This window comes from Pseudomonas paeninsulae (assembly GCF_035621475.1).
GTDB classification, from domain to species: Bacteria; Pseudomonadota; Gammaproteobacteria; order Pseudomonadales; family Pseudomonadaceae; genus Aquipseudomonas; species Aquipseudomonas paeninsulae.
Genome location: NZ_CP141799.1, coordinates 3265593 through 3323263, shown reverse-complemented (window position 1 = coordinate 3323263; position 57671 = coordinate 3265593). Strand labels below are relative to the sequence as shown.

The following is a 57671-nucleotide window of genomic DNA, read 5'->3' as shown; positions in this document are numbered from 1 at the left end:
GTGACCAATGACGCACCGATCAAGGTGACGGCCATCGAAGGTCAGCATATCTACCGCCGCGTCTTTGCGGCATCTGGTGGCTCCTGCTTCGAGGCCAGTGCCGGCGTGGTGGGCAATGCTTCGTACACCGAGGAATACCACGGGGCCTGCATCTACAGCCGCACCCTCACGCTCAGTTATGCCGGAGCTTCGGTCAGTTTCACCGAGTCGCGGGAGTTCTCGCGCCACTCCACAAAGGCCTGGGCCGGGCAGGCCTGGGGTAGCTATGGCGGCCAATGGCGCGATGATTCAGACGTGCGTTCCGGCACGGTTAGTGAGATCCGGCGCCTCGAAGGCGCGCCCACATACACCTACGAAATCAGCGGCGATATATGGCGCAGCAATTTGGTGCCGACCATGGCGCTGACCTTCGATCAATACAAGCGGCCGACCGACACGATCAACGTATTCGGGGTGGTGCGCTTGTCTAATAACATTCTGGCGCTGACGGCCGCCAACCCCTACACCGGCGAAAAGGTCATCAAGCCGCTGTGCCCGGCAGGCGCATTGCCGCCGCACGCCACCACGATGTCGGAGCCGACCACCTACAGCGCCTACAACCCGGTCACGGGTGAAGCTGCGCTATTTGCTGACACGCCAGTAAGCTGGACATAGCCAGGAGTCATCCATGCAACTCTTCCTCAACAACTGGTCCAGCGCTTTGTCGCTGCCGGCCACGGCTTCGGCCGTCCAGCTTTCCATCACGCCCGCCGATGCGGCACTGCTCGCCGGCCTGGGTACGGGCGATCACTACCTGCTGACCCTGGCCCTGCTCGACATCAACGGCAGCGAAACCGCGTGGGAGGTTGTGCGCGTTACCGCCCAGGCGGCTGGCGTGCTCGATGTCGATCGCGGCCAGGAGAGCACGACCGCGCTCGACTGGGAGGCTGGCGCACCGATCAGTGCGCGGCTGACCAAGGCCAGCGTGGAAGGGCTGCGAGGCGCGGTCGTCAGCGATGCCGTGCCGCAGCCGCTCGGCGCCGCTGCGGCCGGAACCAGCCCGGACGCTGCGCGGGCCGATCACGTCCACGACCTGCCGACGCCGGCCGCCATCGGCGCGGCGACTACTGCGCAGGGCGCCAAGGCTGATACCGCTGTGCAGCCGCTCGACCTGGCGTTCGTAGCAACCAGTGGCCTTTATGATGATCTGTCGGGCCGACCGTACATTCCAGTGGTCCCGGCTGACATTGGCGCAGCCACCGCGGCACAAGGCGCGCTTGCCGACACTGCCGTGCAACCTGCGGCGCTAACCTCGGGGCTGGCAGGCAAGGTCGATGTGGATGGCGCCAAGGTGCTCAGCGACGAGAACTACACCACGGCGGAGAAATCCAAGCTCGCCGGCCTGGAGGCCCAGCACTACCGCGGCACCTACACCAACCTCGCCGCACTGCAGGCCGCCGTGCCTACTGGCGTGGCGGGCGACTACGCCGACGTCGATGCCGGCGCCGCTGACCCCGTGCTGCGCTACATCTGGGATGGCAGCGACAGCGAATGGGTGGCTCAGGCTGGCAGCGCTGACCCGATCACTGCGGCGCAGGTTAAGACCCTGTATGAGTCCAACGCCGACACCACCGCCTACACCGACGCCGAGAAGGCGAAGCTGGGCGGCGTGGCGTCGGGCGCCACCGCCAACGCCGACACCGACAGCCTGGCCGAGTCGGGCACCCCGACGAACAAGTGGTTTACCGCCGCCCGCGTGCGCGCCGCCGTACTCACCGGCCTCAGCCTGGCAGTCGGCACGGCAGTGGCCGCGACCGATAGCGTGCTGGAGGCATTCGGCAAGCTGCAGAAGCAGATAACCGACCACTTCGGCGCAGGCGGGACCGCACACAGCGCGGCGACCACCAGCGTGCCGGGCTTCATGTCGGCCGCCGACAAGACGAAATCCGACAGCGTGGCCAGCGGCGCCACTGCGAACGCAGCAGATGCAGCCCTGCGCGACCGCGGCACGCACACCGGCACCCAGGCGCAGAGCACAGTCACCAACCTGACTACCGACCTTGCGGCCAAGATGGCCAACCCGATGACCGTGGCCGCTGACCTGATCGTCGGCGGTGCCAGTGGTGCGCCGGCCCGCCTGGCCAAAGGTACGGCCCTGCAAGTGCTGCGGATGAATGCGGCGGGCACTGCTCAGGAGTACGCCACCCCATCTGCCGGCGCTTCGCTCGCTGTCGTGCAGACCTTCGCCGGCAACAAAACCCTCGCCCTGGCTGACAACAACACCTACAACAGGAGCCTCGACGGCACAGCGCAGACCGTGACCCTTCCGACGCAGGCGACCGTAGCCTGGGCGGCTGACGCGGAGATCCACATCGAGCAAGGCGCGGCCGGTAGTGTGACCATCACGGCGGCGGCTGGCGTATCAATCAACGGCGTGACAGCCGGTAGTTTCTCGCTGTCCGGTCAGTATGCCGCCGCCACACTCAAGCGCACCGAGGCAGACGCCTGGACGCTGATCGGTATGCTGCCGGGCGCGCTGACCACGGCGCTCAACGAAGCCGCCATCGTCACACTTGCGTCGGCCGCCACGGTGGATATTGGCGCGGCCAAGGCCAACACAATCAGCATCAGCGGCACCACGACGATAACCGCGCTTGGCACCATTGCATCCGGCGCGCTCCGCCGGCTTGTTTTCCAGGGCGCGCTGACGCTGACCCACAACGCCACGTCGCTCATCCTGCCGACCGTAGCCAACATCACGACCGCAGCCGGCGACGTCGCCGAGTTCGTTTCGCTGGGTTCGGGTAACTGGCGCTGCATCAGCTACCTTCGCGCCGACGGTCTGGCGCCGCTCGGCGGGCGCGAGGTCCTGAAGGCGGATCGCACCTACTACGTCCGCACTGACGGCAACGACAGCAATAACGGGCGAACGAACGCAGCGGGCGGCGCCTTCCTGACTATCCAGAAGGCCATCGACGTGGCCGCTGCGCTAGACGCCAGCATCTACAACGTGACCATCCAGCTTGGGCTGGCGGGCACCTATAGCGGCGCAGTGCTCAAGGCATTTGTCGGGTCCGGGACGTTTGAAATCCTCGGCGACAGTGCAGCCCTGGCCAGTTACGTCATCTCATCGGCAGCCAGAACCATATATGGCACATCCTTTGGCAGGTGGAAGTTGCGCGGGGTCCACGTAACGAGCACGGCGGCCGGGCTATACGCGCTGGAATCGGCCGGCGCAGGGTCAATTATTGACCTGGCTGACGTGGGTCTTTCCGGGGTTTACGGGCTGGCGGCCGCCACTCTCGGCGGGATGATTCGAGCCACATCCCCATGGTCCATACTCTCGGGCGCGGTAATTGGCCTATCCGCCACATCGCAAGGCATGATCTACATCCGCGGCACAACACTCACGCTGTCAAACTCGCCAGCGTTCAGCGCTCGATTCTGCCAAGCCGCGCAGCAGGGTCAGGTTGACTGCATCGGCATGACTTTCATCAACGCTGGCACAGTGACCGGCAAGCGCTACGAACTGGCAACGCTGGGCCTGATCTTTACCAGCGCGGCCGGCGAGACCTATCTGCCAGGCACGGTTGCCGGCTTCGTTGCGACGGGAGGGATTTACGCATGACGACCTACCAGCTGACAGGAGAGGGTTATGTCATCCGCGACGGTAGCGATCATGTGCCGATTGCGGATACGCCGGATTACCCGAACGACTCGCCAGACTACCGCGCATACCTCGACTGGCTGGCGTCTGGCAATACGCCGACTGCTGTCGAGATAGCGACGCAACTGGAACGAGCGGAGGCCGCTCTCACCCAGGCGGTACAGGCCTACATGGACACCATTGCCCGCTCGCATGGCTACGACGGCATTCTCAGCCTGTGCAGCTACGCCACCAGCAGCGTCGCCCAGTTTGCTGCCGAAGGGCAGGCCGGAGTGGTATGGCGCGACGGATGCTGGTCGGTCGGCCACCAGATTGCAGATGATGTGCGCGCCGGCTTGCGGCCCACCCCCACCCTTGCGCAAGTGTTTGACGAGCTGCCGTCTATGGTATGGCCGGCATGACTCCTAGAGCCCTAACCCTCAACGCCCCCAGTGGAGGCACCCTAGTAATGACTGATCGAATGAGCGTGACCCTCAAGCGTGTCGCGTCTGACGTATGGGACGTGATCGGCCAGACGGTGGCCGCATGATTATGGGAATGATGGCGGCGCAGATGCGGACGGCTGGAGGGGGCGCCCCACTCTGGACCCCGCTCAACATGGCGACGGTGCCGCAGATCTACCTGGACGCGCAGGACAGCGTGGTCACCGATGTGTCGGGCGCCTGCTCGGCTATCTCCAACCTGGGGGCGATGGGGGCGAATGGTGATTTCTCGCAGACCAGCTCCGGGTATCGCCCGGCAATTCTGCCGGCGGAGCTGAATGGCAAAAAAGTGCTTCGTTTTGACGGTAGCAACGACGTCATAACCTCCGGGTCTACGGCTGCGAGAGGGGTACTTAAGGCCGCGCCTGTGGCATGGGCCTTCAACGTGTACAAAAAACGAAGCGTGGACCCGTCGCCAACCTTCAGAAATCTGGTCTATGTGAGCACCGGAACAGGGCCAGGGCTAGCCGTGAGGTTTTCTGTGTTTTCCGGCTCAGGGCAGGCGGATGGCGCCAATAAACGCATGATCCAGGGGCGTCGTCTTGATGCTGACGCCCTGGCACTTATCACCAGCCCGAATCCCTCATACGAGGGCTATTGCATGTCGTTGGCAATCATGGGCATTACGGCGAACAATATGGAGCTTCGCCTTGACGGGGCCGTAGAGGCAACGGGGACCACCATCCCTGGATCATCCCCGGTTACTTCTACGTCGGACTCATACCACGCGCTGGCGATTGGGGCGACGCCCTTCGCGGGGAGTGCGTCCGACGTGGACCTTGCGTGCACGGTCCTCAGCAATAGTCTCCCCTCGGCGCAGGACATCGACAAGCTGTTCGGCTGGGCAGCGCACAAGTACGGCCTGACTGCCAACCTGCCGGGCGGCCACCCCTACAAGACGGTCGCGCCAACGATCTAATCCAGCCCGCTCCGGTGGGCTTTTTTACGCCTGGAGAAAACCATGCCGCACACTGAGCGCGAATTAGACACGCTTGCCCGCACGCTATGGGGCGAGGCTAGAGGGGAGGGCGCGGCCGGGCAGATTGCCGTGGCCTGGTGCATCCGCAACCGGGTGGAGATGGATCTGCACAACGACGGCAAGCCCGACTGGTGGGGCGAGGGTTATGTCGGCGTGTGCCGCGCGCCCTGGCAGTTCTCCTGCTGGAACAAGAACGACCCGAACTTTGCCTATCTGGTCGGACAAAAGCTGATCCCGGCCGGGCAATTCCTGACGGCGCGCGAATCTGCGCTGGCGGTGATCGACGGACACGAGCCTGACCCGACTGATGGCGCGACCCACTACTACTCGACCAGCATGAAGACTGCGCCGAAGTGGGCGGCCAGGGCGCAGCTCACGCGCAAGATCGGCCGGCACCTGTTCTACAGGGATGTGCCGTGATGGCCATCCTCGCGCAATACCGCCTCGCGCTGATCGCCGCGGGCGTGGCCGCGCTGATGGCCCTGTCCGCTGCCGGCGCCTGGACGTGGCAGGCAAATGCCTACGGCAAGCAACTGGCTGTCCAGTCCGGACTGCACAGCGACACCCTGGCCGAGATTGCTCGAGCATCGTCGCGCATGCTCCAGGCGCAACAGGAGAAGCGGCAGGCGCTCGAAACCCAGCTGTCCGCACTGGACGGCCAGCATTATCAGGAGCTGACCCATGCGCAACAGACTACCGATCGCCTGGCTGCTGATCTCGCTGCTGCTCGCCAGCGGCTGTCAGTCCGCACCACAGGTAATGCCAATAGCAACGGAGTGCCGGCCGGGGCCGGTGCCGCCAGCGTGGATGATGGAGCCGAGCGCGCCGACATACACCCGGAGGATGCTCGAGCTATTGCAGCCATCACAGGTGATGCCGACCGCTGCGCCGTGAAGTTGACGGCGCTGCAGGGCTGGGTGAAAGAGGTTGCTAAAGGGGGGGGGTGATCGTGCCCAGGACGGGCGGGAGGGGTTGAAACTGCTGTCTAAAACTACCTGACCCTGCCGCGTGGTTGCTGGCGCTCAGGGCGGCTATCTCGGGTTTTTGTTTTAGACAGTGGTCGGGCGCGGGCCAGTAACCGTGCGGCTATAGCCTGCTTTCCGCAGGTACTGCTGCAGTACTGGAGTATGGCAATGCTGTCATTAAGCTGTCATAACGCAGCCCAAACAGCCCACCTGCAGCCCAAATGCGATCAATGAATGGCCTGCAGGCCGCGTGGTTGCTGGGGCTGTGCATTGCCGTTAAGGGTTAGTATCCTTGCGCCGCCAGGCCGCGAGAAGCGACTTTCAGATGACTCGAATAAGAATAACGCCATGAGCGAACGCACCACCTCGTCGAACTGGGCCCTGGGCATTGTCCAGGCCCTGGAAATGGGCGGCGTCGACTGCCGCGCGATATTTCGCCAACTGGGGTTGGATTACGCCGCGCTGGAGGATCCGGATGCACGCTTTGCCCAGGACGGCATGACGCGGCTGTGGCAGCGCGCAGTGGAGCTGTCGGGCAATCCGGCGATTGGCCTGAACATGGCCAAGGTGGTGCGCCCGGCTTCATTCCATGTGGTCGGTTACGCCTTGATGTCCAGCCGCACCTTGACCGAGGGGCTGGCGCGTCTGGTGCGATATCAGCGGATCATCGCCGAGGGCGCCGATCTCAGTTTCCGGCCCACGGCCCAGGGCTATGAACTGATCCTGGCGATTCATGGCGACCGCTTGCCGCCGGCTCGGCAGAGCGCTGAGGCCTCGATGGCCTATGCCTTGGCCTTTTGCCGTTGGCTGACCGGTCAAGCGATTCGTCCGCAACAGGTGCTTTTTCAAGGCGAGCCACCGGCGGACCTCGAACCCTTTCAACAGGTGTTTCAGGCGCCGCTGAAGTTCAATGCCGGGCACTACGCGCTGCTGTTCGAGCGGGCCGACATGGATCGGCCATTGCCGACGGCCAATGAGTCGCTGGCCCAGTTGCACGACAGGTTTGCCGGCGAATACCTGGCGCGCTTCTCGGAAAGTCGGGTGAGTCACCAGGCCCGGCAAGTGCTGTGTCGCCTGCTACCCCAGGGCGAACCCAAGCGCGAGGCGGTGGCGCTGGCGCTGCATGTATCGCAACGGACCTTGCAGCGACGCCTGCAGGATGAGGGAACGAGTTTTCAGCGCCTGCTCGACGACACCCGTCGCGAGTTGGCCGAACAGTACCTGGCCCAGCCCAACCTGACTCTGCTGGAAGTGGCCTATCTGCTCGGCTTTGCCGATCCGAGCAATTTCTTCCGCGCGTTCCGTCGCTGGTTCGACATCACTCCGGGCGAGTATCGCGCGCGGCTGTAGCTTGGTGCAGGGTGCAGCGATGCCCGGACCCACTAACAGGCCGTTGAAAAACTACCTACGTTGCCGATACGGCGTTAAAAAACAGGCTCGGGTGCGAGCTCAGTCGGAATGCTCATTTACAGCTCGTAAACTCCGCTTCCTCGCCTGTTTTGCCTTGTCTCGGCTGCCTCGTCTACGTTTTTCAACGGCCTGCTAACCAGTGGCGGCCTCAGTGTCTCCAGAACGCCGGCATCAACAGCACCAGCACGGTAAGGATTTCCAGGCGTCCAAGCAGCATGCCGGCGGTCAACAGCCACTTGGCCGTGTCCGGCAGGCTGGAGAAGTTGCCAGCTGGACCAATGATCGGGCCCATCCCTGGGCCGACGCCGGACACGGTACTGGCGGCGCCGCTCAGCGCGGTGATCCAGTCCAGGCCGCAGAGCGTCAGGGCCAGCGCCAGCAGGGCGATGGTGATGGTGAAGAAAAACGAAAAGGTCAGGATCGAGCGGACGATGTCTTCGTCCAGGCGGTGCTGGTTGTATTGCTGCTTGATGACCGCACGCGGGTGCACCAGTTGCAGCAGGTTGGCCTTGAGCAGGATATAGGCGACCTGGAAGCGGAAGATCTTCAGGCCGCCTGCGGTCGATCCGGAGCAGCCACCGATAAAGCCCAGGTAGAAGAACAGCATGCCGGCGAAGCCACCCCATAGGGTGTAGTCGCCGAGGGCGAAGCCGGTGGTGGTCATGATCGAGGTGGTGTTCACCGCCACGTGGCGTACCGCTTCCAGCCAATGCAGTTCGGTGGTCAGGCTGTACCAGGTGCCGAGCGCCAGCCAGGTACTCAGCAAGATGCCGAGGAAGCCGCGTACCTGCTGATCGCGCAATAGCGCCTTGAAGTTGCCCCGCAGCATCGACACATAGAGGACGAACGGCAGGCTGCCGAGAATCATCACCACTACGCTGACCCAGTGCACCGCCGGCTGCGACCACTTGCCGATCGAGCTGTCGGAGGTTGAGAAGCCGCCGGTGGCGATCGCCGACATGGTGTGGTTGATGGCATCGAATACGCCCATGCCCGCGGCCCAGAACGCCAGGGCACTCAGCAGGCTGATACCCACGTAGGCCGCGACCATGAATTTGGCGACCATGTGCGAGCGCGGCATGACCTTGTCCGAGCGATCCGACGATTCGGTCTGGAACAGGCGCATGCCACCGATGCGCAGCATCGGCAAGATCGCCACGGCCATGGCAATGAAGCCGATACCGCCGAGCCAGTGCAGCAGCGAGCGCCAGATCAGGATGCCTGGCGACATGCTGTCCAAGCCGCTGAGCACCGTGGCGCCGGTGGCGGTGATGCCGGACATGCTTTCGAATACGGCGTCGGCGAGGCTCATGTGCTGGGCCAGCATGAACGGTAGCGAAGCGAAGGTGCATACCAGCAGCCAGCTCGACACCGTCAGCATGTACATATCGCGTGGGCGCAGTTCGACGCCTTTCGGGTGGCCCTGGGCAACCATGGACAGCCCGGCGACGAAGGTAATCAGGCTCGACCAGAGATAGGCATTGAGTTCATGCGCGCGCTCAAAGATCACCAGGGTGAGCATCGGCACTACCATGCTCACCGCCAGGGTGATCAGGAAAATACCGTTGATGAAGGCAATGATGCGTAGGGTCGGCAAGGCCATCTAGTCGGCTTCCAAGCAAATCAAGCAAATAATGACGTCATTCTAGGTGGGACTGCCGGCACGGCGCCGAGTCATCGGTAATCTTGCCGGTGTTTAGTGTCTCCAGAAAGCCCGGGTGACCAGCACCAGCACGGTAAGAATCTCCAGGCGACCGAGCAGCATGCCGAGGGTTAGCAACCATTTGGCCGCATCCGGCAGGCTGGAGAAATTCCCCGCCGGGCCGATGATCGGACCAAGTCCCGGGCCGACATTACAGACGGCGGTGGCTGCCGCCGTCAGTGCGGTAGTCCAGTCCAGTCCAATCAGCGACAGCCCCAGGGCGATCAGGCCGATGGTGATGGTAAAGAAGAAAGAGAAGGTGAGGATCGAGCGGACGATATCCTCATCGAGGTTGTGGCCGTTGTAGCGCTGTTTGATCACCGCACGCGGGTGGACCAACTGGTTGAGGCCGCTACGCAGCAGGGTATAGGCCACCTGAAAGCGGAAAATCTTCAGGCCGCCCGAGGTTGAGCCGGAGCAACCGCCGACGAAGGTCAGGTAGAAGAACACCATCACGGCGAAATCGCCCCAGAGGCTGTAATCACCGAGAGCAAAGCCGGTGGTGGTGACCACCGAAACCACGTTGAGGGTGACGATGCGCAGGGCGTCGAAGTAGGCGTACTCGGAGTGCATCCAGAGCCACAGGCTGAACAGCAGGCAGGTGCAGGCCAGGAGCGAGATAAAGCCGCGCACTTGCTGGTCCTTGAACAAGGCCCGGCGATTGCCGCGGATGGTGGCGACGAAGAGGGTGAAGGGTAGGCCGCCGAGCATCATCAAGACGATCGCCACCCAGTGCGAGGCTGGACCGAAGTGGGCCATGGAACTGTCGGAGGTGGAGTAGCCGCCGGTAGAAATCGAGGTCATCGCATGGTTGATCGCCTCGAACCAGCTCATGCCTGACAGCCAGTACGCCAGGGTACCGGCGAGGGTTATGCCGACGAAAATCGCGATGATGTACTTGGCCGCCATGTGCGAGCGTGGCATGACCTTTTCGCCCCAGTCCGATGATTCGCTCTGGAACAGACGCATGCCACCGACGCGCAGCAGCGGCAGAATCGCCACGGCCATGCCAATGAAGCCGATGCCGCCCAGCCACTGCAGCAGCGAACGCCAGATCAACAACCCAGGTGAGGCGCTGTCGAGTCCGGTCAGTACGGTGGAACCGGTGGTGGTGATGCCTGACATGGTTTCGAAGAAGGCGTCGGTGTAGCTGATGTGCTGAATCTGCATCATCGGCATGGCGGCGAAGATGCACACCACTAGCCAGCTGGCGGTGGTCAGCATGTACATGTCGCGTGGGCGCAGCTGAGCGTTGGCCGGGCGCCCGCTCAGCACCAGGGCGAGGCCGCTGGCAAGGGTAATCAGGCTTGACCAGAGAAAGGCATCGAGATCATCGGTGCGCTCGAAGACCAGTAGCGTCAGCATCGGGATGGTCATGCTGACGGCCAGGGTAATCAGAAAAATGCCGAGGATGAAACCGATGATGCGCAGCGTCGGCAAGGCCATGACAGGAGGCTCGGATTGAAGGCGGCAAAGGGCGCCATTCTACTCGCGCCGCAGAGGCTGTAAACCAGCTGGCGCATGCAGCGAATAAACCATTGCGTCGGCTTATGCCGTGTTGCCATCAGTTGCCGTGGCGCGCGCGTGGTATCGGCGTATCCGCTTTTCATCCGGGCTATCGATATGGCGCTTTACAAGCGCATGGCTCGGCATAGAATAGCCGCCAGGTGCCGGCCCTTGCCGGTTTCTGAGCCCTCTCAAATCATGTCGAACGCTAATCCTTGCCTTACGTGTGGCGCCTGCTGCGCGCATTTTCGTGTGTCTTTCTTCTGGGGTGAATGCCAATCGGCCGGCGGTACGGTGCCGGACGACCAGGTGGTGCTGATCACTCCGCATCGGGTCGCCATGCGCGGCACCGAGTACAAACCGGCCCGCTGTGTCGCCCTGCTCGGTGAAGTGGGGCAGGGCGTGCGCTGCACGCTCTATGAGCAACGCGCCAGTCCATGCCGCGAATTCGAGGCGTCCTGGGCCAATGGCGAGCCTGAGCCGCGCTGTGACGATGCCCGGCGCGCCCACGGCCTGCCGCCGTTGATGCCGTTCGTGCGGCCGAGTGTGGCGCCGGAGCGGGTTGCCTAGAATGGAGTAGCCGGCCGTTGCAACGCTACTCAACGCTTTGCTCACGGGTGCTTGCCGCGGCGGCCAGCCTGCGTATTTGTTTGCGCTAATCCGTGCAGTTTATTTCTGCTGTCGGTTTGCTCGTCGCGCACAGTTTTTCCCCACCGCCCTGCGCCACGCTCTAGAATCCCCGCTTATTTTTGTTCAAGAGGTGGCCGATGGATGCTCTCGATGCTCTGCTCAATCGTGTTTCAGTGCCGCGTTTGTGCGAGCCTGCACCGGATGCCGCACAGCGCGAACTGCTGTTTCGCGCGGCATTGCGTGCACCGGATCACGGACAGTTGCGGCCGTGGCGCTTTCTTACGATCGAAGGGGCTGCGCGTGAGCACCTGGGCGAGTTGTTCGCCCAGGTCATGGCGGCCGGCGCGGGTGACATAAGTGAGGAAGCCTTGGCCAAGGCGCGTGCCATGCCGCTGCGAGCACCTTTGCTGGTGGTGGTGATCGCCCGTGTAAAGGCCCATGCCAAGGTGCCGCAGCAGGAACAGGTGATCGCCGCGGGTTGCGCTACCCATGCCATTCTGCTCGCCGCTCATGCCCAGGGTATAGGCGCGGTATGGCGCACCGGTGAGCTGGCCTATAACGCTCAGGTGGCGACGGGGCTTGGCTTGGGCAGTGACGAACACATCGTCGCCTTCCTTTACCTGGGAACTGCCGAACGCGAATTGCGCAAACCCGTGCCGTTGGCTGTAGCCGATTTCGTCAGCGCCTGGCCGGGCGTGTAACCGGCGACTCGCAGGGCGCTACTAGCAGGCAGTCCGTAGCGGATGATCGGGGCGGTACAAACCAGGCGGGCTGTCGTTGCGCTCCGAACGGATCGCCGCCCGGATCACCCTACGCTCCGTACGCAGCCGCCCTACTTGCCAGTCTGCGGCTTTAGCGGTAGCAGCAGGCTGGCACTGAAGCCACCTTCTGGGTGATTGTTCAGTACCAGTTGGCCGCCGTGACGCTCGGCGGCGCGCCGGGCAATCGCCAGGCCCAGGCCATGCCCGGGCGTGCTTTGCCCAGGTGCACGGAAGAAGGGCTCGCCCAGCCTGGTCAGGTATTCGGCGGCAACGCCAGGTCCGTGGTCGCGTACGCTGAGGCGCAGTTCGTCGGCCTGCCGTTCGACCTTGAGTTCAATTGCCTGGCCCGCCGGGTTGAAGCGCAAGGCATTGCGTAGCAGGTTGTCCAGCGCCCGTTCGAGCATGTCCGGCCAGCCGTGCAGGCTCGCTCCGGGTGTCAGTTTGATCTCCACCCGCTGTTGCGGGGTATCGAGTTGTGCCTCTTCTTGCAGCTTGCGCAGCAGCGCGGCAAGGTCGATTGGTTGGGCTGCGCCAGGATCGGCGTCGAGGCGGGCGAGGGCGAGAATCTCGCTGATCAAGGCTTCCAGGCGGTCGCACTCGCGCGCCAGGCGCGGCCAGAGCTTCTCCCGTTCGGCGGTGTCGGCGCGTTCGGCCAGGGCCAGTGCTATGCGTAAGCGCGCCAGTGGCGAGCGCAGTTCGTGGGACACATCACGCAGCAACTGGCGCTGGCTGCCTATTAGCCCTTGCAGGCGCGCGCCCATGCGGTTGAAGTCGCGGGCCAGCACACCCAGTTCGTCGCGTCTATTGGCCAGGCGGGCCAGGCTGTTCTGCTGGTAGGCGGTCTGGCCGAGGTCGTGTACGGCGCCACGCAGGCGATTCAGCGGGCGGGTGATGGACAGGGTCACCAGCAGGCTGAACAGGGTCAGTACCACCAGGGCGATGGCCAGCGCGCTGAGCGGCAAGAGCAGGCTGTCGCGTTGCCAGGCGGCCAGTTCCCGGTGTGGAATGCGGTAGATAAACAGGTAGGTTGCGCCGCTCTGGGGGCTGCTGTAGTCGGTAGTCAGGCGGCGCCAGGGCAGGCGTTTGTCATTTTGCTGGCGTGCCTCGAAGGCAGCGGCGCGCGGCGGGAAGGTGCCTCGGACCAGGGGTTGGCCGTTGTCATCGAGCACTTGCACGTTGAGGCGCGAGGCCTCCTTGCGTTGCTCGAGAAAGGTCTGGGCGGCGTCGGCTCCCTGCTCTTCATAACGGCTGGTCCAGGTTTCGGCCAAGCCGTTCAGGGCCGGGTGCTGGCTGAGAATCCAGGCATCCTGGTTCAGCGCTCGTCCCAGCAGCATGGATAGCCCGGCAACCAGGGCAAGGGCCAACCAGAAGCTGGCGAAGATGCGCCAGAACAATGAACGCACGGAGGACTCCTTGGTCGCGAAAAAACCCATCAAGCCGGGGCTTGATGGGTGGAATTGTGGTGGCCAGCACGACTGGCCAGGGCCAGTCGGTTGTTGTCATTCGACCTTGCTAGCCTGCTCGGCTTTCCAGGCGTTGAAGGCCGCACGCTCGGCGCGACGTTCCTGCATTTTCTTCTGGTGTTCGTCGAAGGCCTTCTGCTGTTCGGGTTTGAGCAGGTCGCGAATGGTGCTGTGCTGCTTGTCCTTGGCGGCTTTCAGCTCATCCTGCATGGCTTTCTGCTCGGCGGCCGGCAGTTTTTCCAGATAGCGCTGGGTGATTTCGTGGCGGCTTTTCATCTGCTCGCCCATCAGCTTGCGGATTTCGCGGTGTTGCTCCTGGCTCAGGTCGAGGTCTTGGAACATCCGCGAGCCATGTCGGTCACCGTGGCCGCCGCCGTGGTGCGAGCCGCCGTCGGGCATGGCCATGGCCAGCGTTGGTAGGGTCAGTGTGAGTAACAGGGCGGTGAGAGTCTTGCGCATGGTGTGTCTCCTTGTCTCGATGCCGGTTAGTTACCGGATGTGCCCAGTCTAGAGCGATCAAGGTCAAGGGCCGTCAGGCAAGGGTAAAGCTTGAGTAAAGGCGAGTCAGGCTTGGCCTTACCCAGAATCTCAGGCGCTGTAGTAGTAACCGCGGCTGCGCAAGGCGAGGATGCGCGGGCGTCCGTCCGGGTGGGGGCCGATTTTCTTGCGCAGGTTGCTGACGTGCATGTCCAGGCTGCGGTCGTACAGCGTCAGCTTGCGGCCTAGCGCCAGTTGCGCCAGTTCCTGCTTGTCCACGGGTTCACCGGGCTGCTGCAGCAGTGCTTCGAGCAGGCGGCTTTCCGACAGGGTGAGGATGACCTCGTGCTCGCCGATCGTCACCACGCCGCGTGCCTGACTGAAGCACAGGTCGCCCAGTTGCAGTTGGCTGGACACGGCAGGATGCAGGCTGCGGCGCAATACGGCGCGCAAACGGGCGGTCAGCTCACGGGGGTCACAGGGCTTGGCCAGATAGTCGTCGGCGCCAAGCTCCAAGCCGAGGATGCGATCCAGCGGCTCGCCACGGGCTGAGAGCATCAGCACCGGCAGCTCCGGGTGATCACTGCGCAATTGCTTGAGCAACTCCAGGCCGCTGCCGTCGGGCAGCATCACATCGAGTACCACTGCGTCGGGTGTCTGGTTGGCCAAGGCGAGGCGTGCGCTGTGGCCATCATGGCAGGCGCTGACCTGGAAGCCTTCCTGGCTCAGCCAGGTGGCCAACAGCTCGCACAGTTCGATGTCGTCGTCGATCAGGAGAAGTGCGCTCATACTGATTTCAGTTTATCCACTCACGCCGCGAGCGGCGGTTGCCACGCAGCAGTGCGCCGAGGATGACGCCCAGTAGTGCTGCGCCAGCGCCGACGACAAACCATTGTTGCTGATCGCCGAGTAATGGCTCAGGTGCTACGGCCTGGTTTTTCTTTAGTTGCAGCTTGAGGTGTTGGTTTTCCTGGTGTAAACGCTGCGATAGCGCGCTTTCGCGTTCGCCCCCGCTGGCTTGCAGTTCTGCGCCCAACGCTTCGCGTTGTTGCTCGCTGGTGGCCAGGCGCTGCTGCAGGGCGTCTATCTGCGCTTGCTCTGCCGTCGCCGCTGCGGAGGGTGCAGGCGGGGTTTGCTCGGCATGCAGGCCAAGAGGCAGCAGCAACAGCGCAAACAGAAAAGACCACGGGCCTGGGCGCATCGGAACTCCTATGTCCTAGTGGATTGTTGTGGGCGAGCAGCGAACGGCAGGTGTGCGGATTAAGGCAGAACCAGTTTGAACGGTTTGACCAGCACCGAGGCGTAAACACCAGCAGCGCGGTAAGGGTCGGCATCGGCCCAGCTTTGGGCAGCATTGAGCGAGTCGAACTCGGCAACGATCAGACTGCCGGAAAAGCCTGCCGAACCCGGGTCGTTGCTGTCGATCGCAGGGTGCGGGCCGGCGAGCACTAGACGACCTTCGCTCTTCAACTGCTCCAGCCGCGCGACGTGCGCGGGGCGAGCAGCCAAACGGTTTTCCAGGGAGTTTTCGACATCGGTGGCGATAATGGCGTAGAGCATCTCAATCCTTAATGGTTGGGGCGCTAGTTGGTATTAGCGCAGAAAAGCAGTATGGACTGGCAAAGTCGAGCAATTGTTTGGCAAGTGGATGAAAAGTTACCCGGTTGGCAGGCCGCTGAACAAGCTAGTGAGCGACGGCTAGGCGGTCATCAGAATGCTCATTTACCGCCGGTAAATTGCGCCGTTGATGCGCTTCGCGCGCCCTGTGGGCTAGCCTTAAATTGCCAGTTTATTTCAACCATCTATTAGTGATGTCAGCAAGAGTTCGCCGGTGTCGGCATAATAACAAACATAAATTACTGAGAAAGCGTTCCTTATGGATGTTGATTTGCATTGCCATAGCACCGCTTCAGACGGTGCGCTTGCGCCTGCTGTGGTGGTCGCACGGGCATACGAGCGCGGTGTGCGGCTGCTTGCGCTGACCGACCATGACACCTTGGAAGGCCTAGAGGAGGCGCGTGCCGCCGCCCAGGCGCTGGATATGCAGCTGGTCACTGGCATCGAGTTGTCCTGCACCTGGGGTGGCGCCACCATCCATGTCCTCGGTTATGCCTTCGCCAGTGATTCGCCAGCGTTGCTCCAGTCGATTGCCGAGTTGCATGAAGGGCGCTGGTTACGGGCCGCAGAAATCAGTAAGCGCCTGGACAACAAAGGCATGCCCGGCGCACTGGAAGGCGCGCGGGCCGTGCAGCTGGAATTGGGCGACAGTGGCAACGCTCCTGCTCGGCCGCACTTCGCCGAGTTCATGGTGCGCGCCGGTTACGTCAAGGATCGCGCCGAAGCCTTCCGCAAGTGGCTCGGGTCGGGCAAGTTGGGTGACGTCAAACAGCATTGGCCGGCGTTGCAGCAGGCCGTTGCAACCTTGCAACAAGCGGGCGCCTCGATCAGCCTGGCGCACCCGTGGCAGTACGACTTTACTCGTAGTAAGCGACGCAAGTTGATTGCCGATTTTGCCGCTGCCGGTGGCCATGCGCTGGAGGTGGTCAACGGTATGCAGCCGGCTGAACAGGTCGGCGGTCTGGCGATTCTGGCTCGCGAATTTGGCCTACTGGCAAGTGCCGGTAGTGACTTTCATGCACCTGGCGACTGGTCCGAACTGGGTATGTATCGCCCTGTACCCGAGGACTTGTCGCCCCTTTGGGCGCGTTTTCAGCATGTCCGACAGCCTACTGCAATTTGAACAGGGAGTTAGCTTGAGTCAATTTTTCCAGGTTCACCCGGAAAACCCACAGCTGCGCCTGATAAAACAGGCGGTGGAGATCATCAGGGCCGGCGGCGTGGTGATTTATCCCACCGATTCGTCCTATGCGCTCGGTTGCCATATCGGTGACAAGAATGCGGTTGAGCGTATTCGCCGTTTGCGCCAGTTGGACGACAAACACAACTTCACTCTGCTCTGTCGCGACCTGTCGCAGATCGGTCTGTTCGCCAAGGTCGATACTGGGGCCTTTCGGTTGCTGAAGAACCATACGCCGGGGCCTTACACCTTCATTCTCAATGCCACTCGCGAAGTGCCGCGCATGTTGCTGCACCCTAAGCGCCGCACCATTGGTCTGCGGGTACCCGATCACCCGATTGCCCAAGCGTTGCTCAGCGAACTCGGCGAGCCGCTGATGAGCGTCAGTCTGATTCTGCCGGGCGAGACGCTGCCGATGAGCGATCCCTATGAAATGCGCCAGATCCTCGAACATCAGGTCGACCTGATCATCGACGGTGGTTTTGGTGGGCTGAAGGCCTCGACCGTAATCAATCTGGCGGATGATGAGCCGCACATCATTCGCGTCGGCTGCGGTGATCCCACGCCTTTCGGCGAGGCGTGAAGGCCTCGCACGAAATGCGCGAAATTCCGCACGCCTGACTGTCAGCGGTTACAGAATCAGCACCACCAGCAGCGCCACCAGCAGGATGACGACGAAGTCGGTGCCGCTGAGTGCACCGCCGGCCGGTAAGGCATCTATCCGCTGGGCGAGGGTGGCTGTCTCCGCGGGCGTCAGGGCATCCACCCGGCTACGGGCCAGGGCCGCGGGAACATCCATGGTTTGCAAACGCTCCTCGACGTCGGCGCGGTTGAGGAACTCACTGACTTTGACGCGATCGGCTTGAGCGGTCTGCTCGGCAATGACTTCTTGGGTGCCGATCATGCCGGCCTGAGCGGTTAGCGGCGGCAGAAGCAGCAATGCTGCCAGAATGGCGAAAGTTGGGGCGGTAATTTTCATGCTGTGACCCTCGACGAGTGGTCGGGATTCGCGTCAAACCTTGCACTGCTGTTGGCGCACGATTCTGCCGTCGATTTTTCTGGGCGGCTTCATTGATTAAGACTGGCCGTGAGCCTGAACGGTTCCGTGGTCGTTTTTTCCGCGGCAGCTTCTGGTCTCGTTATACTTCGCGTCTTGTTGATTCGCTCAGGTAACCTGGTTTGAGCCTTGTTGATTCCGAACGCCGCGTGCTGTCCGGCATGCGTCCCAGTGGCCGTTTGCACCTTGGTCATTATCATGGCGTGCTGAAAAGCTGGATCAAGTTGCAGCACGAATACGAATGCTTTTTCTGCATCGTCGACTGGCACGCACTGACGACCAACTACCAGGGTGTCGGGCCGATCTCCCAGCATGTCATGGACATGGCGGTGGATTGGCTGGCCGCTGGGGTCAGCCCCAGTTCTGCGACCTTGTTCATCCAGTCGCAAGTGCCGGAGCACGCCGAACTGCATCTACTGCTGTCGATGATCACCCCGCTTAGCTGGCTGGAGCGGGTGCCGTCCTACAAGGAGCGGCAAGACCGGCTGCAGGGCAGGGAACTCGCCACCTATGGTTTTCTGGGTTATCCGTTGCTGCAGGCGGCGGATATCCTGCTGTACCGAGCGGGGGTGGTGCCGGTTGGCGCCGATCAATTAGCGCATATCGAGTTCGCCCGCGAAGTGGCTCGCCGTTTCAATCATCTCTATGGCCGTGAGCCGGGCTTCGAGCTGAAAGCCGAGGCGGCAATCCGCAAGCTCGGCAAGAAAACCGCCACGCTCTACAACAATTTGCGCAAGGCGTACCAGCAGCAGGGTGACGTCGAGGCCCTGGAAACCGCCAAGGCGTTGCTTAAAGAGCAACAGAGCGTCACCATCGGCGACAAGGAGCGGCTGTTCGGTTACCTGGAAGGTGGCGGCAAGGTGTTGCTGCCCGAGCCGCGCCCCTTGCTCAGCGGTGCGCCAACGTTGCCGGGGCTGGATGGCGGGAAAATGTCCACGTCCAGCGGCAATGCAATTTTTCTGCGTGACAGCAGTGCCGAAGTCGAAGAGAAAATCAGGCGCATGCCCACTGATCCGGCGCGGGTGCACCGGGACGATCCAGGTAATCCTGCTCATTGCCCGGTTTGGCCGCTGCACGAGATTTACACCAGTGAAGAGACGCGTGCTGCACTGCAGCAAGGCTGCAAGAGTGCCGGCATCGGTTGTCTGGACTGCAAGGGACCATTGATCGAGGCCGTGCAGAAAGAGCTGCAACCCTTGCAGGCGCGTGCCGCCGATTACCAGGACAACCCCGAGTTGCTGCGCAATATCCTCGCCGAGGGCGCCGAGCGTGCGCGCAATGAAGCACGGGAAACCCTGACCGAGGTGCGCCTGGCCTTGGGTTTGAATTACCGCTGAGCAGGAATTCGATAAATCAATATGCACAGCCAGTCACCTGAACAGCCCGCCGACAGTCAAGCGGGCGCCCAGCAAGAGCTGCCGTTCGCTTTGGTATACGGCCGGGCGGTGACCGAGATGCCGCTGGATCTGTATATCCCGCCGGATGCCCTGGAGGTATTTCTCGAAGCCTTCGAAGGCCCCCTGGACCTGCTGCTCTACCTGATCCGCAAACAGAATATCGATGTGCTGGACATTCCCGTGGCGGAAATCACCCGCCAGTACATGGGCTATGTCGAGTTGATGCAGTCGGTGCGCCTAGAGCTGGCCGCCGAGTACCTGGTGATGGCGGCGATGCTCGCCGAGATCAAGTCGCGCATGCTGCTGCCGCGTTCGAGCGAGGCGCCAGAGGAAGAAGACGATCCGCGCGCCGAGCTGATTCGTCGCCTGCAGGAATACGAGCGCTACAAAGCCGCTGCCGAAGGCCTCGATATGCTGCCGCGGGTCGGCCGCGACCTGACGGTGCCGCGCCTGGATGCGCCGCTGGCTCAAGCGCGCAAGCTACTGCCGGAGGTCAATCTGGAGGAGCTGTTGCTGTCGATGGCGCAGGTGTTGCGCCGCGCCGATATGTTCGAAAGTCACCAGGTCAGTCGTGAGACGCTGTCGACTCGCGAGCGCATGAGCGAAGTGCTGGAGCGTCTCAAGGGCGGCGCTTTCGTGCCTTTTGTCGAGCTCTTCACGGCTGAGGAGGGGCGTCTGGGCGTGGTGGTGACTTTTATGGCGGTGCTCGAGCTGATCAAGGAATCGTTGGTCGAGCTGGTGCAGAATGAAGCCTTTGGCCCCATCCACGTGCGCGCGCGAGCTGAATGACCATGAACCTGAGCAATCCCCGCGAACTGGCCAGCCTGCTGGAAGCCTTCTTGTTCGCCTCCGGCAAGCCGCAATCGTTGGAGCGTCTGTTCGAGCTGTTCGAGGAAGTGGAGCGCCCCGAACCGGCGGTGTTCAAAAAAGCCCTGGAGCGGCTGCGCCAGTCCTGCGAAGGGCGAGCCTTCGAGTTGGTCGAGGTGGCTTCCGGTTACCGCCTGCAAGTACGCGAGATCTACGCACCCTGGGTCGGCCGTTTGTGGGAAGAGCGGCCACAGCGTTATTCGCGGGCCATGCTCGAGACCCTGGCGCTGATTGCCTACCGGCAGCCGATTACCCGCGGCGAGATCGAGGATATTCGCGGCGTGGCGGTCAACAGCCATATCGTCAAAACCTTGCTGGAGCGCGAGTGGATCCGCGTGGTCGGTTACCGCGACGTGCCGGGCAAGCCGGCGATGCTGGCGACCACCAAGGCGTTTCTCGATCACTTCAATCTGCAGAGTCTCGACCAGCTACCGCCGTTGGCGGCACTGCGTGAGCTGGAGCCCGAGCCGTTGCTGGCCTTCGATGACGACCTCGCTGCGCCGCAAAGCCTGCAGGCCCGCGCCGACCTGGCGCTCGCCGATGAGCCGGTGGTGGAGGCAAGCGAGGAAACCAGCTTCAGCAGCCTGCTGGCCGAACTGGACTCCATGGAGCAGGGCTTGAAGACCGATTTCGATGATTTTTCCGCGCCGGCGGTGGACGAGGTCGAAGGCGAGGAGCTGACGGAGACCACCGATGAGCAGGAGCCGCCGGGTCACTGAACATGGGCGGCATTGACCCTGGCCGGCTGCGGTTCTGCAGCCGGTTTGCTCTAGCCAGGTCTTGCTCAGGATGCATCCGGGCTACGGATAACGGCGCATGTGTAGCGGATCGCTGGGGTGCCGACTGTCGAAAAGACCGATGACTGCTCGTCTGCCGGCTAGTCTCAAACGGTGCGCACGCTGTGCGTTTCGCGTATGATCCGCGCCCTTTCGACGACTTGCTGTCGTCCATCACTAGAGATACACCGGGAGGTGCCCAGATGAGTGAATCCGAAGAATACAGTCCAGCCGGCGAAAAACTGCAGAAAGTCATGGCGCGCATAGGCCTGGCTTCACGCCGCGAAATCGAAGGCTGGATCAGCGCCGGCCGGGTCAAGGTCAATGGTGCGGTCGCGGGTCTCGGTCAGCGTGTCGACCTGCACGATGCCATCGCCATCGATGGCCGCTTGATCAAGCGCGAAGAAGCCGCCGAAAGCGTGCGCCGCGTGATCCTCTATAACAAGCCCGAAGGTGAGATCTGCACCCGCGACGACCCCGAAGGGCGTCCGACCGTGTTCGACCGTCTGCCGCGGCCGAAAGAAGGTCGCTGGATTAATATTGGTCGTCTCGACATCAATACCACCGGCTTGCTGATGTTCACCACCGACGGAGAGCTGGCCAACCGCTTGATGCATCCGTCCTACCAGATGGACCGCGAGTACGCGGTGCGCGTGCGCGGTGAAGTCGACGATGAAATGATCGAGCGGCTGAAAGCCGGGGTGATGCTCGAAGACGGTCCGGCCAAGTTCACCGATATCAAGGTGGCGCCGGGCGGTGTGGGCTTCAACCACTGGTACCACTGCGTGGTGATGGAAGGGCGTAACCGCGAAGTGCGCCGTCTGTGGGAGTCCCAGGGCTTGGTAGTCAGCCGCTTGAAGCGCGTGCGTTTCGGTCCGGTATTTATCACCTCGGATCTGACCATGGGTCGCTGGCGTGAAATGAGCCAGCGCGAAGTGGATATTCTCAGCGAGGAAGTTGGCCTCAAGTCGGTCGCCTTGCCGGACATGAAAGAAAAAACCCGCGACAAGCTCGAGCGTCTGCAGCGCAAGTCGGCCAAGCCGGTTGGTCGCGGCGAACGTCCGCAGCGGACTCTGCGCCCATCCCATGGCAGCCCTGTTGCCGCTGATCGTTCGGGTTCCGGGCGTACTCCGCGCAGCGAGGGTGGTGAGCGTGCAGAGCGTACCCCGCGCGGCGAAGGCGGTGAACGTGTAGTGCGTACTCCGCGCAGTGACGGTGGTGCTGTGCGTACGCCGCGCGCAGACAAGGGCCGTACGGATCAGGGTCGTCCTGCTCCGAGCAAAGGGACGCCAGTTGCCGAGCGGCCGCGGGATGTCAACAAGAAGAGTCCGAACAAGCCCAAGCCTATGCGTCCGGGCGTCGAGCTGAGCGAGCGCCCTGGGCGCAAGCCGGCCGCGCCAGCCAAGCGCCGCACCCCGTCCGCGGGCGAAGGGCAGCGCCCAGGCTTTGGCCGTGGCCCGCGCAAGCCGCAGTAGGCTGGGGTAGCGCGATCCTGGGATCGTAAAAAAAGGACTCGATTGAGTCCTTTTTTTGTGCACTGTTTTTAGCCAGCCATGCTCAGACGATTACGTCCATCGCGCTTGGCTACATAGAGTGCGCTATCGGCGCGCTGCAGCAGGCTTTCTGCTGACTCGCCCGCCAGCAGGCTCGCGCAGCCGAGGCTGATGGACACCTCGATCGGACGGCCTTGGGCCAGACATTGCAGCTCTTGCACGGCATGCCGTAGGCGCTCGCCGACCATGGCGGCGGCTTCGCGGCAGGTTCCCGAGAGCAGTACGAGAAACTCTTCGCCGCCGTAACGAAACACCATGTCGATGTTGCGTAGCTGGCTTTTCAGGGTGGCGGCAACGTCGATCAATACCCTGTCGCCGATGCTATGGCCGTGGTTGTCGTTGACCTGCTTGAAATGGTCGAGGTCGAGCATCAGCAGCGAGAGTGGTTGCAGATTGCGTCGCGACAGATCGATTTCACGCAGCAGAATCTGATCCATGGCAATGCGGTTGCCGGTGTTGGTCAGCGGGTCACGCAGTGCACTCTGGACTGCCGCACGGTATAGCAGGGCATTGCGCAGCGGGAACAGCAAGCTGGCCAGCAGGGACTCCAGTTGGCTGAGTTCCGCGTCGCTGAAGCGCTGTTGGCGGCGGAAAACCAACTCGCCGAGGTATTCGCCCTCATGGCTCAGCCGGTAACCGGCCGAGTGGCTGGCGCGTTCGCCGAGCTCCAGGCGCAGGTCGGCGGTTGGTTGTTGATAGGTCAGGGCATTGAGCGGCACCAGGCTTTGCACGGCAGTAAAGAACAGTTTGAGGATGCGCTCGACATCCAGGCTGGTCTGCAGTTGCATGCTGAGTTGCTGACGCAGTTGCGCCAGGCTGATCGGGCGCAGGGACGGCGCGCGATTGCCGGAAAAGCCCAGGCGCTGAAGCTTTGCCGTATCGAAATCGATGGTGTTGGTCTGACTGGGAGTAACCATAAATGCTGAACCTCTAGCGCATTGATGCGGCAACACTGGCTATAGAGCGAATTTCATGCCAGAGGGTTCAGAAAATATGAAAATTATTTGAAGTCAGTCACTTACGCTGGTTTTTCGCGGCAAATGGCCAGTATCTGCAGTTTGCTTGCCGCGCCGACCGGCAAGCGATTGCCGGTTTGTGGGTGTATGCCATTTTTCTGCCGCTGCAGTCGCTGTTTGCTGGTGTTATTGGGCGTCGAATGCCTGGCCATTGACGCCGCTGCTGTCAGGCCCCATCAGGTACAGATAGACCGGCATTATTGCCTCGGGTAGCGGGTTGTTGGCCGGGTTTTCCCCTGGATAAGCCTGGGCGCGCATATCGGTGCGGGTGGCGCCTGGGTTGATGCTGTTGGCACGTACCGGCGCCACGCCGTCGACTTCATCGGCCAGTACCTGCATCAAGCCCTCGGTGGCGAACTTGGAGACCGCATAAGCGCCCCAGTAGGCGCGGCCTTTGCGGCCGACGCTGCTCGAGGTGAATACCACCGAGGCGTCGCTGGAGAGTTTCAGCAGCGGCAGCAGGGTGCTGGTGAGCATGAAGGTGGCATTGACGTTGACCTGCATCACGCGCATGAAGTTATCGCCGGAGAGCTGCTCCAGCGGTGTGCGCGGGCCGACAATCGAGGCGTTGTGCAGCAGGCCATCAAGTTTGCCGAATTCGCGCTCGATCATCGCTGCCAGTTCGTCGTACTGGTGTGGCAGGGCGGTTTCCAGGTTGAACGGGATCACCGCGGGCTGCGGGTGGCCGGCGGCCTCGATGGCGTCGTAGACCCTGCTGAGGCTTTCTTCGGTCTTGCCCAGCAGCAGTACGGTCGCCCCATGGGCGGCAAAGTCCTGCGCGGCGGCGGCGCCAATTCCGCGGCCAGCGCCGGTGACCAGAATCACCCGATCCTTGAGCAGGTCGGGGCGGGCAGAATATTGGAACATGGGGACTCCTTCGGAGAGCGGCAAGCTGCAGCCATAGCGGCAAGTTGCGCGGCTGAATATTGATAGGGGCAGGTTGGGCTTCGCTCGGCGCAGCCCAACCTTGCGCTGGCAAGCGGTACTCGATAATGCCTGGCCTTAGAACCTGTATGCCGTAGCCGCTCAGCAGCGGCACAGCGCCCGTTCGAGTACCGTGCGCAGTTCCAGTGGGTGGTCGACCACCACGTCGGCGCCCCAGTTTCTCGGGTTGTCGTTCGGGTGAATATAGCCATAAGTCACCGCAGCAGTTCTGGTGCCGGCGGCGCGTCCCGACTCGATGTCGCGCAGGTCGTCGCCGACGAACAGGACGCTGGCCGGATCCAGGCCCAACTGGCTGCAGGCCAGAATCATCGGCTCTGGGTCGGGTTTGCTGTGGGTGACATGCTCCGGGCAGATCAGGATGGCGGAGCGTTCGGCCAGGCCGAGTTGCTGCATGATCGGTTCGGCGAAGCGCAGTGGCTTGTTGGTTACCACGCCCCAGATCAGCTTGGCCTGCTCGATATCGGCGAGCAGTTCATGGATGCCGTCGAAAGGGCGGGTCAGCACCGCGCAGTGATCCTGATAGCGCTCGAGAAACTCCAGGCGCAAGGCCTCGAACTGCTCGGTCAGTGGGTCCATGGCGAAGCTCGCTGCGACCATGGCGCGGGCGCCGCCGGAAATCTGATCGCGAATCAGTTGGTCATCCACGGCCGCGAGGCCGCGCTCGGCGAGCATCGCCTGGCAGATGGCGATGAAGTCGGGAGCACTGTCGAGCAGGGTGCCATCCATATCGAAAAGAACTGCGCGCAAACGCATCAGGCCTCCTTGAGCGTCTGGATCATGTAGTTGACGTCGACATCCGCTTGCAGTTTGTAGTGTTTGGTCAGCGGGTTGTAGGTCAGGCCGATAATGTCTTTGACTTGCAGGCCGGTGTCGCGGCTCCAGGCGCCCAGTTCCGAGGGCCGGATGAACTTCTTGAAATCATGGGTGCCACGCGGCAGCAGGCGCAGCAGGTATTCCGCGCCAATCACCGCGAACATATAAGCCTTGGGGTTGCGGTTGATGGTGGAGAAGAACACCTGGCCGCCGGGTTTGACCAGGGTGTGGCAGGCGCGGATCACTGAGGCCGGATCCGGGACGTGTTCGAGCATTTCCAGGCAGGTGACCACGTCGAACTGCTCGGGCATTTCAGCGGCCAGGTCTTCGGCGGTGATCTGCCGGTACTGCACCGAAACGCCGGATTCCAGTTGGTGCAACTGGGCCACGGCCAGGGGCGCTTCGCCCATGTCGATACCAGTTACCTCGGCGCCACGCTGGGCCATGGCTTCGCTGAGGATGCCGCCGCCGCAGCCGATGTCGAGGACCTTCTTGCCGGCCAGGCTGACGCGCTCTTCAATCCAGTTGACCCGCAGTGGATTGATGTCGTGCAGGGGTTTGAATTCGCTTTCGCGGTCCCACCAGCGGTGGGCGAGGGCTTCGAATTTGGCGATTTCGGCGTGATCGACGTTGCTCATAAATATTCCTGGGTGAAGCTGCAAAATGGCAAGCCTGGGCTGAATGTATCCATGTTGCCAGTTTCGTAGTCTGGAGTGGGCGTCTATTGATCGCCCGATATATGTCAGTTTGTCGCAGCCTGTAGGCGCCAGCTTGTTGGCGATCATCGGCTATCGCCGGGATGCCGTGGCACGGCAAGCTGGTTCCTGCCGGTCATGCATGGGCTCTATCACTTGGCGGCGATCTTCGCTCCCCAGGCGCGGGCGTTGGCGATGATCCGCTGTTCGTCCAGGCGAGTCAGTCGGCCGCTGTCGAGCAGGTGCTTGCCGCCGACCCAGACATCTTCGACGCAGTCGCGGTTGCTGGTATAGATCAGTTGCGAAACCGGGTCGTAGATCGGCTGCTGGGCCAGGCCGTTCAAGTTGAATACCACCAGGTCGGCGGCTTTGCCCGGCTCCAGCGAACCGATCAGGTCATCCAGGCCGAGGGCGCGCGCGCCATTCAGGGTTGCCATGCGCAACGCTCGATGTGCGTCCAGGGCGCTGGCCGAGCCTGCGACGGCTTTGGCCAGCAAGGCGGCCGTGCGGGTTTCACCAAGCAGATCCAGGTCGTTGTTGCTGGCGGCACCGTCGGTGCCGATGGCCACATTGATCCCGGCCTGCCAGAGCTTTTCTACCGGACAGAAGCCGCAGGCCAGCTTGAGATTGGACTCCGGGCAATGGATCACGCTGCTGTTGCTGGCCACCAGCAGGGCCAGATCGTCATCGTCGATCTGGGTCATGTGCACGGCCTGGAAACGCGGGCCAAGCAGGCCGAGTCGCGCCAATCGCGCCAGCGGACGCTCACCATATAGATGCAGGCTCTGCTGCACCTCGAAGGCGGTTTCATGCACATGCATATGGATGCCGGCATCCAGTTCCTCGGCGAGTATGCGGATGTTCTCCAGCTTGTCGTCGCTCACCGTATAGGGGGCGTGGGGGCCGAAGGCAACGCTCAGGCGCGGGTGATGCTTGAGGTCGTCGAACAACGCCAGCCCTTTGCGCAACGCTTCGTCGGCATCGCGGGCGCCGGGAATGGGAAAATCCAGTACCGGAATGGTTATCTGGGCGCGAATGCCGCTCTTGTGCACGATCTCGCTGGCCACTTCGGGAAAGAAGTACATGTCCGAGAAGCAGGTGATGCCGCCCTTGAGTTGTTCGGCGATGGCCAGTTCGGTGCCATCCAGGACGAAATGCTCATCAACCCACTTGGCCTCGGCTGGCCAGATGTGCTGTTCCAGCCAGTTGCTCAGCGGCAGTTCATCGGCCATGCCGCGAAACAGGCTCATGGCAGCATGGCCATGGGCATTGACCAGTCCTGGTGTCAGCAGTCGGCCGGGCAGTTCACGGACTTCCAGTGCCTGGTGCTTGAGCGCTTCGGCGCGCGGCGCGATCAGGGCGATGCGGCCGTCGCGGATGCCCAGACCATGCTCGTGCAGCACCACTCCGGCAGGCTCGACCGGCACCAGCCAGGTTGGGAGTAGGAGGAGGTCGAGAGGGGCTTCGGGCATGCCTGGGGCTTCCTGTGAGTATCTGAGAGGCTGAGTTTATAGGGGAACGGCGTGCGCTTGAAGCTGCGCAGCTATAAGCCATGGGATTCAAGCTGTAAGTGAATGTGCAAAAGCTCGACGAGCGTCGGGTGCTGGTGTCGCGGCTGACGCGTGCAGCCTGCGGATGCTTCTCTGGGTATAATGATCGGCTTTTCGGGGCGAGGTGTGTAATGCGCGAGCAATTGCTAGCGGCAGAGAAGGTTCAAGCCATTGATTGGCGTGATGGCGCTCTGCATCTGCTCGATCAGCGTGTATTGCCGTTCGAGGAAACCTGGCATGCCTGTCATTCGGCAGTGGCCGTAGCCGAGGCGATTCGCCTGATGGTAGTGCGCGGGGCGCCGGCCATCGGTATTAGTGCGGCCTATGGCGTGGTGCTCGGCGCGCGCGCGCGGGTGGCCGAGGGCGGAGATTGGCGTGTGGCCCTGGAGGCGGATTTTCAGATATTGGCCGATTCGCGGCCGACCGCCGTCAATCTGTTCTGGGCGCTCAATCGAATGCGCGAGCGCATGGCGCGTATTAAGGAAGGTGACGATCCGGTTGCGCTGCTGGAGAGCGAAGCGCTGGGTATTCATCAGAGCGATCGCGAAGCCAACTTGACCATGGCTCAGATCGGTGTCGACCTGATTCGCAAGCATCAGGGTAATCAGCAGAACCTGTTGACTCACTGTAATGCCGGTGCCCTGGCCACTGGTGGCTTCGGCACGGCGCTGGGGGTGATTCGCGCAGCCTATCTGGAGGGTTTGGTCGAGCGCGTCTATGTCGACGAAACCCGTCCTTGGTTGCAAGGCTCGCGCCTGACTGCCTGGGAGCTGGCCGGCGAAGGCATCCCGGTCTGCCTGAATGTCGATTCGGCCGCCGCGCACCTGATGAAGACTCGCGGTATCACCTGGGTCATCGTCGGTGCCGACCGGATTGCCGCCAATGGCGATGTGGCGAACAAGATCGGCACTTACCAGCTGGCGGTCAATGCCATGCACCATGGCGTGCGCTTTATGGTGGTGGCGCCGAGTTCGACCATCGACATGGCACTGGAGAGTGGTGACGATATTCCTCTCGAGGAGCGTGATGCCAGTGAGTTACTGGAGCTCAATGGTCAGCGAGTGGCGGCGGGAGTGGATGCGCTCAATCCGGTGTTCGATGTGACGCCGGCCGACCTGATCGACTTCATCGTCACCGAGAAGGGCGTGGTCGAGCGGCCGGATACGGCAAAAATGACCAGACTGATGTGCCGCAAGCGCCTGCATTGAGCTGGTCACGGTTGCTCGGTGGGCGTTGCTGCGGCCGCTGGCTGGGGATAGGTGCGGGGCGCTGATTGTGGTAATATCCGGCCGTTTTCAGGGGCGCTGGCAACGGTCGCCTTAACTGCGCAGATACATGGCATAACTCATTGATTTGTCGTGAGTCGCTGCTGGCCTAGAGCCGCGCGGCACGCTTCGCCTCGTTCGGGATGAACGAGGCGAAGAATCACCAGAAAAAGGAACCAGGCTACTCATGGGCGAACTGGCCAAAGAAATCCTCCCGGTCAATATTGAAGACGAACTCAAGCAGTCCTACCTCGACTACGCGATGAGCGTAATCGTTGGGCGAGCGCTGCCGGATGCGCGCGATGGCTTGAAGCCCGTGCACCGGCGTGTGCTGTTTGCCATGAGTGAGTTGGGTAACGACTGGAACAAGGCATATAAGAAGTCCGCCCGTGTGGTCGGTGACGTCATCGGTAAGTACCACCCGCATGGCGACACTGCGGTGTACGACACCATCGTACGTATGGCGCAACCCTTCTCCCTGCGTTACCTGCTGGTCGATGGTCAAGGCAACTTCGGTTCGGTGGATGGCGACAACGCCGCCGCCATGCGTTACACCGAAGTGCGCATGACCAAGCTGGCCCACGAACTGCTGGCCGACTTGCACAAGGAAACCGTCGACTGGGTGCCGAACTACGACGGCACCGAGATGATTCCGGCGGTCATGCCGACCAGGGTGCCCAACCTGCTGGTCAACGGCTCCAGCGGTATCGCCGTGGGTATGGCGACCAATATCCCGCCACACAACCTCACGGAAGTGATCAACGGCTGCCTGGCGCTGATCGACAACTCCGAGCTGACGGTCGATGAGTTGATGCAGTACATCCCGGGTCCGGATTTCCCGACCGCGGCGATCATCAACGGCCGTGCCGGCATCATCGAGGCTTATCGCACCGGGCGCGGGCGCATTTATATGCGCGCGCGGGCGATCATCGAAGACATTGACAAGGTCGGCGGTCGTCAGCAGATCATCGTCAGCGAGCTGCCGTACCAGCTGAACAAGGCACGTCTGATCGAAAAGATCGCCGAGCTGGTTAAAGAGAAGAAGCTCGAAGGCATCACCGAGCTGCGTGACGAGTCCGACAAGGACGGCATGCGCATCGTGATCGAGTTGCGCCGCGGTGAAGTGCCAGAGGTGGTGCTCAACAACCTCTACGCCCAGACCCAGATGCAGAGCGTATTCGGCATCAACGTAGTCGCTTTGATCGACGGTCAGCCGAAGATCCTCAACCTCAAGGACATGCTCGAAGCCTTTGTCCTGCACCGCCGTGAAGTGGTCACCCGGCGCACCGTGTTCGAGTTGCGCAAGGCGCGTGAGCGTGGGCACATCCTTGAAGGTCAGGCGGTTGCCCTGTCCAACATTGATCCGGTGATCGCCCTGATCAAGGCTTCGCCGACGCCCGCTGAAGCCAAGCAAGCGTTGATTTCCACCGCGTGGGAGTCGACTGCGGTAGAAGCCATGGTCGAGCGTGCCGGCGCCGACTCCTGCCGCCCGGACACCCTCGAGCCACAGTACGGTCTGCGTGACGGCAAGTACTACCTGTCGCCGGAGCAGGCCCAGGCCATTCTCGAACTGCGTCTGCACCGCCTGACCGGGCTGGAGCATGAGAAGCTGCTGGCCGAGTACCAGGAAATTCTCGCCCAGATCGGCGAGTTGATCCGCATCCTGACCAGCGCTGTACGCCTGATGGAAGTGATTCGCGAAGAGCTTGAGAGCATCAAGGCCGAGTTCGGCGATGCGCGGCGCACCGAGATTCTCGATGCCCGCCTGGATCTGACCCTGGGTGATCTGATCACCGAAGAAGATCGGGTGGTGACCATTTCCCACACCGGTTACGCCAAATCGCAGCCGTTGACCGCTTATCAGGCTCAGCGGCGCGGCGGTAAAGGCAAGTCGGCCACCGGTATCAAGGAGGAGGACTACATCGCCCACCTGCTGGTCGCCAACAGTCATACCACGCTGCTGCTGTTCTCCAGCAAGGGCAAAGTGTACTGGCTGAAGACCTATGAGATTCCAGAAGCCTCGCGAGCTGCTCGTGGTCGTCCGCTGGTCAATTTGTTGCCATTGAGCGAGGGTGAATACATCACCACCATGTTGCCGGTGGAGATCGCGCCCAAGAGCAAGCAGGACGATGTCGACGATATCGAAGGTGTGCTGGACGATGTTGAGGGTGCGATAGAAGCCTTGGGCCCGTTCATCTTCATGGCCACCGCTAACGGCACGGTGAAGAAGACCCCGCTGACCCAGTTCAGCCGGCCACGTAGCGTCGGTCTGATCGCCCTGGGCCTCGACGAAGGCGACACCCTGATTTCCGCTGCCATCACCGATGGCAGCCGTGAGGTCATGCTGTTCTCCGATGGTGGCAAGGTTACCCGTTTCAAGGAAACCGATGTACGCGCCATGGGCCGTACCGCTCGCGGCGTGCGCGGCATGCGTCTGCCGGAAGGGCAGAAGCTGATTTCCATGCTGATTCCAGAAGAGGGCAGCCAGATTCTAACTGCCTCCGTGCGTGGCTATGGCAAGCGTACGGCGATCGACGAGTTCCCGGAGTACAAGCGCGGTGGCCAGGGCGTGATCGCCATGGTCAGCGGCGAGCGCAACGGCAAGCTGGTTGGCGCTGTGCAGGTGCTCGACGGAGAGGAAATCATGCTGATTTCCGACCAGGGCACCTTGGTGCGTACCCGCGTTGGTGAAGTCTCCAGTCTCGGCCGTAACACCCAGGGTGTGACCCTGATCAAGCTGGCCAAGGATGAAAAGCTCGTGGGCCTCCAGCGGGTGCAGGAGCCATCCGAAGAGGAGATTGACGAGCTGCTTGAAGGTGACGAGGCTCTGGATGACGATGTGACCGATGTGACCGATGTGACCGATGTGACCGATGTGACCGATGTGGTCGATGTGGTCGATGCGTCGGATGCTGCGGCTGACGAGAGTCCGGTCAGCGAAGAGTGATCTGCATGGGCGAGGCTTGACCTCGCGCCTTGCGGCGTTGGATTCGACGGCTGACCGGCAGTGGTCAGTCGTCCAACATTTGAGCGAGAGTGGATGTGAGCAAGCGAGCCTATAATTTCTGCGCCGGCCCGGCCGCGCTTCCTGAAGCTGTTCTGCAACGCGCCCAGGCGGAGCTCCTCGATTGGCAGGGTAAAGGCCTGTCCGTGATGGAGATGAGCCACCGCAGCGACGAGTACATGGCCATTGCGGCCAAGGCCGAGCAGGATCTGCGCGACCTGCTCGTCATCCCCTCCGACTATAAAGTGCTGTTCCTGCAGGGCGGTGCCAGTCAGCAGTTCGCCGAGATCCCGCTCAACTTGCTGCCGGAAGACGGTGTCGCTGACTATATCGATACCGGCATCTGGTCGAAGAAGAGCATTGAGGAGGCCAGCCGTTACGGCAATATCAATGTCGCGGCCAGCGCCAAGCCTTACGACTACTTCGCGATTCCCGGGCAGAATGAGTGGCACCTGTCGAAAGACGCCGCTTACCTGCACTACGCCAGCAACGAAACCATCGGCGGTCTGCAATTCGACTGGATTCCCGAAGTCGGCGACGTGCCGTTGGTGGCGGATATGTCCTCGGACATCCTCTCGCGACCTATCGATGTGTCGAAGTTCGGCCTGATCTATGCCGGCGCGCAGAAGAATATCGGCCCCAGCGGCCTGGTCGTCAGCATAGTCCGTGAAGACCTGTTGGGCCGTGCGCGCAGCGTCTGCCCGACCATGCTCAACTATAAGGTCGCCGCCGATAACGGTTCGATGTACAACACCCCGGCAACTTTTTCCTGGTACCTATCCGGCCTGGTGTTCGAGTGGCTCAAGGAGCAGGGCGGGGTCGAGGCCATGGAGCAACGCAACCGCGCCAAGAAAGAACTGCTTTATGGCGCCATCGACAGCAGCGAGCTGTACAGCAACCCGATTGCGCTCAATGCCCGCTCCTGGATGAACGTGCCCTTCCGTCTGGTGGATGATCGTCTGGACAAGCCGTTCCTCGCCGGTGCCGAGGCCCGCAACCTGCTCAATCTGAAGGGGCACCGTTCGGTCGGCGGCATGCGTGCGTCCATCTATAACGCCGTGGGTCTGGATGCCGTTGAGGCGTTGGTGGCTTATATGGCGCAATTCGAGAAGGAACACGGCTGATGACGGATGTAGTCTCCGAGCAAGAACTGCAAGCCCTGCGCCTGCGCATCGATAATCTCGACGAAAGAATTCTCGAGCTGATCAGCGATCGCGCGCGCTGCGCCGAAGACGTGGCGCGGGTCAAGATGCTGGCGTTGCCGGAAGGCGAGAAACCGGTGTTCTACCGTCCGGAGCGTGAGGCCCAGGTGCTCAAGCGCATCATGGAGCGCAATCAGGGGCCGCTGGGCAATGAGGAAATGGCGCGGCTGTTTCGCGAAATCATGTCCTCCTGTCTGGCGCTGGAGAACCCGCTGAAGGTCGCTTATCTCGGCCCGGAAGGCACCTTCTCCCAGGCAGCGGCGATGAAGCATTTCGGTCACGCGGTGATCAGCGTACCCATGGCGGCGATCGACGAAGTGTTTCGCGAAGTGGCTGCGGGCGGGGTGAACTTCGGCGTAGTGCCGGTGGAGAACTCTACCGAAGGCGCGATCAACCACACCCTGGACAGCTTCCTCGAACACGACATGGTGATCTGCGGCGAAGTCGAGCTGCGCATCCACCATCATCTGCTGGTCGGCGAAACTACCAAGGTCGACAAGATCTCCCGCATCTACTCGCATGCCCAGTCCCTGGCCCAGTGCCGCAAGTGGCTGGATGCGCATTACCCGAATGTCGAGCGGGTGGCGGTGTCGAGCAATGCCGAGGCGGCCAAGCGGGTCAAGGGCGAGTGGAACAGTGCGGCGATCGCCGGCGATATGGCAGCCAGTCTGTATGGTCTGACCAAGCTGGCCGAAAAGATCGAAGACCGCCCGGACAACTCCACGCGTTTCTTGATCATCGGTAGCCAGGAAGTGCCGCCGACTGGCGATGACAAGACCTCGGTCATCGTCTCCATGCGCAACAAGCCGGGCGCCCTGCATGAGCTGCTGGTGCCGTTCCATAACAATGGTATCGACCTGACCCGCATCGAGACCCGCCCTTCGCGCAGTGGCAAGTGGACCTATGTGTTCTTCATCGACTTCGTCGGCCATCACCGCGATCCGCTGATCAAGGACGTGCTGGAGAAGATCAATCAGGAAGCCGTGGCGCTGAAGGTATTAGGATCGTATCCGAAGGCGGTACTTTAAATAGCAGCCGCACGCTCAAGCCTCAAGCCAGCAGCGGATTCGCCCGGCTTTGTCTTGCAGCTTGCCGCTTGAAGCTTGAGGCTTATGTATGACCGACTTCCTTGCCCTGGCCCAGCCAGGGGTGCAGAAATTGTCGCCCTATGTACCGGGCAAGCCGGTAGATGAGTTGGCCCGCGAGCTGGATCTGGATCCGGCCACCATCGTCAAGCTGGCCAGCAACGAAAATCCGCTGGGCCCCAGCCCGAAAGCCTTGCAGGCGATTCGTGACGAGCTGGCCGAGCTGACCCGTTACCCCGATGGCAATGGGTTCGCCCTGAAAAGCCTGCTGGCCGTGCGCTGCGGCGTTCAGCCCAGCCAGGTCACCCTGGGTAACGGCTCCAACGATATTCTCGAGCTGGTGGCGCGTGCCTATCTGGCGCCCGGCCTGAATGCGGTGTTCAGCGAGCATGCCTTCGCCGTCTATCCGATCGCCACTCAGGCGGTCGGTGCGCAAGGCAAGGTGGTGCCCGCCAAAGACCATGGTCACGATCTGGAGGCCATGCTGGCCGCCATCGACGCCAATACCCGGGTGGTGTTCATCGCCAATCCGAACAACCCGACCGGTACCTGGTTCGGTCCGCAGGCGTTGAGCTATTTCCTCGACCGTGTGCCGGAAGATGTACTGGTGGTGCTCGACGAAGCCTACATCGAGTACGCCGAAGGCTTTGATCTGCCGGATGGTCTCGACTATCTGGCCAGGCACGAGAATCTGCTGGTTTCGCGCACCTTCTCCAAGGCCTATGGTCTGGCGGCGTTGCGCGTCGGTTATGCCATCAGTTCGGCGCAGATTGCCGGTGTGCTCAATCGTGTGCGTCAGCCCTTCAACGTCAACAGTCTGGCCTTGGCCGCTGCCTGTGCGGCGTTTGATGATGCCGAGTACCTGGCGCAAAGTCGTCGGTGCAACGATGCCGGCATGGCGCAGCTGGAAGCGGGTTTCCGCGCGCTGGGGCTGGGCTGGATCCCGTCCAAGGGCAACTTTATTGCCGTCGATCTCGCTCGCGAGTCCATGCCGCTTTATCAGGCGCTGTTGCGCGAAGGCGTGATCGTGCGGCCGGTGGCCAATTACGGCATGCCGACCTACCTGCGTGTCTCCATCGGTTTGCCCGAAGAGAATGGCCGTTTCCTCGAAGCGCTGGCCAAGGTGCTGGGCGCGTGAGCGAATCGAAGACCGCCGTAACCAAAGTGCAATCCAGCCAGCCTATGATCGGCCGCCTGGTGGTGGTCGGTCTCGGCCTGATCGGTGGCTCGTTCGCCAAGGGTTTGCGTGAGCGCGGCCTGTGCCGGGAAGTGGTGGGGGTCGATCTCGATCCGCAGTCGTGTCGCCTGGCCGTCGAGCTGGGGGTGGTCGACCGCTGCGAAGAGCAGTTGGCCGCCGCCTGTCAGGGCGCCGAGATGATCCAGTTGGCGGTACCGATCCTGGCTATGGAAAAACTGCTGCTGGAGCTGGCCAAGCTCGATCTGGGCGATGCCGTGCTCACCGATGTCGGCAGCGCCAAAGGCAATGTGGTGCGCGCCGCGCGTCTGGCCTTCGGCGATATGCCAGCGCGCTTCGTGCCGGGTCACCCGATTGCCGGTTCCGAGCAAAGTGGCGTGGAGGCCGCCAATGCCGAGCTGTTCCGTCGACATAAGGTGATTTTGACGCCACTGGAGCAAACCGATCCGCAGGCGCTGCAGTTGGTCGACCGGCTCTGGCGCGAGTTGGGTGCTGACGTCGAACATATGCAGGTCGAGCACCATGATCAGGTGCTCGCCGCAACCAGCCATTTGCCGCATCTGTTGGCCTTTGGTCTGGTCGATTCGCTGGCCAAGCGCAGCGAGAATCTGGAAATCTTCCGTTACGCCGCTGGCGGCTTTCGCGACTTCACGCGGATTGCCGGCAGTGACCCGGTGATGTGGCACGACATCTTTCTCGCCAATCGCGAGGCCGTGCTGCATACCCTGGATCTTTTTCGCGGCGACCTCGACGCCTTGCGCGATGCGGTCGATGCTGGGGATGGGCATCAATTGCTGGGCGTGTTTACCCGCGCTCGTGTGGCCCGCGAACATTTCAGCAAAATTCTAGCCCGACGGGCCTATGTGGACGCTATGCACTCGAATGATCTGATTTTTCTGGCTAACCCCGGTGGCAAACTGTCTGGGCGAATTCGCGTTCCGGGCGACAAGTCCATTTCGCACCGCTCGATCATGCTCGGTTCGCTGGCCGAGGGCACCACCGAAGTCGAAGGCTTCCTCGAGGGCGAAGATGCCCTGGCAACCCTGCAGGCCTTCCGCGATATGGGGGTGGTGATCGAAGGCCCGCACCATGGCCGGGTGACCATTCATGGCGTTGGTCTGCATGGTTTGCAGGCGCCACCCGGGCCGCTCTATCTGGGCAATTCGGGCACTTCCATGCGCCTGCTCTCCGGCTTGCTGGCCGGGCAGTCGTTCGACAGTACCCTGACTGGCGATGCCTCGTTGTCCAAGCGGCCGATGAACCGGGTGGCCCGGCCGCTGCGTGAGATGGGCGCGGTGATCGAGACCGGTCCCGAAGGGCGGCCGCCTTTGACCATTCGCGGCGGCCAGCGCCTGAGCGGCATGCACTACGAAATGCCGGTGGCCAGCGCCCAGGTCAAATCCTGCCTGTTGTTGGCCGGTCTGTATGCGGTAGGGCAGACCTCGGTCACCGAGCCGGCACCGACCCGCGACCATACCGAGCGGATGTTGCGTGGCTTCGGCTATCCGGTGGCAGTCGACGGCCGTACGGCCAGCGTCGAGTCTGGCCACAAGTTGACGGCGAGCCGTATCGAAGTGCCGGCGGATATTTCCTCGGCCGCCTTCTTCCTGGTGGCCGGTAGTATTGCCGAAGACTCCGAGCTGCTGCTCGAACATGTCGGTATCAACCCGACCCGTACCGGGGTGATCGACATCCTCAAATTGATGGGTGGCGATATCAGCCTGGAAAATCAGCGTGAAGTCGGTGGCGAGCCGGTGGCGGACATTCGCGTACGTAGCGCCAAGCTGCATGGCATCGATATTCCCGAGCATCTGGTGCCGCTGGCCATCGACGAATTCCCCGTGCTGTTTGTGGCGGCTGCGTGTGCCGAAGGGCGCACCGTGCTGCGCGGTGCCGAGGAGCTGCGGGTCAAGGAATCCGACCGTATCCAGGTCATGGCCGATGGCCTGCTGGCACTGGGGGTCAAGGTCGAGCCGACGCCTGACGGCATTATTATCGATGGGGTCGCCACTGGCGGCGGCAGCATGGGCGGTGGTGAGGTCTGGAGTCATGGTGACCACCGTATCGCCATGGCCTTCAGTGTGGCATCGCTGCGCGCTACTGCACCGATCCATATTCATGATTGTGCCAACGTTGCGACCTCGTTCCCGAACTTCCTGGCCCTGGCGGCGCAGGTCGGTCTCCGTGTCGCTGAGGAGGTCAGGTCATGATGGCTCTAGCGCCGATAGTCGCTATCGATGGACCAAGCGGCTCGGGCAAGGGCACGATCGCCGGCTTGTTGGCGCAGAAACTGGGCTGGAATCTGCTGGATTCCGGCGCCCTGTATCGCTTGCTGGCGTTTGCCGCGCGCAATCATGGTGTCGATCTGACCAATGAAGAGGCAATGAAGGTGTTGGCTGCGCATCTGGATGTGCAATTCATTGCCGGAGTAGAGGGGCAGGGGCAACGGATCATTCTTGAAGGCGAGGAGGTCACCGACGCCATCCGCAATGAAGGAATTGGTGCCGGGGCCTCGCAAGTGGCGGCATTGCCCGCCGTGCGCGAGGCCTTGCTGCAGCGTCAGCGGGCATTTCAAGAAATGCCCGGCTTGGTCGCTGATGGTCGCGATATGGGCACCGTGGTGTTTCCCGACGCGCCGTTGAAGATTTTTCTGACCGCCAGTGCCGAAGAGCGTGCCCGGCGACGTTACTTGCAGTTGAAGGCTAAGGGCGATGATGTTAATATCGCGAGTCTTCTTGACGAGATACGGGCGCGTGATGAACGCGATACCCAGCGTGCAGTGGCTCCGCTCAAAGCGGCGGACGATGCAATACTGCTGGATTCCACCGAGCTCTCGATCGAGCAAGTGCTGGAACTAATTCTGCACGAGGTCGCCAACCGCGATCTTGTCGGATGACAAGAGCCTCAGCTGCTTAAGCTGATCAGCTCACCAAGAAGCGTGCGGGAGACCAGTCCTAGTCCCGTGTGCCTTCTTTTATATAAACGTACCCACATTGTCTGGAATGTGGTTTGGGCGGATCCCCTGCCCTAAATCTACAGGAATTAAAATGAGCGAAAGCTTTGCTGAACTATTTGAAGAAAGCCTAAAAACCCTGAATCTTCAGGCTGGCTCAATCATCACCGCTATCATCGTCGATATCGATTACCAAGCTGGTTGGGTAACCGTTCACGCTGGTTTGAAGTCGGAAGGCCTCATCCCGCTGGAGCAGTTCCACAACGACGCTGGCGAGCTGACCATCAAGGTCGGTGACGAAGTTCACGTTGCGCTGGACGCGGTTGAAGATGGCTTTGGTGAAACCAAGCTGTCCCGCGAAAAAGCCAAGCGTGCAGAGTGCTGGATTGTTCTGGAAGCAGCTTTCGCCGCTGAGGAAGTGGTCAAGGGCGTTATCAACGGTAAGGTTAAAGGCGGCTTCACTGTCGACGTTAACGGCATCCGTGCGTTCCTCCCAGGTTCCTTGGTCGATGTCCGTCCGGTGCGTGATACCACTCACCTGGAAGGCAAAGAGCTCGAATTCAAAGTCATCAAGCTGGACCAGAAGCGCAACAACGTTGTCGTTTCCCGCCGCAGCGTGCTGGAAGCCGAGAACAGCGCCGAGCGCGAAGCTCTGCTGGAATCCCTGCAGGAAGGTCAGCAAGTCAAGGGTATCGTTAAAAACCTCACGGATTACGGCGCATTCGTCGATCTGGGTGGTGTCGATGGCCTGTTGCACATCACCGACATGGCCTGGAAGCGTATCAAGCACCCGTCCGAGATCGTCAACGTTGGTGACGAGATCGATGTCAAGGTACTGAAGTACGATCGCGAGCGTAACCGTGTTTCCCTGGGCCTGAAGCAACTGGGCGAAGACCCATGGGTTGCTATCAAGGCTCGTTACCCAGAAGGCACCCGCGTCAATGCACGCGTAACCAACCTGACCGACTACGGCTGCTTCGCAGAGCTGGAAGAAGGCGTGGAAGGCCTGGTGCACGTATCCGAAATGGATTGGACCAACAAGAACATCCACCCGTCCAAAGTCGTACAGGTTGGCGACGAAGTGGAAGTTCAGGTTCTGGATATCGACGAAGAGCGTCGTCGTATCTCCCTGGGTATCAAGCAGTGCAAAACTAACCCGTGGGAAGATTTCTCCGGTCAGTTCAACAAGGGCGACAAGATCTCCGGCACCATCAAGTCGATCACCGATTTCGGTATCTTCATTGGTCTGGATGGCGGCATCGACGGCCTCGTTCACCTGTCCGACATCTCCTGGAACGAAGTAGGCGAAGAAGCTGTACGCCGCTTCAAGAAGGGCGACGAGCTGGAAACCGTTATCCTCTCGGTTGATCCGGAGCGTGAGCGCATTTCCCTCGGCATCAAGCAGCTGGAAGAAGATCCGTTCTCCGACTACGTTGCTGTTAACGATAAAGGCACCATCGTGCGCGGTATCGTTAAAGAAGTTGACGCCAAGGGCGCCATCATCACCCTGGCCGATGGCATCGAAGCCACACTGAAAGCCTCCGAAATCAGCCGTGACCGCGTTGAAGATGCGCGCAACGTGCTGAAAGAAGGCGAAGAAGTAGAAGCCAAGATCATCAGCGTTGATCGCAAGAGCCGTGTAATCAGCTTGTCGGTCAAGTCGAAAGACGTTGAAGACGAGAAAGAAGCTATCAAGGAAATGCGCAAGCAGGAAGTTGATGCTTCAGGTCCGACCACCATTGGTGATCTGCTCCGTGCACAAATGGAAAAGCAGAACTAAGTTCAGCTAATCCAAAAAAAGGGCGACTTCGGTCGCCCTTTTTTGTGTGCGCCCAATATGGACGCAATCTTGCGGATGAAAGTCTCGCCGTTAAGCTGGCCACAGCGAACGAAGTGAAGCGCAACTGCATGAGGGCGACCGAGTGTGGGGAGCCAGCGTGAATCGAAGCCGTGAGCTGATGAACAGGAACTGGATTCAAGGCGAGGCGGACCAGGGCGAGCGGGCAGGTAACCGCGAAGCTCTTGTGGTCAAAGGACAGCAACGTAAATCTGGCGGTTGTGCGGTGAAGGATTGTGTTTCTTGCCTGGAGATATCTCGCATTGTGTCTGAAGGGGCGAAGGCGCCAGCCGGAGCGAGAAGTCAGCAGAGGCCGCAGTAGTCTTTTTTGACGAAGGGCTGAGCCAGAGAACGCGTGATAGGCCATGTTGGTGTGAGAACCCGTCAGTTTGATTTCCGTCAACGCAGGGCGGATGGAGATTGGGCGCGGTGAGGCCGTGAGAGGTCCCATCAGCGCCGAGGTCAATCGCCCGCAAAATGAATCCGACAACTCAGAGCAAAGGCTGCTGGAGCAGACCTTGGTAAGAGAAAATCTGAAACGGGCATGAAAACGGGCCAAGGCCAGCAAAGGTGCGGCGGGAGTCGACGGTCTTGATATTGACCAGCGGCCGAATACCTGCTTTCGCAATGGATTGAGATCCGCGAACAGCTTTTATCAGGTGTCTACCGGCCCAGTCCGGTACGACGAGTGGTGATCCCCAGCCTGACGGGGGTGAACGCGGGCTAGGTATCCCGATGGTCACCGACCGTTTGATCCAACAAGCGTTGCTGCAAGTCTTGCGGCCGTTACTCGATCCGATCTTCAGTGAGCACAGCTACGGTTTTTGCCTCAGGCGTTGTGCGCAGGCCCCGTTTTGGCTGCCCAGCGCTACGTGCCCTCGGCTCGGAAAGTGGTAGTGGATGTTGGTCTGGAAAAACTCTTCGACCGGCTCGACCACGATATTTTTATTGATCGTTTATGCAAATGGATTGGGCGCCGTAAGGCGATCCGCTGTCGCCACTATTGGCGAACGTGTTGCGGGATGAAGTGGGTGGCGAGCTTGAACGCCGAGGTCATTGCTTTGTGCGCTATACCGACGATGCGAGCGTTTACGTGCGCAGCCAGAAGGCTGGTCAGCGGGTAATGGCTTTGCTGAGGCGCCTGTATGAAAAACTGCGCTTGAGTGTCAGCGGAATCAGAAGGTGGTGGTCGACGCCTTGATCGGGCAGATATCAGTCAGCAGGCGGAAATACAGCACATATGCGAAAGCGGTGCAGGTGAAGTCAAGCCCGGCCAGGAACAGCCACTCCTGAAGTCCGCCTCAGCGCGTTGGTGGTTGTACGATCAAGGCGCCAGCGAACAGTGGCAGGAGGAACAGTGGGCCGCAGAGGCTGCTGAACGCGGTGAGGCGATTGTCCGGGCCGCTCTGTTGGCCAATCTAGCGGCGGGTGAGAAAGTCGGCGAAACCGTAACAGGTGGTGGCAATCAGGCAGGCCGCGGCGCCGAGCAGCAGTTGCGGATCAACTTCGACCGGACCGGTACGGGTCAGCACGGCGACGCCAAACAACCCCGGTGCAGAGGGGCTGCTTGACCCGGTGGTCGTCCGTTTCGATGCTTCAGCGGCGGGCAGGGTTCATTCCCTGCATTACGGGAAGTCCGTGGTTGCGTATTTCGGCCCATCGTGACCGCCCGTTTCGGTACATCATGACCGACCATTTCGCTAACGTGTGACCGCTCATTTCGCTAACAACGTGACCGATTTTCCGCCTGTTCCGAAACAGCCGGTCACGCCCTTACCGAAATGGCCGGTCACGTTGTTAGCGAAATACCCTCCACTCCGTTGCGCATGACCTGACCCGCCGCCACCCTGCGTCCCATTTCGGGGAATCGAAGGATGGCGGCGCAGCGAGTAGCCATGCGTAATATCAAAGAATGCCTGCGCCTCAAGTTCGAGGCCGACCTATCTCACGAGAAAATCGCCCGCGCCTTGCAACTGTCCAAGGGCGTCGTCAGCAAGTACATCAAGGCGGCGCGCGACACCGGCATCGAGTGGCCCGCGCTGGCGTTACTGGATGAGGCGGCGCTTGGCGCCGCCCTGATTCCGGCCGCCAAAGTCGTGCACACACGCGGCGACCGCGTGTTGCCCGACGTGATCACTCTGCACCGCGAACTACGTCGTAAAGGCGTGACGCTACAACTGCTGTGGGAGGAATACACCGCCGCTCATCCCGACCAACCGACCTACCGCTACACTCAGTTCGTCGAGCATTACCGCATCTACGCCCGTACGCTCAAGCGCTCGATGCGCCAGCAGCACCGCGCCGGCGAGAAGCTGTTCATCGACTACGCCGGGCCGACGTTGCCGGTGATCGACGCCGGCACCGGCGAGATCAGCCAGGCGCATATCTTCGTCGCGGCCCTCGGTGCCTCGAACTACACCTACGCGTGCGCCACGCCGGGCGAGACCCAAGTGGACTGGCTGACGGCGTTGAGCCAGGCCCTCAGCTACTTTGGTGGCGTCCCCGAAATGATCGTGCCGGACAACCCGCGCGCCCTGATCTCCCGGCCTGACCGTTATGAGCCGGGCCTGAATCGCGCCGCACTGGAATGTGCCCAGCATTACGGCGCCATCATGCTCCCAGCGCGACCGCGCAAGCCTCAGGACAAAGCCAAGGCAGAGGTGGCCGTGCAAGTGGTCGAGCGCTGGATCATGGCGCGGTTGCGGCATCAGCAGTTCTTCAGTCTGCATGCGCTCAATCAGGCCATCGCCGTCTTGCTGGAGGACTTGAACCGACGTCCGTTCAAAAAACTCGACGGATGCCGACGGGACTGGTTCGAGCAACTCGACCAGCCAGCGCTCAGGCCGTTGCCGGCGCACCCGTATGAGGTCGTGACCTTCAAGCGCTGCAAGGTCAACATCGATTACCACATCGAGGTGAATGGCGGCTTTTACAGCGTGCCCTCGGCCTTGGCCCGGCAAAGCGTCGACGCCCGAGTGAGCGCCCATACCGTCGAAATCCTGCATGGCCACCGCCGGGTCGCCAGCCACCTGTTGCTCTCGCGGCGCGGCGCCTACAGCACCCAGAGCGAACACATGCCGGCCTCGCACAAGGCCCATCGCGACTGGACACCTCAGCGCCTGCTCGACTGGGGCGAGCGGATCGGCCCGCACGTGCGGCAGATCGTCGAACATCAACTGACCCACAAACCCCATCCGGAGATGGGTTACCGCTCCTGCCTGGGCCTGCTCTCGCTGGCTCGCCACTATGGCAACGAGCGCCTGGAGGCGGCAGCCAGCCGCGCCGTACAACTGCGCGCCCTCAACAGCCGCACCGTACGCAACCTGCTCAAACAAGGGCTCGACCAGCAACCGCTGCCCAAGGCCTCCGCCGTCGCTCAACCCGCCTGCCACGAGAACGTGCGCGGTGCCGACTATTACACCCAAAAGGAGCTGTTCAATGATGACGCAACACACGCTTAATCAGTTGCACCACCTGCGCCTCAGCGGCATGGCCAAGGCGCTGGAAGAGCAATGGACACTGCCTGCCTGCCACAGCTTGAGCTTCGATGAGCGGCTCGGCCTGCTGCTCGACCGCGAACTGGCCTGGCGCGACAACAAACGCCTGGAGCGACTGCGCAAACAAGCCAAGCTCAAATACAGCGGTGCCTGCCTGGAAGACCTCGACCGCCGCCAGGGCAGAGGCCTGGACGAACGCCAGCTCGCGACCCTGGCCAGCGGTGACTGGATCCGCCAACAGCACAACCTGTTGCTGACCGGCCCAACCGGCGTCGGCAAAACCTGGCTCGCCTGCGCCCTGGGCAACCAGGCCTGCCGCCAAGGCTACAGCACGCTATACCTGCGCACGCCGCGCCTGCTGGAACAATTGCGGATCGCCCACGGCGACGGCAGCTTCGGCCGCACGCTACAACAACTGGCCAAAGTCGACGTGCTGATCCTGGACGACTGGGCCCTGGCACCGCTGGAAGAAAACGCCCGGCACGACCTGCTGGAAGTGATCGACGACCGCGCCGGCTCGCGGTCGACGGTACTGACCAGCCAACTGCCGGTCGATCACTGGCACGGCTGGATCAACGATCCGACAGTGGCCGACGCCTTACTTGATCGGCTGGTGCACAGCGCGTATCGAATTGTGATGAAGGGCGAGTCGTTGCGACGTAAAAAGACGGAAGAAGAAGCGGCATCGTGACCGATGCGGTTAGAATTTAGACCCCGCGCAATCGGGTGGAGAAACCGGTCACGTTGTTAGCGAAATGACCGGTCACGATGAGCGAAATACGCACCGTGGTCCGGCTGTTCGATCTGAGGGGATGGCCCAGCGTGCAATTTTTGTGGCGAGGATGGCGCCAGCCGCAATGACTGATAGTAAAACATAGCGCAAAAAATGACCAGGTTCGGCTTTTCCACAGTAGTCCAGGGTTAAGTCTGACCGGCCACGAGGTGTCTTCAGCCGGAGGTCGGGGAATGCAATCGCCCTTAAAGCGACTCATATCCCGGGATAGGTTGATGAAGAAGATCCTGAACTGTTGGCTATCCAGTTTCTGAAGTCTGGCTAGAGCCTGGCAGGAAATCTTCAGCGCGAGGCATTCGCCGGTCGTAGCGCCACTGAACAACCGGGGGCGCATCGCCAGCATCGCAGCAAAACCGACACTTGCCCCTCGCGGCCGGCCGCGGTGTCCTGATAAATCGTCAAGTGCCCTTGAGAGCGACATAGAAACAATCGGCGCGTTCTCCTTGGTGATGCAAACATCTTGCCCTTCGGCAAGTTGAGCGGCTCACTCTCCCGCCAGTACCTGCGCGACGAAATTGTCCGAGAGGGCGCCGAATGCGGACATTTTCCGGAACGCCTTGGCAGGAGCATATCGCTGAGCTGAGTCAGGTCGAGAGTTTGCATGGCATTGCACCTGCTGTTCCTGCCCACAGGAATAGCACTCAGGTCATCAATTGGCGACGTTGTCGCCGTCATGCGCATATGGACCATAACCGGGCTCAGACCCTGTGTTGTGCCCGCATGCATGCTGGCAGTGTCGGCCTCGGGCGCGACAAGCCGCCCTGAATTCAGGCGGTCTGATCATTGCTGACGAGATGGCTCGGGGCGCTCCTTGTCGGTGCGCAGCACGACTGCTCAGTCAAAAATCATGAATTAGGTAGTATTGAGCGGTGAGTAGCGCATACGTATTGTTAATGGTGTCGATAAACTTTTCGTGTGCATGGTTTGAAAGAATGAGCGTAACTAAGAGATAGGCGCAGAGGTGCAAATGGGGCAGAGTCGAACCATTTCATTAAAAAATCTAACCCTGCCTTTCAATAGATATCTTCGATAGTTCTCTGGATTTGGTGCGGACCTGCTGCGGTACGTGGCCTTGTGCAATCACTGATTTCCCTTAGTTCTGCACTACAGAGTAAATCCCTGTGCAGGCCATGCAAGATGAGTATTCAACCCATTCGTATCTATACGATAAGTGTCCATGCCAGCGCTGGAGATGAGGTAGGTGGTAAATAGGTTGCGTGGGTCACACCTATTCATAATGTTTGAGCGCATAATCGCACCCGATTGAAGCTAGGCCAGGGCGAGTAACGCTCGCCCCATACACCTGATTTATCCTGTGCTGTTATTTGGGGTGTATTGGAGCGCAGTTTGTATAAAAGAAATATCCATTGGCCAGCATGCATCGCTGGTCAGCTAATGATTGCGCATTGTATTTATCTGCAATCAAAACATTTAATGGGCCATACCAATGAATGCAAGTAACAAAACCTCCGGTCGACCGTTATGGGTTGCCATGTTACTGCTGAGTGCATATGCGGCAGGATGTCATGCCGATGAAACTGGCGCGGCGCCCACTGCACGTTCAACGTACCCTGACGGCACTGTCACCGCGCTTCCAATTAACCACAAGATCACCGCTACTTTCAGCGAGGCGATGGACGCTTCAACAATCAACGGGTTCAGCTTCACGGTGACAGCCCCAGGAGAGGCTGCGGTAATAGGTACTGTGAATCTTGATAACGCAAGCAACACTGCGGTTTTCAAGCCGAGTAGTAATTTTGGATCCAGCACCGTGTACACCGCCACGCTGACCACTGATGCGAAAAACACATCAGGTATGCCACTGGCAAATGCCCACGCCTGGACCTTTACCAGCGCCGCGGCCATAGACACGCACGCGCCCACTGTAAGTTCCACAAACCCGGCCAGCACTATCAAAGACTTTGCGCTCAACGCAAGCATCAGCGCTGAGTTTAGTGAGGCGCTGGATCCCGTCACCGTCAACAACACCAGCTTTACGCTGACCGATGGCACAACACCGGTTGCAGGCGCTGTGATCTACGGCGGTTCAACAGTAACTTTCAAGCCGACTAGCAATCTTGCAGCCAACACCGTCTATACGGCCACGCTGAAAACCGCTGTTACCGACCTCGCGGTTCCTGCAAATGCACTGGCCAACGACTATGTCTGGACCTTTACCACAGGCACAGCCGTTGCCGCTGGCCCCGCCGCAGTGGACCTGAGAACCGCTGGGGATTTTGTCATTCTGTCAAAGACAGGCATTACCAATGTCCCGGCCTCTAACATCACCGGCAACATAGGCGCTAGCCCAATTACGGCTGCAGCGATGGGGAATGTTACCTGTGCAGAAATAACCGGCACGATCTACGGCGCTGATGCTGCCTATACAGGCAGCGGTGATGTCACCTGTTTTGTCGGCGCAGCATCTGACAATGCACAAGTAGCCAACGCGGTACTTGACTTGGGAACCGCTTACGCAGATGCCGCTGGCAGAACAGTGCCTGACCATACTGAATTGCATGCCGGCGATATCAGTGGCAAGACACTCTATCCAGGCCTTTACAAATGGAGTTCCAATGTTTTGATCTCCACTGATGTCACCCTCTCGGGTGGTCCGAATGATGTCTGGATTTTCCAGATAGCGGGTGATCTTACCCAGGCTAACAGCAGCAGTATCGTCTTGGCGGGTGGTGCACAGGCCAAGAACATCTACTGGCAGGTCGGTGGCGGTACCAGCGTAGCCCTCGGAACGAATGCGCACTTCGAAGGCGTCATACTCGCTGCAAAAGGTATTACCATCAAAACCGGTACAACGGTTAATGGCCGACTGTTAGCGCATACCGCGGTTACCTTACAGCAGAATGTGGTTGCAGAACCTGCTCCGTAAGATACGCAATATATAGTGTGAAAGCCGTTACAAGAAAGGACCCGATTGGGTCCTTTCTTGTAAGAGGGGAAATAAAGGCTTTGTACCCTTGGTAATCCCCCCCTTGAACTCATAGAATAAGTACAACGCTTGAAACGATAGGCAGAGGGCCAGTTACCGGTTGACTCCAGGCTCTTTCACCAAAAGATTCCGCATTACCGGAAGCAGGCCAAGGTTCAATGTTACCAGATCGAGGCGGCTCTCTTTGACGCCCCCAATCTATCTATCGTTTTGATAAATCAGCTGAGGCGACAACTAACCTGGCATCGGGTGTAGGTGGCTGACATTCCTACCGCACTTCTTGTAATAAATGGCCAGGCCTTGATCTATGCGATAACACTCCGTAGCAAGAATCAAGGCCTGTTCCAGCTACATTACATCAGTATTTGAGACTCGCTATGAGTGACAATTGATTTGACGAGTATTCACTATCATTCCACTTGTAGTCGTATTGCCCTTTGACTGTCCAAGAGTTGTTATCGCAATTGCAGGACAGGAATGTAATACCCGCGCCGACATTGTACAGATCCCGATCCTGCTCTATCCCTTCCACGTTAAACACTGCGCCACCACCCGTGAACACTGCGCTCTGCTCCGTGGTTGTATCGCTGAAATCATGCAACCACTTGACATGAGCCTCAGGGGAATAGGTGCGAGCACCGGATTGAATGATGCGTTCGATCTTCACGCCCAAGCCTGATTGAGTAAGGTTGTAATCTTGGTCATCCACACGATGATTCACGTCACCAGCACCGCGCTCGGTATAACTGTCGACTTTGATAAGCGATGTCTGCAATGACGCGAACGGTGTAACAGTGACCGCGTGGTCAAAGTAAAAATGTTTGCCTGCCGAGACGAGCGCGGTGTACTGCTGGCCATCGTAGTCAGATTTCGCGACGCGATTCACGCCTGGGAATATGATTTGGCGTTTCCCTTCATATTGGTCTATCCCGGCTGTCAAAGCACCCTGTACATACCAAGGGCCTGGCGTGTAGTTGAGATAACCCGTCAGTTGGTAAGAATCTATTGTTGTCTCACTAGAGGAACCGTTCCCGTCAATTGTGCTATTTGCATAACCAGCGCTTACACCAATGCGGGTGTCGGCGCTCACCGGCCGGTCATAGCCCAGCACCAGGCCATAGGTCTTAGTGTCGTAGCCGTTACTATCATTCACCTCATTTTGATTGCCTAAACTACCAAAACTCTTAACCCACGAGTTGTTCTGTTGCTCGTCACCTTCACACTTACGCACTTCTTGGGGCTTATTGGGCTCACAGTTGGCGTCACAACAAATGTCCTGGATCTCGTCCACCCGACTCAGCAACATGTCTTCCATAAGACGCGTCGCCTGCCCTGCAACCCAAGGTGCTGCCAGATTAGTGCTGCTGGGGGCCAGCTGAGCCAGGGCATTCTTGACGGCGGGTGCATTGGGAAGAGCAAGGACTGCGGCCTGAGTGACAAGCAAAGCGGAACCTGCTGGAGCCGGCGCACCCAGCAATGCCCCTGCTGTTGTGTCGGCAGCAGGCGAGCCCAAGCGGACCGACTCAACCGTTATGAGTACGTCGCCAGTGGTCGTAGGCACGCTGGAAAAGGTGTACAGCGGGTTGGTGTTGAGGACAGTCACGTTCGCCCCGTTGGTGCCGGAGAGACCGCCAACAATCCTGAACGTCGTGCCGGGGGTCAATACTCCAGATACGGTTGGGATCACCGTAATGCCGGCGGCATTAATATTCGAGGAGCCGGACGGCTGGATATTACCGTACACGGTATTACCGGCAAGCGTGGTCGCAATCGTGCCGTTGGCGTTAGTGGTCAAGGCCCCGGTAATGTTCAAGGTGTTCGCGCCGAGGCTGAAGCCTTGAGCTTGCACCGCACCGGTAATGGACGCATTACCGCCCGATACAATGATTTGCTTCAGCCCACTTGCACCACCAATGGCGCCGTTTACATTACTGCCGCTATTCAGCGTCAAGGTACCGGTATTTGCGGTATTGGTCGTAATGGCACCAGTCAGCAAGTGGCCGGCACCGAGATTAAGGAAACCATCACCGACAAACACAGGGGCTGAGATAACGTCACCATTGAAGTTTATGGTCCCGGTCTCACTAATCTGGGTTGTAGTTGCATGAACATCGCCATTGAAGGTTACCTCTTTACCAGTAGCGCCGGCACTGATATTGAGGAACAGCACCCCCGGTTGACCAGTAGAGCCGGTTACGGTCGAGTCGCCAAGGAACAGGAGGTCACCCGTTTGGTGGGCATCAGTGGTAAAAGCACCGCCAAGATCGTTATTAGTATTGATATTCTGGCCGTCGGTAATGGTCAATGTGGCACCACCCGTTGTATCTACACCATTCAGCTCACCTTCCGCTCCGACTACGCCTAGAGGCGCGACAGTCTGGCGAGCCAAACTAATTGGTGCCCAAGCCACAATGGCAGCTGCCACCGCTAGAGAAATTAAGCTGATTTTCATATTATGGCCTATAAATGCAGATGTCATAATTGACATTGCAGCTTAGGCTTAAAAAATATAATGAGCAAATAATAGAAGTGGCGATCAATATTTAAATTTACCGTTCATCGGCACATTGCCATAAAAACGAATTCAAATAACCCTGCGGTTGCAAAAGTTGAATGCGACACAATGTCACCAGCGGCAGGGTGATCTTAAGTAAGTGCTATTTTTCAGTATTTTCGAGTGCTCAAGAATACAGGGCAGATTGCAGAACCTGCTTCGTAATAGATGCACTGTATATAGCGTTAAACACAATTAATAAAATAAAGCCCGCCTTGTTAGGCCAAAGAAGAACGATGATTTGCCTATGGCTCTAAGGAAGGCCTGAAGTAGCCTCAATTTCCGGATTGGTTTACTCAACGACTCGAAAAGATATCGCCTCAATCGAAAATCAGATCATATTCCACCTGCAAATACATAGTTTTACCCTTGAGAGGCGCTTCGCAGGGTTAATTCTCCGCCTTACGGGCGCACCTCTCCTGCAATCATTAACTGTTTGCGCGCCATCCACAGGTTCGATAGCGCAAACAGCGTGACCTGTTGGGCGGTATTTTTCACCAAGCCGCGAAAGCGCCGCTTGGTGTATTCGATCTTGCGTTTAACTCGGCCAATCAGGCTTTTCTTGCCGTGCTTCTTGTACGAGTTGGGACGGGCGGAAATCGACCCAATCATTATCCGGCCTTCATGTTCGGGCCGCTTGTGGACACTGGTGTAACCGGCATCACCGGCCGTGTGAGTTTCCTCACCATGCAGTAATCGGTCGACCTGAGTCACCACAGCCACATTGGCGGCGGTACCCAGCACGCTGTGCTCCAGGCTCGAATCGGCATCCATACCAATGTGCGCTTTCATGCCGAAATAGTAGTGGTTGCCTTTCTTGGTCTGATGCATCTCAGAGTCGCGCTTGCCTTCCTTATTCTTGGTCGAACTGGGTGCATGGATGATCGAGGCATCGACGATGGTGCCGTGGTGCAGCAGTAAGCCGCGGTCGCCGAGGTCATCATTAATGACGCTCAGAATCCCGGCGGCAAGGTCGTGTTTCTCCAGTAGACGGCGGAAGTTGAGGATGGTGGTTTCATCCGGGATGCGCTTCAGGCTCAGCCCGGCAAAGTGGCGCAAAATCGTAGCCTCGTAGAGCGACTCTTCCATCGCCGAATCGCTGTAGCCGAACCCGTTCTGCATCAGGCGCACACGCAAGATCGCCATCAGCGGGTAGGGCGGCCGTCCACCTTCACCCTTCGTCTCATGCGCTTCAATCAACGTAATCAAGCCTTCCCACGGCACCACCTGATCCATCTCGATCAGATAGCGTTCACGACGGCTTTGCTTACGCTTACCAGCGTACTCAGCATCGGCGAAGGAGATCTGCTTCATTGGTTTACTCGAAAACACGGATGGTCGTATTCCACTAGATTCGGGAAGTCTTTTTTCAGAGTTTCCCTAACTTCTTGGGCTGAGTCATCGCTGCAAGTTCGACGTGCCAGAAGATTGCAAATAAGGCGAGGGTAAGTCTGTTCGCTAGCACACATAGACTTGAGGTTGCCCGCAGCTTGGGGCTGGGCGGTGATAGCGGTCGGCTTGCTGCGATGCGGCGTCCTTGCGATCAGTGGGGAGCGGGATCGCAGGATCGCCAGGCAGAAGCCGATATCGATAATGTTCCCGACATTTTCCCTAACTGCTTCCCGTTCATGGCGGGTCGCTTATTGCTTACTGCATGACCCGCATCCATGTGGGTCACAAGCAGGCCGCTACGGGAGGCGCTGGGACGGGGGGAGGGCGCGCCGAGTCTGCTCGGCGGCTGTTTGCGTTTAGCGGTTGAAGCGTTCGACCAGCGAGTACTGCCCTTGCGCGGTGGCGGTGAGTGCTTGGCTGAGCACGGCGGAGCTTTGCGCTTCGCTGGCGGTTTGGTCGGACAGTTGGGCGATGTTGGTGATGTTGCGGTTGATTTCGTCGGCGACCGAGCTTTGTTCTTCGGCTGCGGCGGCGATCTGGTTGGCCATGTCGGCGATATTGGCGACCGCGTCGCTGATCCCGGCCAGGGCCTGGTCGGCCTGTTGCACACGTTCGACGCCGTCGTCGGCTTGCTTGCGGCCGATTTCCATGGTCATCACCGCTTCTTCGGCGGTGCGCTGCAGCTTGGCGATCAGCTGGTGTATTTGCCCGGTGGATTCGGTGGTGCGTTGTGCCAGCGAGCGGACTTCGTCGGCTACCACGGCAAAGCCTCGACCCATTTCACCGGCGCGGGCGGCTTCGATGGCGGCGTTGAGGGCGAGCAGGTTGGTCTGGTCGGCGATGCCTTTGATCACATCGACCACGCCGCCGATTTCGTTGCTGTCCTTGGCCAGGCGGGTGACGGTTTCGCCGGTATCACCGACCGACTGCGAGAGGCGCTGAATGGCCGCGCGGGTTTCCGCGGTAATGGCGCGGCCTTCGCTGGTCAGGCGATTGGCTTCCTGGGTGGCGATGGCGGTGCGGGCGACGTTACTGGCGACTTCCAGGGTGGTGGCAGCCATTTGGTTGACCGCAGTGGCGACCTGTTCGGTTTCCTGGCGTTGGCGATCCAGCCCGGCCGAGCTGCTGTGGGCCAGGGTATCGGCCTGTTTGGCCTGTTTGGCCAGGTTCTCGGCGCTGTCCTGCAGGCGCGTCAGGCAGGTTTTCAGGCGTGCTTCCTGACCGAGCAGGGACATCTCCAGGCGGCCCTGGGTGCCGCGGCTGTCGGTGTACATCTGTGCGATCAGCGGGTCGGAAGTGGTTTGGTCGGCCAGTTGCAACAGGCGCTTCAGCCCGCGTTGTTGCCAGTTGAGGCCGATCAGCCCAAGCGGTATCGAGAGCAGGGCGGCGACGGCAAAGCCCCAGCTGGAGTCGAGCCAGGTACCGATCAAAAAGCCGATCTGGCTGATCAGGATAAAGGGCAGCCAGTTTTGCAGGGTCGGTAACCATTGGTCACGGCTGGGCACGGCGGACTTGCCGCTGTTGATGCGCTTGTACAGGGCTTCGGCGCGGTGCACTTGTTCGGCGGTCGGTTTGATCCGCACCGACTCGTAGCCAACCACCTGGTTTTTTTCCAGTACCGGCGTGACGTAGGCATTGACCCAGTAGTGATCACCATTCTTGCTGCGGTTCTTGACGATGCCCATCCAGGGGCGACCCTGCTTCAGGGTGTTCCACATGTGGGCGAACACGGCCGACGGCACATCCGGGTGACGCACAAGGTTGTGTGGTGCACCCATCAACTCGCCGTGGCTGAAGCCACTGATTTCGACGAACGCTTCGTTGCAATAGGTGATCTGGCCTTTGGCATCGGTGGTGGAAATCAAGCGTTGCTGGGCCGAAAAGGTGCGTTCGCGTTGGGTGATGGGCTGATTATTTTTCATGGTGTTCTTCCGTAAGGCGTACGACGGCTATCGGCGTCTATCCGGCAAAGTTGAGCCGTTTGTTTGCGGCGCAGTGTAACCAGTTTCAAGGCGTTGGCGAACACTCAGCTAACCCTTGCTGCTGCCCTGGCTGGGCACCCTGAGACGGGTTGAATTGCCGTTGCTAAACCGTGCAAACCACGCGGCTCATCGCGCCCTCGCTGCAGGGTCGATACCCCGAGGGATTCTCGGTTTGTAGGGGGAGTGCAGCGCTTGTGAGCAGAGCAAAGCAGCCCCGACTTGAGCCGGAGCGGTGCCCTGGTCAGGCCATTGAGTGCAGATCAATTGAGCGCACCCTACGCGGAGAGCTACACGTCAATTGGGCGGCGCTATCGAAACCGCTTCGATTAGGCTAAACGGCAAACAGGGGTGTATTTACCGTAGAGTGCCTGAAGATTGGTTAACGCCTGGGTAAATGCCCCAGGTTGAAAGTTGCGCTATTGCATTGCCTTCGTGGCGGAGTTGCCACCGTTACATTGGCCTCAAGGCTGGCGAGGCGCTTCTGATATTTGTAGAGATTTTTTGCGTTAGTTATTTGTCGCCTTATCTTTGGCACTATAAGTATTTGCGCAGATTAAAATCATGGTCCAGAATTTCAAAGCGCTAGCAGGGCCAAGGCACGGAGTGTTCCCTTTTTTCCGCTTTGGATTTTTGTGCATCTTCTTGCTGCATTGAAGTCGCTGGCTAAGGCCATGTGTATTGTTTTTTTTGGCAAGTTTTTTATTTGACGCCAATTGTTTTGTCTTTACGGGTGCTTGTCTTATTAATAGGTGTCTGTTGAGTATGACGGTGGGTGCGAAGTTTGCCTTTTGTTCAGCCATGTTAGAGGTGTTGTGCGTTCAGGAAGTAATAAGGCTCATGCTTTATTAGTTCATTGGGAAATTTATCTGCCGTGCTTTTGCATTTCGTTCGAGGTGAGTGTTCATCGTCGCGTGCTGTGCGGTTTGTTTAATCTGCGAAAGGAGATTAGCGATGCGCATCAGTATTTTTGGCCTTGGGTATGTGGGTGCCGTCTGTGCGGGATGCCTGTCTGCACGCGGTCATCAGATCGTTGGGGTAGATGTCACGCCGCTTAAAATAGAACTGATCAACCATGGCCAGTCGCCGATTGTCGAGCCAGGCCTGGAAGCGCTTCTACTGAAGGGTGTCAGGAGTGGCAATCTGCGTGGCACCCTCGATGTGCGTGATGCCGTGATGAGTACGGACGTGTCGTTTATCGCGGCACCAACGCCGAGCAAGAAGAACGGTGATCTGGACGTGTCCTATATTGCCCAGGTGTGTGAGCAGATCGCTCGCGTGTTACCGGAAAAGGCAGGCCGCCACACCATCGTGGTACGCAGTACGGTACTGCCGGGTACGGTGACAGGTGTGGTCATTCCGATGCTGGAACAGCATTCGGGGATGCAGGCTGGGGTCGACTTCGGCGTTGCGGTAAATCCGGAGTTCCTCCGTGAAAGCACGGCCATCCAGGATTACGACTTCCCGGCGATGACGGTGATCGGCGAGCTGGATAAGGCATCCGGCGATCTGCTGGAGGCTATTTATAGCGAGCTGGACGCGCCAATCATCCGCCGTAGCATCGAAGTGGCGGAGATGATCAAGTACACCTGCAATGCCTGGCATGCCACCAAGGTCACCTTTGCCAATGAGATCGGTAACATCGCCAAGGGCGTGGGCGTCGATGGTCGAGAGGTGATGGCGGTAGTTTGCCAGGACCACAAGCTCAACCTCTCCAAGTACTACATGCGCCCTGGCTTTGCCTTTGGCGGTTCCTGCTTGCCGAAGGATGTGCGCGCGCTGACCTATCGCGCCAGTCAGCTCGACATCGAACATCCACTGTTGCACTCGATCATGCGCAGCAATCGGATGCAGGTGGAAAGAGCCTTCGACATCATCGCCAGCTATGACAAGCGCCGCATTGGCCTGCTTGGCCTCTCCTTCAAGTCCGGCACCGATGACCTGCGCGAAAGCCCGCTGGTGGAGCTGGCCGAGATGCTTATCGGCAAGGGTTATGACCTGCGCATCTACGACAGCAACGTCGAGTACGCCCGGGTGCATGGCGCCAACAAGGAGTACATCGAAGCGAAGATTCCGCATGTCTCATCGCTGTTATGCGCCGACCTCGCGGATGTGCTGGAGCAGGCAGATGTCATCGTGATTGGCAACAACGACCCGCAGTTCGCCAGCGTTGTCGGCAACCTGCCAGCAGGGAAGAAAATCGTCGATTTGGTGGGTTTTATGCCGCAGACCAGCAACGAGTCGATGGAAGGCATCTGCTGGTAAGCGTTGCGCGCTGGGCATAGGTGAAATCACCCTTCGCCCTCAGCGGTTGAATGGACGTGGAGGGACACAAGCGTATGCATGGGTTCGGACGATTTCTGCGCGAATGCTCAGGCTGGCTTTTCTACTGCTTGGCGCTGATGCTGCTGGCGCTGGCGCTGCCACAAACGGTGTTCGACTCGGAGTCGAAAGACTTCATCCTGCTGCTCGGTGCGGTTGGGATTTGGCGCTACTCCATGGGCGCTATCCATTATGTGCGCGGGCTGATCTTTCTATACCTGGTATTCCCTCACTACCGTAGGCAAGCGCGCAAGTTGGGTGAAGCGGCGCAACCCTCCCATGTCTTTCTGTTGGTGACCAGCTTCCGCATCGACGCCCTGACTACCGCACAGGTCTACCGCTCGGTGCTCGAAGAGGCCATCGGTTGCGGCTATCCAACCACGGTGGTTTGCTCCTTGGTGGAAATGGCCGATGAGCTGCTGATCAAAAGCCTGTGGAGCAAACTCAACCCGCCCGAGCGGGTAAAGCTCGATTTCGTACGCATCGCCGGAACGGGCAAGCGTGATGGACTGGCCTACGGTTTTCGCGCTATTTCCCGGCATCTGCCGGATGACGATGCGGTGGTGGCGGTGGTTGACGGCGATACCGTGCTGACGCCTGGGGTAGTCAAGGCCACGGCGCCATATTTCAAGCTGTTCCCCAGCGTCGGTGGGCTGACCACTAACGAGTTCTGCGAGGTGCGCGGCAGTTACATCATGAGCGAGTGGCACAAGCTGCGCTTTGCCCAGCGCCACATCAGTATGTGTTCGATGGCGTTGTCCAAGCGGGTGTTGACGCTGACCGGGCGCATGTCGGTATTTCGAGCGCGGGTGGTGACCAACCCGGGGTTTATTGCCGATGTTGAAAGTGACGCGCTGGATCACTGGCGGCTGGGGCGTTTCAAGTTTCTCACCGGCGACGACAAGTCCAGTTGGTACAGCCTGATGCGCCTCGGTTACGACACCTTCTACGTGCCGGACGCGGCGATCCACACCGTGGAGCACCCACCGGAGAAAAGCTTCCTCAAGGCCAGTCGCAAGCTGATGTTCCGCTGGTACGGCAATAACCTGCGGCAGAACTCCCGCGCCTTGCACCTTGGCCCTGGGCGCCTGGGCTGGTTTACCTGTGTGGTGCTGTTCGATCAACGCGTATCGATGTGGACCAGCCTGCTCGGGCCCGTGGTGGCGATCCTGGCCAGCATCAAATACAACATCGTGTTTCTGCTGATCTACCTGCTGTGGATCGGGCTCACCCGGCTGCTGCTGACGCTGCTGTTGCTGGCGTCCGGGCACCGGGTAGGACCGGCGTTCCCCTTGATCCTTTATTACAACCAGATCGTCGGCGCGATGGTGAAGGTGTACGTCTTCTTCCGCCTCGATAGGCAGTCCTGGACACGCCAGGACACCAAGCTGGATCGAGGCTTGCAGCGCTATCAGCGTTGGTTCAACAGCTGGTCGTCACGGGCCATGACGTTTTCCGCGGTTAGCGTGTTCCTGGCCGTATTGATGAGTGTCGTTTGATGGATTGGGAACGGGAGAGGCATCGAGACCAGTTCCGCTGGGTTTTCATTGGAGTTCGGGAGGGATTTTTATGAGCGTAGCGACCGTTGCAGCCAGCAATACCAATGTCGTCCATGAATCGGAAGCACAGCGTCAGTATGCGCGCCTGAAAATGCCGGCGAGGATTCGTTTCCTGGGCTCTGACCGGGACATGTTTGAGAGCGAGCTGTTGGACTTGTCCGCCGGTGGCTTCAGCTTCATTCAAAGCAGCTTGCCGATGAAGCTGGGCGGCCATCACAAAGGTGCGCTGGTGTTTCACATCGACGGGCTGAGCATGACCATCGATGTGGAGTTCCAGGTTCGTTCGATTTCCGCCGAAGGCCAGCGTGTCGGCTGTGAATTTCATCAGTTGCGCCCGCGTGAGATCGCGGCTCTGCGCTACCTGATCACCTCTTACACCAGCGGCGAGATGATCACCATGGGTGACATGCTCGGTACCCTGCAACGCGACAATTTTGCTACGGCGCGCAAGGGTAAGGGTGGGGGAGCCATGGGCTTTTTCTCACGGCTACGAGCGCTCACCTTCAGTGTGCTGATCTTTCTGATCGGTGTCGGGGCTTGTGCTTACATCCTCAACCAACTCTATAACCTGTATTACGTCACCCATGCCGATTCGGCCAT

44 protein-coding genes and 4 pseudogenes (2 of these 48 cut by a window edge) are annotated in these 57671 nt (G+C 60.2%); 30 read left to right on the top strand and 18 right to left on the bottom strand.

Going from position 1 to position 57671, the window contains the following annotated elements; all coding sequences use genetic code 11:
• From VCJ09_RS15140 to VCJ09_RS15110, 7 genes are all read left to right on the top strand, one after another.
• On the top strand, positions 1–654 hold the final stretch of the coding sequence (locus tag VCJ09_RS15140; protein ID WP_324730967.1) for a hypothetical protein. It extends 930 nt beyond the left edge of the window; only the last 654 of its 1584 coding nucleotides appear in the window; its start codon lies off the left edge, out of view; the stop codon is at positions 652–654.
• A gap of 13 nt (positions 655–667) precedes the next feature.
• Positions 668–3607 carry a hypothetical protein gene (locus VCJ09_RS15135; protein ID WP_324730966.1) on the top strand — a complete coding sequence of 980 codons (2940 nt, stop codon included), beginning with the start codon at positions 668–670 and terminating at the stop codon, positions 3605–3607.
• Entirely contained in the window at positions 3604–4047 is a 444-nt protein-coding gene (locus VCJ09_RS15130) for a hypothetical protein (RefSeq protein WP_324730965.1), read from the top strand. Before VCJ09_RS15135 ends, VCJ09_RS15130 begins: the two co-directional genes overlap by 4 nt.
• 124 nt (positions 4048–4171) lie before the next feature.
• A complete protein-coding gene (locus VCJ09_RS15125; RefSeq protein ID WP_324730964.1) occupies positions 4172–5047 on the top strand; it encodes a hypothetical protein in 876 nt (291 codons plus the stop codon).
• Between the two features lie 42 nt (positions 5048–5089).
• On the top strand, positions 5090–5527 hold the full coding sequence (locus VCJ09_RS15120; RefSeq protein ID WP_324730963.1) for a cell wall hydrolase: 438 nt from the start codon (positions 5090–5092) through the stop codon (positions 5525–5527).
• The gene (locus VCJ09_RS15115; RefSeq protein ID WP_324730962.1) at positions 5527–6054 is read left to right on the top strand and encodes a lysis system i-spanin subunit Rz; all 528 of its coding nucleotides are present in this window, start codon (positions 5527–5529) and stop codon (positions 6052–6054) included. The genes VCJ09_RS15120 and VCJ09_RS15115 overlap by 1 nt, the downstream gene beginning before the upstream one ends.
• A gap of 366 nt (positions 6055–6420) precedes the next feature.
• On the top strand, positions 6421–7422 hold the full coding sequence (locus VCJ09_RS15110; RefSeq protein WP_324730961.1) for an AraC family transcriptional regulator: 1002 nt from the start codon (positions 6421–6423) through the stop codon (positions 7420–7422).
• Between the two features lie 208 nt (positions 7423–7630).
• Here VCJ09_RS15110 and VCJ09_RS15105 read toward each other — a convergent pair whose 3' ends face one another.
• On the bottom strand, positions 7631–9085 hold the full coding sequence (locus VCJ09_RS15105) for a TrkH family potassium uptake protein (protein WP_324730960.1): 1455 nt from the start codon (positions 9083–9085) through the stop codon (positions 7631–7633).
• A gap of 93 nt (positions 9086–9178) precedes the next feature.
• Entirely contained in the window at positions 9179–10630 is a 1452-nt protein-coding gene (locus tag VCJ09_RS15100; protein ID WP_324730959.1) for a TrkH family potassium uptake protein, read from the bottom strand.
• A 258-nt stretch (positions 10631–10888) separates the two neighbouring features.
• Here VCJ09_RS15100 and VCJ09_RS15095 point away from each other — a divergent pair, with 258 nt between their 5' ends.
• Both VCJ09_RS15095 and VCJ09_RS15090 read left to right on the top strand, forming a co-directional pair.
• A complete protein-coding gene (locus VCJ09_RS15095) occupies positions 10889–11260 on the top strand; it encodes a YkgJ family cysteine cluster protein (RefSeq protein ID WP_324730958.1) in 372 nt (123 codons plus the stop codon).
• A gap of 197 nt (positions 11261–11457) precedes the next feature.
• Positions 11458–12021, top strand: a complete 564-nt coding sequence (locus tag VCJ09_RS15090) for a nitroreductase family protein (RefSeq protein WP_324730957.1) — start codon at positions 11458–11460, stop codon at positions 12019–12021.
• Positions 12022–12152: 131 nt separating this feature from the next.
• Here VCJ09_RS15090 and VCJ09_RS15085 read toward each other — a convergent pair whose 3' ends face one another.
• The 5 genes from VCJ09_RS15085 to VCJ09_RS15065 all read right to left on the bottom strand — a co-directional run bounded on the left by VCJ09_RS15085 (position 12153) and on the right by VCJ09_RS15065 (position 15581).
• A complete protein-coding gene (locus VCJ09_RS15085; RefSeq protein WP_324730956.1) occupies positions 12153–13484 on the bottom strand; it encodes a sensor histidine kinase in 1332 nt (443 codons plus the stop codon).
• Between the two features lie 96 nt (positions 13485–13580).
• On the bottom strand, positions 13581–14003 hold the full coding sequence (locus tag VCJ09_RS15080; protein WP_324730955.1) for a Spy/CpxP family protein refolding chaperone: 423 nt from the start codon (positions 14001–14003) through the stop codon (positions 13581–13583).
• 129 nt (positions 14004–14132) lie between these two features.
• Positions 14133–14810 carry a response regulator transcription factor gene (locus tag VCJ09_RS15075; RefSeq protein ID WP_079202482.1) on the bottom strand — a complete coding sequence of 226 codons (678 nt, stop codon included), beginning with the start codon at positions 14808–14810 and terminating at the stop codon, positions 14133–14135.
• Between the two features lie 7 nt (positions 14811–14817).
• Positions 14818–15222, bottom strand: a complete 405-nt coding sequence (locus VCJ09_RS15070) for a translation initiation factor 2 (RefSeq protein ID WP_324730954.1) — start codon at positions 15220–15222, stop codon at positions 14818–14820.
• A gap of 59 nt (positions 15223–15281) precedes the next feature.
• Positions 15282–15581 (bottom strand): YciI family protein, encoded by a 300-nt coding sequence (locus tag VCJ09_RS15065; RefSeq protein WP_238041526.1) that lies wholly within the window; start codon positions 15579–15581, stop codon positions 15282–15284.
• A 316-nt stretch (positions 15582–15897) separates the two neighbouring features.
• On the opposite strand from VCJ09_RS15065, the gene VCJ09_RS15060 reads away from it, so the two are divergent.
• Together VCJ09_RS15060 and VCJ09_RS15055 are read left to right on the top strand one after the other, a co-directional pair.
• Positions 15898–16761, top strand: coding sequence for a PHP domain-containing protein (locus tag VCJ09_RS15060; RefSeq protein WP_324730953.1), 864 nt, complete (start codon positions 15898–15900; stop codon positions 16759–16761).
• Between the two features lie 13 nt (positions 16762–16774).
• Entirely contained in the window at positions 16775–17401 is a 627-nt protein-coding gene (locus VCJ09_RS15055; RefSeq protein WP_154067072.1) for an L-threonylcarbamoyladenylate synthase, read from the top strand.
• Positions 17402–17449: 48 nt separating this feature from the next.
• On the opposite strand, the gene VCJ09_RS15050 is transcribed toward VCJ09_RS15055, so the two are convergent.
• A complete protein-coding gene (locus VCJ09_RS15050) occupies positions 17450–17797 on the bottom strand; it encodes a PA2779 family protein (protein WP_324730952.1) in 348 nt (115 codons plus the stop codon).
• Between the two features lie 200 nt (positions 17798–17997).
• On the opposite strand from VCJ09_RS15050, the gene VCJ09_RS15045 reads away from it, so the two are divergent.
• The 4 genes from VCJ09_RS15045 (at position 17998) to rluB (ending at position 22390) form a co-directional block, all read left to right on the top strand.
• Positions 17998–19212 carry a tryptophan--tRNA ligase gene (locus VCJ09_RS15045; RefSeq protein WP_324730951.1) on the top strand — a complete coding sequence of 405 codons (1215 nt, stop codon included), beginning with the start codon at positions 17998–18000 and terminating at the stop codon, positions 19210–19212.
• A gap of 150 nt (positions 19213–19362) precedes the next feature.
• Positions 19363–20061: a segregation and condensation protein A gene (locus VCJ09_RS15040; protein ID WP_324734674.1), complete on the top strand. Its 699-nt coding sequence runs from the start codon at positions 19363–19365 to the stop codon at positions 20059–20061.
• Between the two features lie 2 nt (positions 20062–20063).
• Positions 20064–20858, top strand: a complete 795-nt coding sequence (gene scpB / locus VCJ09_RS15035) for an SMC-Scp complex subunit ScpB (protein ID WP_324730950.1) — start codon at positions 20064–20066, stop codon at positions 20856–20858.
• 260 nt (positions 20859–21118) lie between these two features.
• Entirely contained in the window at positions 21119–22390 is a 1272-nt protein-coding gene (gene rluB, locus VCJ09_RS15030; RefSeq protein ID WP_324730949.1) for a 23S rRNA pseudouridine(2605) synthase RluB, read from the top strand.
• 68 nt (positions 22391–22458) lie between these two features.
• Here the strand turns inward: rluB and VCJ09_RS15025 are convergent, their stop codons facing one another.
• The 5 genes from VCJ09_RS15025 to VCJ09_RS15005 all read right to left on the bottom strand — a co-directional run bounded on the left by VCJ09_RS15025 (position 22459) and on the right by VCJ09_RS15005 (position 27409).
• Entirely contained in the window at positions 22459–23385 is a 927-nt protein-coding gene (locus tag VCJ09_RS15025) for a GGDEF domain-containing protein (protein WP_324730948.1), read from the bottom strand.
• Positions 23386–23610: 225 nt separating this feature from the next.
• Positions 23611–24351 carry a YciK family oxidoreductase gene (locus VCJ09_RS15020; protein WP_324730947.1) on the bottom strand — a complete coding sequence of 247 codons (741 nt, stop codon included), beginning with the start codon at positions 24349–24351 and terminating at the stop codon, positions 23611–23613.
• A gap of 159 nt (positions 24352–24510) precedes the next feature.
• Positions 24511–25182 carry an N-acetylmuramic acid 6-phosphate phosphatase MupP gene (gene mupP / locus VCJ09_RS15015; protein ID WP_324730946.1) on the bottom strand — a complete coding sequence of 224 codons (672 nt, stop codon included), beginning with the start codon at positions 25180–25182 and terminating at the stop codon, positions 24511–24513.
• Entirely contained in the window at positions 25182–25880 is a 699-nt protein-coding gene (gene ubiG / locus VCJ09_RS15010) for a bifunctional 2-polyprenyl-6-hydroxyphenol methylase/3-demethylubiquinol 3-O-methyltransferase UbiG (RefSeq protein ID WP_079202469.1), read from the bottom strand. Before ubiG ends, mupP begins: the two co-directional genes overlap by 1 nt.
• A 209-nt stretch (positions 25881–26089) precedes the next feature.
• Complete coding sequence (locus VCJ09_RS15005) at positions 26090–27409, bottom strand: TRZ/ATZ family hydrolase (RefSeq protein ID WP_324730945.1); 1320 nt, start codon at positions 27407–27409, stop codon at positions 26090–26092.
• Between the two features lie 209 nt (positions 27410–27618).
• Between VCJ09_RS15005 and mtnA the strand changes: the two genes are divergently transcribed.
• The 9 genes and pseudogenes from mtnA to VCJ09_RS24970 form a co-directional block, all read left to right on the top strand.
• Positions 27619–28695 carry an S-methyl-5-thioribose-1-phosphate isomerase gene (mtnA, locus tag VCJ09_RS15000; RefSeq protein ID WP_324730944.1) on the top strand — a complete coding sequence of 359 codons (1077 nt, stop codon included), beginning with the start codon at positions 27619–27621 and terminating at the stop codon, positions 28693–28695.
• A gap of 244 nt (positions 28696–28939) precedes the next feature.
• Complete coding sequence (gene gyrA, locus VCJ09_RS14995) at positions 28940–31699, top strand: DNA gyrase subunit A (protein WP_324730943.1); 2760 nt, start codon at positions 28940–28942, stop codon at positions 31697–31699.
• A gap of 95 nt (positions 31700–31794) precedes the next feature.
• A complete protein-coding gene (gene serC / locus VCJ09_RS14990; RefSeq protein WP_324730942.1) occupies positions 31795–32880 on the top strand; it encodes a 3-phosphoserine/phosphohydroxythreonine transaminase in 1086 nt (361 codons plus the stop codon).
• Positions 32880–33986, top strand: coding sequence for a prephenate dehydratase (pheA, locus tag VCJ09_RS14985; protein WP_079202465.1), 1107 nt, complete (start codon positions 32880–32882; stop codon positions 33984–33986). The genes serC and pheA overlap by 1 nt, the downstream gene beginning before the upstream one ends.
• A gap of 88 nt (positions 33987–34074) precedes the next feature.
• Positions 34075–35181 carry a histidinol-phosphate transaminase gene (gene hisC / locus VCJ09_RS14980; RefSeq protein ID WP_324730941.1) on the top strand — a complete coding sequence of 369 codons (1107 nt, stop codon included), beginning with the start codon at positions 34075–34077 and terminating at the stop codon, positions 35179–35181.
• Positions 35182–35225: 44 nt separating this feature from the next.
• Positions 35226–37448 carry a bifunctional prephenate dehydrogenase/3-phosphoshikimate 1-carboxyvinyltransferase gene (locus VCJ09_RS14975; protein ID WP_324734673.1) on the top strand — a complete coding sequence of 741 codons (2223 nt, stop codon included), beginning with the start codon at positions 35226–35228 and terminating at the stop codon, positions 37446–37448.
• Positions 37448–38134: a (d)CMP kinase gene (cmk, locus tag VCJ09_RS14970; RefSeq protein ID WP_407692971.1), complete on the top strand. Its 687-nt coding sequence runs from the start codon at positions 37448–37450 to the stop codon at positions 38132–38134. Before VCJ09_RS14975 ends, cmk begins: the two co-directional genes overlap by 1 nt.
• A gap of 151 nt (positions 38135–38285) precedes the next feature.
• Positions 38286–39971 (top strand): 30S ribosomal protein S1, encoded by a 1686-nt coding sequence (gene rpsA, locus VCJ09_RS14965; RefSeq protein WP_079202462.1) that lies wholly within the window; start codon positions 38286–38288, stop codon positions 39969–39971.
• Positions 39972–40441: 470 nt separating this feature from the next.
• A pseudogene (locus VCJ09_RS24970) lies at positions 40442–41199 on the top strand (reverse transcriptase domain-containing protein); the annotation flags it as partial.
• Positions 41200–41206: 7 nt separating this feature from the next.
• On the opposite strand, the pseudogene VCJ09_RS14955 reads toward VCJ09_RS24970, so the two are convergent.
• A pseudogene (locus tag VCJ09_RS14955) lies at positions 41207–41578 on the bottom strand (EamA family transporter); the annotation flags it as partial.
• Positions 41579–41902: 324 nt separating this feature from the next.
• Here VCJ09_RS14955 and istA point away from each other — a divergent pair.
• From istA to VCJ09_RS14940, 3 genes and pseudogenes are all read left to right on the top strand, one after another.
• Positions 41903–43447 (top strand): annotated as a pseudogene (istA, locus tag VCJ09_RS14950) (IS21 family transposase); the annotation flags it as partial.
• A gap of 19 nt (positions 43448–43466) precedes the next feature.
• Positions 43467–44216 carry an IS21-like element helper ATPase IstB gene (gene istB / locus VCJ09_RS14945; protein WP_324730939.1) on the top strand — a complete coding sequence of 250 codons (750 nt, stop codon included), beginning with the start codon at positions 43467–43469 and terminating at the stop codon, positions 44214–44216.
• Positions 44217–45765: 1549 nt separating this feature from the next.
• The gene (locus VCJ09_RS14940) at positions 45766–47205 is read left to right on the top strand and encodes an ice-binding family protein (protein ID WP_324730938.1); all 1440 of its coding nucleotides are present in this window, start codon (positions 45766–45768) and stop codon (positions 47203–47205) included.
• Between the two features lie 418 nt (positions 47206–47623).
• Here VCJ09_RS14940 and VCJ09_RS14935 read toward each other — a convergent pair whose 3' ends face one another.
• From VCJ09_RS14935 to VCJ09_RS24850, 4 genes and pseudogenes are all read right to left on the bottom strand, one after another.
• On the bottom strand, positions 47624–49717 hold the full coding sequence (locus VCJ09_RS14935; protein WP_324730937.1) for an autotransporter family protein: 2094 nt from the start codon (positions 49715–49717) through the stop codon (positions 47624–47626).
• 504 nt (positions 49718–50221) lie between these two features.
• The gene (locus VCJ09_RS14930) at positions 50222–51133 is read right to left on the bottom strand and encodes an IS5 family transposase (protein WP_324730936.1); all 912 of its coding nucleotides are present in this window, start codon (positions 51131–51133) and stop codon (positions 50222–50224) included.
• Positions 51134–51567: 434 nt separating this feature from the next.
• Positions 51568–52716: a methyl-accepting chemotaxis protein gene (locus tag VCJ09_RS14925; RefSeq protein ID WP_407693048.1), complete on the bottom strand. Its 1149-nt coding sequence runs from the start codon at positions 52714–52716 to the stop codon at positions 51568–51570.
• A 90-nt stretch (positions 52717–52806) separates the two neighbouring features.
• A pseudogene (locus VCJ09_RS24850) lies at positions 52807–53133 on the bottom strand (PAS domain-containing protein); the annotation flags it as partial.
• A 1011-nt stretch (positions 53134–54144) separates the two neighbouring features.
• Here VCJ09_RS24850 and VCJ09_RS14920 point away from each other — a divergent pair.
• The 3 genes from VCJ09_RS14920 to VCJ09_RS14910 form a co-directional block, all read left to right on the top strand.
• Positions 54145–55455, top strand: coding sequence for a nucleotide sugar dehydrogenase (locus tag VCJ09_RS14920; RefSeq protein WP_324730934.1), 1311 nt, complete (start codon positions 54145–54147; stop codon positions 55453–55455).
• A 74-nt stretch (positions 55456–55529) separates the two neighbouring features.
• Positions 55530–57011 (top strand): glycosyltransferase family 2 protein, encoded by a 1482-nt coding sequence (locus VCJ09_RS14915; protein ID WP_324730933.1) that lies wholly within the window; start codon positions 55530–55532, stop codon positions 57009–57011.
• A 70-nt stretch (positions 57012–57081) separates the two neighbouring features.
• Positions 57082–57671 carry the 5' portion of an alginate biosynthesis protein Alg44 gene (locus VCJ09_RS14910; protein ID WP_324730932.1) on the top strand. 586 nt of this gene lie beyond the right edge of the window, so only the first 590 of its 1176 coding nucleotides appear in the window; the start codon lies at positions 57082–57084; its stop codon lies off the right edge, out of view.

What these genes read in the sequence shown, in the direction of transcription:
- VCJ09_RS15135 (WP_324730966.1), top strand. Translation starts at nt 668, where the DNA reads ATGCAACTCTTCCTCAACAACTGGTCCAGCGCTTTGTCGCTGCCGGCC.
- VCJ09_RS15130 (WP_324730965.1), top strand. Translation starts at nt 3,604, where the DNA reads ATGACGACCTACCAGCTGACAGGAGAGGGTTATGTCATCCGCGACGGT.
- VCJ09_RS15125 (WP_324730964.1), top strand. Translation starts at nt 4,172, where the DNA reads ATGATTATGGGAATGATGGCGGCGCAGATGCGGACGGCTGGAGGGGGC.
- VCJ09_RS15120 (WP_324730963.1), top strand. Translation starts at nt 5,090, where the DNA reads ATGCCGCACACTGAGCGCGAATTAGACACGCTTGCCCGCACGCTATGG.
- VCJ09_RS15115 (WP_324730962.1), top strand. Translation starts at nt 5,527, where the DNA reads ATGGCCATCCTCGCGCAATACCGCCTCGCGCTGATCGCCGCGGGCGTG.
- VCJ09_RS15110 (WP_324730961.1), top strand. Translation starts at nt 6,421, where the DNA reads ATGAGCGAACGCACCACCTCGTCGAACTGGGCCCTGGGCATTGTCCAG.
- VCJ09_RS15105 (WP_324730960.1), bottom strand. Translation starts at nt 9,085, where the DNA reads ATGGCCTTGCCGACCCTACGCATCATTGCCTTCATCAACGGTATTTTC.
- VCJ09_RS15100 (WP_324730959.1), bottom strand. Translation starts at nt 10,630, where the DNA reads ATGGCCTTGCCGACGCTGCGCATCATCGGTTTCATCCTCGGCATTTTT.
- VCJ09_RS15095 (WP_324730958.1), top strand. Translation starts at nt 10,889, where the DNA reads ATGTCGAACGCTAATCCTTGCCTTACGTGTGGCGCCTGCTGCGCGCAT.
- VCJ09_RS15090 (WP_324730957.1), top strand. Translation starts at nt 11,458, where the DNA reads ATGGATGCTCTCGATGCTCTGCTCAATCGTGTTTCAGTGCCGCGTTTG.
- VCJ09_RS15080 (WP_324730955.1), bottom strand. Translation starts at nt 14,003, where the DNA reads ATGCGCAAGACTCTCACCGCCCTGTTACTCACACTGACCCTACCAACG.
- VCJ09_RS15075 (WP_079202482.1), bottom strand. Translation starts at nt 14,810, where the DNA reads ATGAGCGCACTTCTCCTGATCGACGACGACATCGAACTGTGCGAGCTG.
- VCJ09_RS15070 (WP_324730954.1), bottom strand. Translation starts at nt 15,222, where the DNA reads ATGCGCCCAGGCCCGTGGTCTTTTCTGTTTGCGCTGTTGCTGCTGCCT.
- VCJ09_RS15065 (WP_238041526.1), bottom strand. Translation starts at nt 15,581, where the DNA reads ATGCTCTACGCCATTATCGCCACCGATGTCGAAAACTCCCTGGAAAAC.
- VCJ09_RS15060 (WP_324730953.1), top strand. Translation starts at nt 15,898, where the DNA reads ATGGATGTTGATTTGCATTGCCATAGCACCGCTTCAGACGGTGCGCTT.
- VCJ09_RS15050 (WP_324730952.1), bottom strand. Translation starts at nt 17,797, where the DNA reads ATGAAAATTACCGCCCCAACTTTCGCCATTCTGGCAGCATTGCTGCTT.
- scpB (WP_324730950.1), top strand. Translation starts at nt 20,064, where the DNA reads ATGAACCTGAGCAATCCCCGCGAACTGGCCAGCCTGCTGGAAGCCTTC.
- rluB (WP_324730949.1), top strand. Translation starts at nt 21,119, where the DNA reads ATGAGTGAATCCGAAGAATACAGTCCAGCCGGCGAAAAACTGCAGAAA.
- VCJ09_RS15025 (WP_324730948.1), bottom strand. Translation starts at nt 23,385, where the DNA reads ATGGTTACTCCCAGTCAGACCAACACCATCGATTTCGATACGGCAAAG.
- VCJ09_RS15020 (WP_324730947.1), bottom strand. Translation starts at nt 24,351, where the DNA reads ATGTTCCAATATTCTGCCCGCCCCGACCTGCTCAAGGATCGGGTGATT.
- mupP (WP_324730946.1), bottom strand. Translation starts at nt 25,182, where the DNA reads ATGCGTTTGCGCGCAGTTCTTTTCGATATGGATGGCACCCTGCTCGAC.
- ubiG (WP_079202469.1), bottom strand. Translation starts at nt 25,880, where the DNA reads ATGAGCAACGTCGATCACGCCGAAATCGCCAAATTCGAAGCCCTCGCC.
- VCJ09_RS15005 (WP_324730945.1), bottom strand. Translation starts at nt 27,409, where the DNA reads ATGCCCGAAGCCCCTCTCGACCTCCTCCTACTCCCAACCTGGCTGGTG.
- mtnA (WP_324730944.1), top strand. Translation starts at nt 27,619, where the DNA reads ATGCGCGAGCAATTGCTAGCGGCAGAGAAGGTTCAAGCCATTGATTGG.
- gyrA (WP_324730943.1), top strand. Translation starts at nt 28,940, where the DNA reads ATGGGCGAACTGGCCAAAGAAATCCTCCCGGTCAATATTGAAGACGAA.
- pheA (WP_079202465.1), top strand. Translation starts at nt 32,880, where the DNA reads ATGACGGATGTAGTCTCCGAGCAAGAACTGCAAGCCCTGCGCCTGCGC.
- hisC (WP_324730941.1), top strand. Translation starts at nt 34,075, where the DNA reads ATGACCGACTTCCTTGCCCTGGCCCAGCCAGGGGTGCAGAAATTGTCG.
- VCJ09_RS14975 (WP_324734673.1), top strand. Translation starts at nt 35,226, where the DNA reads ATGATCGGCCGCCTGGTGGTGGTCGGTCTCGGCCTGATCGGTGGCTCG.
- cmk (WP_407692971.1), top strand. Translation starts at nt 37,448, where the DNA reads ATGGCTCTAGCGCCGATAGTCGCTATCGATGGACCAAGCGGCTCGGGC.
- rpsA (WP_079202462.1), top strand. Translation starts at nt 38,286, where the DNA reads ATGAGCGAAAGCTTTGCTGAACTATTTGAAGAAAGCCTAAAAACCCTG.
- istB (WP_324730939.1), top strand. Translation starts at nt 43,467, where the DNA reads ATGATGACGCAACACACGCTTAATCAGTTGCACCACCTGCGCCTCAGC.
- VCJ09_RS14940 (WP_324730938.1), top strand. Translation starts at nt 45,766, where the DNA reads ATGAATGCAAGTAACAAAACCTCCGGTCGACCGTTATGGGTTGCCATG.
- VCJ09_RS14935 (WP_324730937.1), bottom strand. Translation starts at nt 49,717, where the DNA reads ATGAAAATCAGCTTAATTTCTCTAGCGGTGGCAGCTGCCATTGTGGCT.
- VCJ09_RS14930 (WP_324730936.1), bottom strand. Translation starts at nt 51,133, where the DNA reads ATGAAGCAGATCTCCTTCGCCGATGCTGAGTACGCTGGTAAGCGTAAG.
- VCJ09_RS14920 (WP_324730934.1), top strand. Translation starts at nt 54,145, where the DNA reads ATGCGCATCAGTATTTTTGGCCTTGGGTATGTGGGTGCCGTCTGTGCG.
- VCJ09_RS14915 (WP_324730933.1), top strand. Translation starts at nt 55,530, where the DNA reads ATGCATGGGTTCGGACGATTTCTGCGCGAATGCTCAGGCTGGCTTTTC.